Raw genomic sequence first — 46,658 nt, forward strand, 5'->3', positions numbered from 1 at the left:
GCCTGTTAAAACTTTTCGGACAGGCTCTTTTTTCTTATAAAGATCTTTGTTTAGTACTTCTAAAATAGTGTATTTCTATTCTATTTTTATCTTCTATAACTTTATAGTAAATTACAAACCTATTATCTAAAAAGTTTCTTCGATACATTCCTAAATGCTCACTATATTTTGCTAAGAAGTAAGGATTTTTTGCTATTTCTCTTTGTAAAACTTCTACAGCTTTCATTATCTTTTCAGAATAGGTATAACTCCCATTATGTTTATACCAATAAGCAAGGGTGTTGTAATAGTCTTCTTCAGCGTCGTAAATCCATTTTATTTCCATTGGTTGATCATCTGTTGGGCTTTTCTCTGTACTTCAGAACTATCAGTAAACATTCCTAATTGTGATTGTTTTTCAGCTATAGCTAATTTACGTAGGTCTTCGGCTGTTAGCTCATAGTAGAAATCTTCTTCATTTTCAATTAATTGGCAAGGTTGAAAGTCCGTATTTTCTTCTAAAGGTATGACATTTGTTTGCATAACATTTCTATTTTTTGCAAAGGTATGATATTATTTTTTAAGCTACAAAAAAGATTTTCAAATTACGCTCGTAACATTATAATCAGTTCTTTGCGAAGGTCAGCTTCTGTGAGGTTATTGGTAGCGTCTACCCCTTTGCTTTTTAGGTCGATTTGGCGCAGCGTAGCAATGATAGCACTCACACGCTTCATAGGGTAGTGTTGTGCCCCCGAATAAAACTCTTTTATAAAATAAGGATTTTCTTTCAATACTGTCGCTACATTCTTTTCACTTTGGTCTGTGAGACCATGAAATAGCAATAACTTTTGAAAATAGTTATAGAGAACAGTGATAGTTCCACCTAAAGGGTTATCCTTAGGATTATCAGCGAAGTGTTTAAGGATACGCGCTACCTTATAGGCATCGTTTGCGGCAATAGCACTCTTGAGCTCAAAATTGTTAAATTCCTTGCTAATACCTATATTTTTCTCTATAATTTCGGGGGTCACTTCGGTATTTTCAGGGACGATAAGGGCTAATTTATTCACCTCATTTTGTATCCTACTCAGGTCGGTACCTAAGAAATCTACTAACATTTGTATGGCTTTAGGCTGAATGCTGAGGTGTTTTTTCTTCAATACATCGGGTAACCAAGCGGCTACTTGGTGTTCATAAAGTTTTTTGCTTTCGAGTAGTACGCAATCTTTGTTTTTTTGTAAGGCTTTTAGCAGTTTTTTGCGTGCGTCTAACTTCTCGTATTTGTAACAGAATACCAAAACCGTTGTAGGGGTAGGGTTCTCTACATAAGGCACTAATTGGTCGATGGTAGCTCTGAGATTTTGGGCTTCTTTAACGATAATCACTTGGCGGTCGCTCATCATCGGAAAACGGCGCGCATAATCAATAATCGTAGGCACCGTTACATCTTGACCATAAAGCACGATTTGGTCGAAACCCTTTTGGTCTTCTTGCAACACGTGCTCTTCGATGTAATCGGATACTATATCTATGAAATAAGGTTCTTCGCCCATCAGAAAGTAGATAGGAGCGATGATGCCTTTTTTTATGTTGCCTACAATGGTTTTTACTTCATTCATAGTGCAAAAATACAAAAAATATTCTACTTTTGCAGTATGGAAGTATTAAATTTCAAAAACTACCCTTTTCGCACTAAAGTAGCCGATGAGAAACTGTGGATATTTGATGTGATTCGTCGCAAATATGTAGTGTTACAGCCCGAAGAATGGGTACGCCAACACGTAGTGCATTTTCTCATTGAGGAGAAAGGTTACCCTAAATCACTTATCAATGTGGAGAAAAAGCTCTCTATCAATGGGCTTACCAAGCGTTACGATGTGGTAGTATATGCTAAAATAGGAACGGTGCTCTTAGCAGTGGAATGCAAAGCACCCAATGTGCCTATTACCCAACATACTTTCGACCAAATTGCGCGCTACAACCTTACCTTAAACGCTCAATATCTAATGGTTACCAACGGCATTACACATTACTATTGCCAAATGGACTACCAGCACAATCAATATCATTTTTTAAAAGAACTCCCTCATTACAACGACCTCTCACAATGACTCTTGCCATCGTAATACTCAATTGGAACGGCAAAAAGCTGTTAGAACAATTCCTCCCGCCGGTAGTGCGTTACTCACCCGAAGGGCAACTCTACATCGTAGACAATGCCTCTACCGATGATTCTCTTGATTTCGTGCGCACCCACTTCCCTGAAATACATATTGTAGAAAACCCCACCAACAGCGGTTATGCGGGAGGCTACAACCGCGCTTTACAACATATTAAAGCTGATGTGTATTGCCTGCTGAACTCGGATGTGTTAGTAACTGAAGGTTGGCTCTCCCCTATCTTGCGCACTTTTGAAGAGGAACGCATTGCAGTAGTACAGCCTAAAATTAAAGATGAAAAACGCCGTGCGTATTTTGAATATGCCGGTGCAGCAGGTGGTTTTATCGACCGATATGGGTTCCCGTATTGCAGAGGAAGGGTATTTGAGACCATAGAAGAGGACAAAGGTCAGTATAACGAGCCTTCCCCCGTACCTATTTTTTGGGCATCGGGGGCGTGCTTTTTTATACGTGCAGAAGTATTCCACCAGTTAGGAGGTTTTGACGAAGATTTCTTTGCCCATCAAGAGGAAGTAGATTTGTGCTGGCGAGTGCATCACCTCGGCAAACAAGTGGTGTATTGCGCCGAGAGTACTGTCTATCACGTAGGAGGGGCAACTCTCACCGCTGCCAACCCTAAAAAAACCTACCTCAACTTCCGCAATAGTTTGTTTATGTTGCTGAAAAACCTACCCGCTAAAGGGCTCTATACTACAATTTTCTTACGTATGGTATTGGACGGCATTGCAGGAGTGCGTTTCCTTTTACAAGGCAAGCCGCGTTTTACGTGGGAAGTAATAAGAGCGCATTTTCATTTTTATAAACGATTTTTCTTCTTTAAAAAGAAACGACCTTCAAAGCTCATTACCAATTATTACCAAGTGAAATCAATAGTGTGGGAACACTTTGTATTAGGTAAGAGGTAAGAGGTTTTTAGGGTGTTTTTCCTAATTTTTGGAGCTTTTTGGCTAAGTAAAAACCGCTTATCAGAGCTGGGAAAAAGGAGAAACAAGTATAAGTAACTAATATTCTTGTTTCATTAATATAGGGAGGGCTAATTATATAAATTAGAACTAAAGGCGGAAGTGCCCAAACAATAATTGTAATAAACCAGCCTATTTTGAAATTTGTACTTTTAGTATAATGTGTAAAAGGAATGAATAGTGCTAAAATTGCTCCCAAAACGGTATATATACCTGCTATTGAAACAACCACAGAAAATGAATCCAATGACCCTGAATAATAAACTCCCATTATGATCATTAATATAATAGCTCCTATCCAAAAAGAGGAAACAATGTAAAAAATTGCCCTTATTCTTGGGTTAAGCTGATTTATTGGAGGGATTGCCTCTTCTTTTTTAGCAATTCTGTGTAGCATCACTCCTAATAATATCCCTATAATGATATTTAAACCTAAGTAACCTAAATGATTTTGAATATTAAACTCATCATAAATACGCCAAAAATTATAAATGTTTATAATTGGCAATATGAGTAAACACAATAATGCTATAGCAATGATTCCGCCTTTAGAAAGTTTTTCAAAGGGTACAAATTGCCCTACACTATAGCTTATCACAAAACTTTTAAGTAAAAAAATACTATTTTCTTCCCATCGCATTAAAAAAAATGAGGTTTCATAGTATAATGTATAATACAAATCCAACAGTAATTTGGATGCTATAAGAGCGACAAAAATATACCATACAGTTGTTTTAGGAATCAGTGTTTTCATTGGATATCAGTTTATTTTAATTGCATAAATTCTGAGATAAAGGCTGGCAGCTGAGTGTTGGGGAGTTTAGGGCTATCGTCCCAATAGCTGAGCACACAAGCGATATGATATCCGCGTACAGTAGTAGCAATATAGTAAACAATGAGTTTTTTATCAATGTCCTGAGATTTCTGGTAGTGCAATAGGTAAGTAATCTCTCTTGCTTTTGTAGGATTCCCTTCAAAAATTAGTTCAATTTCGCGATCTCCTACACGATTAAAAGTAGCATCTTTTTCAGGGATTTCCATTGCATCCAATACTTCTCCAGATTTTGCTTGCAAAAAAACAGACTCTTGAGCCTCTGCTAAAGTGCGGTACAAACTCCAATTCATTTCGCCCTTAGTAGGACAGCGCACAAGACCCAAATCTCCCCAAAAGCATTCGTCATCCAAAGTTATTTTTCTACCTAAAAAATCGAATTCTTTTCCACCTAAAGCGTTTTTTTCGAGGTCTTTTTGGTATTTACCACTCATTACGGCTTTTAGCATCTCTTCATCTATTGCATTGCTTTTTGCAGCAGTGGTTGATTTTAAAAGCACCATTCTAATGGGTTTTTGGAGTTGTTTTTTGTCGTAGATGAAATAACAAATATTGTTATTCCAAAGCCCATCCTTTACCTTTTCGTGGGTACTCACATAATAGTGAGATATATTCAGTTTTGGGTTTATTTTAGGAATGCTGTCGGTAAAACCTTTGTCGTGAGCAAATCCTCGAATGAATTTTGGCAAATTCTTAGTAATTACGCCATCTACCTCTACGTCGGTATATCTGAGTTGGTATTTTCCAGCTCCATAAGTAGCGACATTATCTAATTTCTGATAATAGAGTCGGCTTTCGATGTTTGTGTTTTGTGCGGTTGCTGTACCTATAAAGGACAATAGAGCAAATAAAAAAGTAAAGTTTTTCATATAAATATAATAATTAATTTGTTCAATATAAAAACGAAGATACATTATTTCAATATTTTTCTAATGTAATTGGCTTCGTGTATGTTTTGAGTAAGCGCTTCGGCTTGTTCAGTTTCAATAAGAATCTTAAAGGCTTCTAAGTTTTTAATATACTCATTCAGCGCTTTAAGTACGTTGTTTTTGTTTTCCAAAAAGATAGGACACCACATTTGGGCATCGCTCTTTGCCAAACGCACGGTAGAGGCAAAACCGGTACTCGCCAAATCAAATATTTGAGCTTCGTCCTTTTCAATTTCTAAAACGGTCTTCCCCAGCATAAAGGAGCTTACGTGCGAAAGGTGCGACACATAGGCGGTATGGAGGTCGTGATCGGCGGGTTGCATCATTTTCACGCGCATATTCAAGGCTTTTACAATGCTTAAAGCGCGGTCTAACAATCGCCAATTACTTTTTTCTACTTCACAAAGTGCCATTACTTTGCCGTCGAAAAGGTCGTAGAGCGCTGCCTCAGGTCCTGAATGCTCTGTACCTGCCATAGGGTGTGCCGCGACAAAATTTTGGCGATGAGGATGAGTGGCTACTGCTTCACAAATATGCGATTTCACCGAACCAGCATCCATTACAAGGGTTTGTTCACCTATTTTATCGAGCACTTGTAGCAATACTTTGTGAATGTGATTCACGGGTACAGCTATGAGTACGAGGTCGGCATCGGTGAGGTGATTGTAATCGGTGCTTTCATCGATAATGCCTAAATCTAAGGCTTTTTGTATATGAGCGGGGTTGAGGTCGATGCCTGCAATGGTATACCCCAAGCGTTTTTTCAATTCTAAGGCAAAGGAGCCCCCAATGAGCCCTAAACCTATAATAACAGCTTTTTTCAAAAGTGAATCGTTTAAAGTGAATAGTTAAAAATGAGTGCGTTACAAATCGTATTCGTAGTATGAGACGTTGCGAGTATCAAATAGGGCATAAGGATTTAGGAGAGGTTGTGCCAGATGTCGCACATTCCAAAAAGTAGCCGAGTCTATTTTCTGAGAGTTAGTGAGTTGATAAATGAGTTGGCTCAAAGAGGGAAAAATTGGTTTTTCGAGTTCTAATACCAAAAAGACATCAGTATTGATAAAATGTTCACGCCCAAGAGGTTTGCTTTTTAGGGCTGTATGTTGTTCTATAAAACTGTTATAGAGTTTTTTAGCTTCTTGTACATCTACGGTTTCGCCTGCTTCGGCTCTTTCCAAGAGGTTGAGAAGGTTTTCAAAAGTTTTGAGCATCTCTTGATAGTCGTAGAAAGTAGCAGCTTGTCTATTGTCTTCCATCAAATGGTCACCAGCAGCGATGATGCTGTTTTGCAAGAGTGCATTTAGCTGTGATTGCATCGTAAGAAGGTGGTTAGCACACCTTTCAAAGTTGCCTATTTTTTGTTCAACAAAGCTACCTTGCAGAGGTTTATTGAAATCAGCAATAATACTCTCGCGCGCTTCCATTATAGCAATTACATTGGCTCTTAGTGCTTTATATGCGTTCTCTACATCGTGCTTTTCAAAACCTAATATATTAGGCACTCCTTGTGAAAGATTGTCTTTTTTGAGATTTTTCAGAAGAGTATTTTTAGTAGAAAGTTCAGGAGGTGTTTTGCCTTTTTTCACTGCCTCTAAAGCACTGTTAATTTCTCGCAACTTATCAGGAGCAGCTGCCTCATTATAGCAAGCTGCCACTAAAATATTGCAAAAATTATAAAAATTGATAATTGCAAGATCTTCATTTTCTTTGCTTATATATACTTCTTCATCTTCCATTTCTTGATTGTAAAGAGCACTATTATCACTATCATCAGCAGTAAAAAAAGAATCTAAATCCCAATCAGGAAGTGAGAAAGTAGGGTTGTTGCCTTCTATAAGAACATAAGCCGTGAAAGTAACGCCCAAGGCTATAAGGATATTTCGGAGTGTTTTCATAGTTAAAAATGAAAAATGAAAGCACAAAAGTAAAAAATAATTTGCAAAATTCCAAATTACCAAATTTGCTCATTTGCCAATCATTTCATATCTTTGCCCTCATTATTAGGTTACTCGTAATTTATTGTTGCTATGAACCGCCGCAATCTCACTTTTATAATATGCCTCATCTTATCGGTTTTTATCTGGTCGTTAGTAAAACTTTCTAAAAATTTACTTAGGGAAGTATCTATCCCTGTGATAGTTATCAATCCTCCTACCAACGAGGTATTACTGCCTTCTGCCCCTAACTTCGTGAGAATTATAGTTGAAGGCAATGGCTTTTCTCTACTGAAATCCTACCGACAAAACCCTACCCTTACTGTAGATTTTACCGACCTACAAGAGGTAGGCGAACACTTTTATACACTCTCTAAAAACAGTAAAGACAAACTGAGCAATACTTATCTTGCAAACTTCAAAATACGCTCGGTAGTCTCCGATACACTACAACTGTATTTAGCTCCTAAACACACTAAAAAAATCCCCGTAGTGGTACATCTAAACGTGGAATACCCTAAGGAATACCAACTTACAGAATTAAGGCTCTCTCCTGATTCGGTAGTGGCTTCGGGTAGCCAAAAAGTAATAGACACACTCTCTCAGGTTGTTTTTCACTATCATAGCAAACGCCCTATAAAGGATAATTTTAGTGAGACTTACACGCTTAAAAGCACCCCTTTGGTACATTTCAACGCTCATAAAATAGCGATGCAGGCCTTTGTAGATAAGGTAAGCGAACAAGAGTTGCGAGTACCCGTGAAAGTGATGGGCGTATCAAAAAACAGTCAAGTAAAAGTTTTTCCCGATGAGGTAAGCGTGCTCTGTACGGGGGAATTAAACCTACTTAAAACACTCACTCCTAACGATATAGAAGTAACTGCTGATATGTGCGAGGCTAACGCAGGGCATATTCCACTACAAATCAGCACTCATAAACGACGGATAAAGGTGGTACTAATGAACGAAACAACGGTTGATTTTCTCATACGCAAAGAATGATGGTAGTAGGACTTACAGGAGGTATTGGCAGTGGCAAGAGCACGATAGCCAAAGCATTTGCTGCCTTAGGTATCGCGGTATTCAATTCAGATGAACAAGCTAAAGCACTCATCGCTAACAATGCGCAGGTAAAGAAACGCATTATCGCTGCTTTTGGTGAGGAGGCTTACCAAAATGGAGAATATAACCGCGCTTATATCGCCCAAATTGTGTTTAACAATTCTGAGAAATTGGCGATACTCAACGGCATTGTACATCCTGCTCTTGCAAAATATTTTAAACAGTGGACAAAGAAGCAAACTTCACCTTATGTACTGAAAGAAGCCGCTATCCTCTTTGAAAGTGGAAGCTATAAGGATTGTGATTATATCATCACGGTTACAGCACCTGAGGAGGTGCGCATTGCCCGCGTAATGGCGCGCGACCATTGCACCGAAGCCCAAGTGCGAGCGCGTATGGCACAACAATGGAGTGATGCCCAGCGCATTGCCCTTTCAAATGCGGTGATTGAAAACGTAGATTTAGAAAGTGCCAAAGAACAAGTAAAGAGAATTAATGACGAGTTACGAGTTACGAATGACGAGTTACGAATGACGAAAGCATTTGTTAATTGTTAATTGTTAATTGAAAAAAATTATCATTATATCAACCCTTATTATTGCCTTTTTGGGCATTACCTACGCTCTTTACGCCTTTCTGATGCAGATAGGGGTAGATGAGGGCTATGAACCTATACAACCTATTCACTTCTCTCATAAAATTCACGCAGGAGATAACCAAATCAATTGTAAATATTGCCATTCAGGGGCACGGACTTCGGCAGTAGCAGGCGTACCCTCACTCAATGTATGTATGGGTTGCCATAATACCATTTCGGAATATGAAGGTGAGGAGGATCTCGCCAATGGTTATACTAAAGAATTTTACACCAAAGAAATCAAGAAATTATACGAAGCAGTGGGCTGGGACGAGCAGAAATTTCGCTATACGGGCACTCCTAAAGGGGTGCAGTGGATACGCATTCACAAACTCCCCGACTTTACTTATTTCAATCACAGTCAGCACGTAGCAGTGGGTGGATTGGAATGTCAGAAATGTCACGGCGAAGTACAACAAATGGAGGTGGTACAGCAGTACGCGCCTCTTACGATGGGGTGGTGTATAGAGTGCCACCGCCAAATGCCTGTGAATGCTAACAACCCTTATTATCAGCACTATGAAGAAGTGCATAAGGCTTTGGCTAAAAAGCTAAATGTTAGCAAACTAACCGTTGCCGAAATGGGAGGCTTAGAATGTGCTAAATGTCACTATTGATAATTACGAATGACGAGTTACAAATGACGAATGAGAATATACATAATATATCAACATCACGGCGGGATTTCCTAAAATTCTTAGGTTTTTCTACAGCGATGGCTGCCTTAGCAGGTTGCGAAGGGGCGGTACACAAAACGATTCCGTATGTGATACAGCCCGAAAGCATTGTAGCAGGTGAAGCCAATTACTATGCTACTTGCATCGCCGATGGTTTTGACTTTGTCAGCGTACTGGTGAAAACTCGCGAAGGACGACCCATTGCTGTATTGCGCAACCCCGAAGCCAAAGCAGGAGGAGCAGTGAATGCAAGGATATTGGCATCGGTATTGAGTTTATACGATGAAAATAGAACCCCCTCCCCTACCCTCTCCCAAGGAGGGGAATTGTGGCAACAGCTAGATACTAAAGCCATTACAGCTTTAGAGAAAGCAAAAGCTGAAGGCAAGCAAATTGTGATGCTCAGTCAAACACTCGCAAGTCCGTCGAGTTATGCCTTAATAGAACTATTAAAAGAAAAATACCCCACCTTTAAGCTCGTTGAATACGATACAGTATCAGAAGATGCTACTCTCAGAGCTTTTGAAAAACGTTGTGGACTGCGCGCGATGCCCAATTACGATTTTAGCAAGGCAAAGCTCATCGTTTCCTTTGATGCCGATTTCTTAGGCGATTGGAATGGAGGGGGCTATGAAGCAGGCTATGCGCAAGGGCGTATCCCCAGCAAAGAAAACGGAATGTCGCGCCATATTCAGTTGGAAGCCAACCTCAGCCTTACAGGCGCTAATGCCGATGAACGTATCGCACTCACTCCTGACCAAGTGAAAAAAGCATTAGCTTACTGTTTCCAATACCTAAAAGGTTTTGAGGAGAATGAACAATTTCATTTTCCAACCTCTATTATAGAAAAAGAGGAGAATAAAGTTACTATTGAAGACAAAATAAAGAAAATAGCTTCCGAACTCAAAAAAGCGGGTAGCAAAGCCTTAATAGTAACAGGTATTGATAGCGTTGAAGCTCAATTAATCGCTTTTGCTATCAATGAACATCTCCAAAGTGAAGCTTTCTTGCCTCAAACTCCCGTGCTTACCCGTAAAGGTAATGTTAATGCTCTACAACAGCTACTCATCGATATGAACGAAGGCAAGGTAGGCGTTCTCTTTATCAACAATCTCAACCCCTTATACAGTTTGCCTAACGCTGAAGTGTTTGTCTCAGGCTTGAAGAAAGTACCTTTTTCAGTATCCTTTGCGATGCGCGCTGATGAAACTGCCCAGCAAACGACCCTTTGGGCGCCTCAACCGCATTATTTAGAGTCGTGGGGCGATGTAGAATTTAAATACGGGCACTACGGACTGATGCAACCTTGTATACGTCCGCTTTTCAACACCAAACAATGGCAAGACTGTTTTTTGCAATGGATAGGACACAAGGAGAGCTATTACGATTTTATCAAAGCTCATTGGGAAACCCATATCTTAAAAGGATTTTCTTGGGAACAAGCCCTGCACGATGGCACTTTTGTAAAAGAAGATATAAAATCTTTTGAGTTGCCGAAAGAAGAAAAAATCCCTTCACTGAGGAAACCGCCTATGACCCTCACACGTGAGGAAACTTTAAGGCTAATAGGCACAGTACTTCCCAGAGAATTAGTAGAAACACCTTTTGAACTCAGCCTCTATACCAGCACCGCTTTGGGAGACGGACAGCAAGCTAACAATCCTTGGCTACAAGAACTCCCCGACCCTATCCACCGCACTACGTGGGATAACTTCCTCACGATGCACCCCAGCGATGCCCAACGTCTAAGTATTGAGAATTGGCACACCGCTGATGGTGCTTTGGATGGGCATCAGGCGAAAGTGAGTGTTAACGGCAAAAGTATCATCGTTCCCGTACTCATCACCCCTGCACAAGCGCAAGGCAGTGTGGGGCTTGCCTTAGGTTATGGGCGCAAGGCAGGCATACAAACCGAAATGCAAATAGGCGTGAATGCCTTCCCTCTTTATAAAGACCATTGTAAAAACCAAGGCGTACAGATAGAAAAAGCAGACGGCACACACGAATTTGCCTGCTTGCAACTGCAAAATGAATTGGTAGGGCGTAAAAATATCCTTAAAGAAATCAGTTTAGATACTTTCTTAAACTCCTCTGCCGAAGTGTGGAATCCTCAACCTCCTAAAACCAAGAAAGACCCTACTACCCCACATCACTTTAAACTCTCTATCGACCTGAATGCTTGCACGGGTTGTGCGGCTTGTGTAATCGCTTGCCACGCCGAGAACAATGTGCCCGTAGTAGGCAAAGAAGAAGTGCGTCGCTCGCGCGATATGCACTGGTTGCGCATCGACCGTTATGAATCAAGAGAAAACGAACAAAGGTGTGTTGGTTTTCAGCCCGTGATGTGTCAGCATTGTAATAATGCCCCTTGTGAGACTGTTTGTCCCGTAATCGCTACCGCTCACGGACAGCAAGGACAAAACCAAATGGCTTACAACCGCTGTGTAGGCACGCGCTACTGTGCCAACAACTGCCCTTACAAAGTACGCCGGTTCAACTGGTTTCAGTATAGTGAAAACAAGCAGTTCAACTACAATATGAACAACGAAATAGGGCGTATGGTGCTCAACCCCGATGTAACGGTACGTTCGCGAGGGGTAATGGAAAAGTGTTCCCTCTGTATCCAGAACACCCAAGCGGTGATTCTAAAAGCCAAAAGAGAAGGTCGTGCGGTTGCCCCAGGAGAGTTCAACAATGTAGTAGCTTGTGCAGCTGCTTGTAATACAGGAGCTATGGTATTTGGCGATACTAACGAAGAAGGAAGCAAAATCGCCCAACTCAGTGCCAGCGATCGTATGTATCAGCTTTTAGCAGAGCTAGGGACAGACCCTAATGTGGTGTATCAAGTGAAAGTAGTGAATAGTGAAAAATGAAAAGTAAATGGTAAATAAATCCTATCATACCATCAGTGAAGATATAGCGCGCCCCATTGAAGGTCGTGCTTCGCGTGCGTGGTGGATTGCCTTTGGCATTACCCTCCTTGCGACCCTCTGGGGGGTATGGGCAATATGGGTAACCTTACGCGACGGTATAGGCGCGTGGGGGCTTAACAAAAGCGTAGGCTGGGCGTGGGACATCACCAACTTTGTGTGGTGGATAGGTATCGGGCACGCGGGAACGCTCATCTCGGCGGTATTGTTGCTCTTTCGCCAACAGTGGCGGGTAGCTATCAATCGCTCAGCTGAAGCAATGACTATTTTCGCTGTATTACAAGCGAGTATCTTCCCGATACTGCATTTGGGCAGACCGTGGTTATTGCATTTCAACTTGCCTATTCCTAACCAATACGGCTCGTTGTGGGACAATTTCAACTCACCTTTGCTATGGGATGTGTTTGCTATTGCTACCTACTTTTCGGTATCCTTAGTGTTTTGGTGGGTGGGTTTACTCCCCGATTTTGCGATGTTGCGCGACCGTGCTTTCAAGCCTTTTCAGAAGAAGATTTACAGCTTGCTGAGTTTTGGGTGGAGTGGTCGCGCTAAAGATTGGCAACGTATGGAAGAAACAATGTTGCTCTTGGCAGGTATTGCCACTCCGTTAGTCATTTCGGTGCATACTATTGTCTCTTTTGATTTTGCTACTTCGGTGGTCTCTGGTTGGCACACTACTATCTTCCCGCCCTACTTTGTAGCAGGAGCTATCTTTTCGGGTTTTGCAATGGTGAGTTTGCTACTGATTATCTTGCGCAAAGTATGTAAGTTAGAAGCTTATATCACCCTCAAACACATCGAGCTGATGAACATTGTAATGTTAGTTGCAGGTAGTATTGTAGCGGTTGCTTACCTGACCGAGTTTTTTATGGCAATGCGCTCTCACTCGGAATTTGAACAATACGTATTTCGCAATCGCGCTACAGGCGCCTATGCGTGGGCATTCTGGACGATGATTATTTGCAATGTAGTCCTCCCCCAATTGCTATGGTTCAAAAAGTTACGACGTAGTATCACTTTCTCTGTATGTGTTGCTTTGGTGGTATGTGTAGGGATGTGGTTCGAGCGCTTTGTGATTATCGTTACCTCACTACACCGCGGTTATCTGCCGTCGTCGTGGACGATGTTCAGTCCGACGTGGGTGGATATAGGGATATTTGTAGGCACTTTGGGATTTTTCTTTTTGTTGTTCTTATTATATGCTAGGAGTTTCCCAATGATTGCACAAGCAGAAGTGAAAGGTGTCAGGTCTCAGGTGTCTGAGGACAGATGTCAGGGGACAGATGTTAGCAGGCAGGAATCTCTTAACTCTTATCTCTTAACTCTTAACTCTCCTGAAGAGCTTTTAGATAAAATAAAAGAATTAAAATCAGAAGGTAGGGAAATTCAAGAAGTATATACGCCTTTTTATGTACACGGTTTAGCCAAAGCCTTAGGACTCAAGCGCACTCGCTTAGGCAAAGCCACTTTTCTATACGGACTCATAGGCTTGTTTTTCGGTTGTTGGCTCACCTATTTCACAATGATAAAAGACTGGCCAATGGATATTGGCGGAAAGCCTAATGCCACTTTCTGGCAAAACCTCCCCGCTTTTGTACCGGTAATATTCGAGTTGGTTGTGTATTTTGCAGCGCATCTATTGGTGATTAGTTTCTTTATCAGAAGTAGGTTATATCCATTCAAAAAAGCTGAAAATCCTATAAAGAAAAGTAGTGATGATAAATTCGTAATTCAGGTAAGAGATAACAATTAACAATTAAGAAATAACAATTAACAAATAATGGGATATGTTGATATTCATATAATATATATATTTTGTCACTACACTTTGACAAAGTTTAAGACTCTGTCAAAGTCTTTGATGTATGTATTGCTGACGTTATTGGTAGTTGGTTGTAGGAACAAGCAACAGCGCAATATTGAGTTTATGCCCGATATGTATGAGAGTCCCGCTTATAAAACTTATGAAGTCGCACCGCTCTCTCCTCCTGAGCACACTGTAAAAAGAGGTGAGTTGCCCTATAGCTACCCTAATACTATTGAAGGGTATGAGCAAGCCAAAGCACAATTGCACAACCCTTTAGCAACTGATACCCTACAGCAAACTCAAAACCTCACCAATGGCAAAGAACTTTACGGCATCTATTGCGCGCTCTGTCACGGTGAGAAAGGCGACGGCAAAGGAGTTTTAGTGCAAAGGGAGAAATTTTTTGGAGTGCCTAATTATAAAAATAGAGATTTTACGGAGGGAAGTATTTATCATGTAATTTACTACGGACGCAATGCTATGCCCGCTTTTGCTATCCAACTCAGTGAGAAAGAACGCTGGCAAGTAACAATGTACGTAGAACAGATAAGAGGTAACAAGTAACAGGTAAAGGTATGACACTATTCACTATTCACTATTCACTATTCACTTTGTTGTTTGTAGCGCTTACATCGGTAGGGGTATTGGTATTTTATGCTATCAATAAAGTCACACACGCTGAGTGGGCTATGAGTTTGTACCCTATAATGAAGCGTATCACAACACCTTTATGGTTAGTGTTATTAGTTTTGTTAGGGGTGTTGTATATAGTGCATCGCGAACCTTATTTTCTGTTGCGTGCTGTGGGCTATATGGCAGTATGGGTGGGGTATTGCCATACTTTAAAAAAGTTTAAGAGCTTAACGCCTCACGTACTATTCTTAGTTATTTTCTTTCTTACCGAAACTCCAATGGCGTGGGATTGGTTTTTGAGTCTTACTCCCAAATGGCATAGTACCCTTTTTGCGTGGCAATTGCTCAGCAGTTTTCTGCTTTCAGGCATTGCCCTCATTACCTTATTTAGCAAGCCAGAGCATTATCACGATTTAGGCAAATACCTCTTTGGATTCTCTATTTTTTGGGCGTATTTGTGGTTCTCACAATATATGCTGATATGGTACGCCAATATCCCTGAAGAAACTATTTATTACCAAACCCTTCTTAGCAAAGGCTATGGAGAGGCTATTGTAGCAATGCTCATTCTCAGTTTTGTACTACCTTTTCTCATCTTGCTTTCCTCACGAGCCAAACAAAAAAAGCTGCTCCTTTTTGGAACAGCTATCCTTATATTATTAGGGCAATACCTCAATTTCTATTTAATGGTAATGCCGTTTGTAGAGGAGTAATCAATCTCTTTAAAAATTCTCTTTTTGTTTTTTCTTGCCATATACAAATATGCTAGTCAGCCCTACGATAGTTGTACCTCCTAAAACAGAAGCTACTGCTTCGTGTCCATTCATTGCAAGCCTATAAGAAGCAAATAATACGCTACCTGCAATTATCATCCCACAAAGCTGACCTATGAGACTCTCTATACTATTCCATTTTATTACTCTATTTTCTATATCCCTACGATGCTGACTTTGTTTTTCTACTTGTTGCATAAGTCGTTCTGCTCCATTAGGGATTATTTGATTATACCCATTGAGTGTTTCCACATCAGGAAGTGGACCTGAATGTACTTTTGAAATAGCTGTAACACCTATAATAGTTTGTATCAATTCCTGCCTAAGTGTAGGGTCTATCTCATTTAATGACGGATTTGAAGCAACTAAATCACTATCTATTTTTTGAACTTTATCTCTTTGCTCTGCTATTTCCCCCATTGCAAATCATTCATTATAGTTTTAAAATCCTCACCTACCATAGTCCAATCAGAAGCTATAGCGTTTACATCTGCTTCTTGTGCGCTTTTTGAATAATTGTAAGCGAAATACTTACCAAAAATATTAAAAACACTCCCTAAACCTACCCAAAAATTATTCTTAGGTAGTAAGAAAGTGGTACTATTAAGTTTTTTTTCTTGTTGTAATATCTCCTCATTCATAGTTTTGTTATTTTATTACTCATATTACAATACTTATATAATGAGTATAATATATGATATTTGCTTTTTACGTTGCAAAACTACAAAAACATTTTGAATCATCAAAGATGATGTTACAAAAACTACACCAAAAAAAGGTAATACTCTTTTTAAGCATTACCTTCTCTGTGACCACAAGGGGACTCGAACCTCTATCTTCAGAACCGGAATCTGACATTCTATCCATTGAACTATGCGGCCTTCTTTAAAATGTATACTACTATGACAATAATTTCTTTACAATATCCGAAATCAATTTGCCGTCGGCTTTACCTGCTAATTGCTTAGTAGCTACGCCCATTACCTTGCCCATATCTTTAGGGCTTGTAGCACCTACTTGGGCGATAATGCCTTTCAACGCTTCTTCTACTTCGGCTTCACTAAGCTGGGCTGGCAAGAATTTTTCTATTACTGCCATTTGTGCCAATTCAGGTTCAGCTAAATCATTGCGACCTTGCTGGGTGTAGAGCGCGGCGCTATCTTTGCGCTGTTTTACTAATTTTTGCAAGAGTTTAAGCTCGTCGGCTTCTGATAGTTCTTCAGAGGCTCCTGCTTCGGTTCTGGCTAACAATATAGCCGATTTAATGGCTCTTAGCGATTCTAAAGCTACGGTATCTTTGGCTTTCATCGCTTCTTTGAGCGCTTCCATTACTTTAGTTTGTAAACTCATAATTCATTTAGTGTTTTGTGGGGCAAAAGTAAAGCAATATTTCTAATTTGCCAACACTTCTCCCCTATTTTTATTTCCAACGAAGGGTTTCCATTATGCGGCGCATATCTTTCTGCAAATAATTACTCGCTGGTTGTACCGAGTCGTAGTTAGGTTCTACATTAAAATAAATAGAGCCCGAAATGAAGTGTTTTACACTATCGGTGGCGTAAAACTGTGATTGTGAAGCTGCATTGCCATACACTTGATAGAACATACCATACACTTTGGTCGTATCGTTTACGAAAGTGGTTGCGGCAATATTATCGGCTTTTACGGTGTGCTTGTACGTAAAGTTTTGTGCATCGGTGAGGAGTTTGCGTATATTGCCATCTACATTTTTGTAAGTGAGGTAAATCGTTGCTTTCATTGTGGGATAATTGATATTCACATCACAAGAGTTAGCTTTGTGTTCTATAGCCGAAAGAGTGTTTGCCTCAAAAGTAAACGGACAGTTAGGCAAGTCGGTAACTCTGCTATAAGCTGCTTGAGGGTAATCTAAGCGGAGTCCACCTTTAGGTTTAGGCAACACATCATTGGCACAAGCGGCTACCGCCAATGCCCCTATAAGGATTAAAATACTGTAAATAAGTGTTTTCATTAGATTCAATAGCAAAAAACCTCAGCGCAACTGCTAAGGTTTTCTAGTAATTTTAAAATTTATATAATGAGAAACTATTTAGCTTCTGCATTTTCGGCTTTGTGCTCGCCGTCTTTTTTGCAGCAAGATTTCTTTTTACCATCTTTGCTGCACTCTTTTTTATCGGCTTCTTTACCGTCTTTTTTGCAGCAAGATTTTTTCTTACCGTCTTTGCTACATTCTTTTTTCTCGCCGTCTTTATCGCAAGACTTTTTCACTTTCACGCCACCGTTACCATCTTGGTCAACGATAAGAGATTTAGCTACTTTATTGAGATTAAGGGTCATAGCCCCTGCGTTTGTACTGAACGCGAACATAGCGAATGCTACAAGCATTAATTTAAAAGTGTTTTTCATACAAAAATATTTATTTAGTTATTAATTTTCTTTTTTTTAATGTTAAGAGCGGGTGGTAAAACCTATTCCTGCCACAGCAATTTTCACTCCTTCGATAGTGGATAACTGCTCGCAACAATGGGAGAGGGTAGCCCCCGTGGTGATAAGGTCGTCGATGAGTAGTATCTGTTTGTTTATCAGTCTTTCAGGTTGTTGTAATACAAATATATGTTCGCTTTCTTCTAAGCGTCGCCACGATATTTTTTTAGTTTGAGTAGTATTAGCGCTCACCTTTAGCAATACATCATCCATATAACTCACACCTAACACTTTAGCCACTGTTTTAGCTAATAAAGCCACTTGGTTATAGCCTCTTTTCTTTAGTTTATCGCGGTGTAGAGGTACAGGTATTACCACTTCTACTGACTGATAGAGAGGCGATTGTGAGAGACGGGTACCCAACCAATTGCCGAGCCACTCTCCTATTTGTTCTTCACCTCTGTACTTGAGGTGATGTATCAAATCTTGTGCCACACTGCCTTTCTGAAAATAAAATAATGTGGTTGCGGCTGTAATATCATTTTGTAGTGAAAGCAATTGCATTACCTCGTTATCTGCTTGTAAGTGAAAATGAGTCTCTTCCAAATCTCTGCTGCAATCGCGACACAAAAAGTGTTCTTCTTCTTTCAACATTTTGCCACAAGACCTACAATAATGAGGGGTAAAAACTGATAATAAATCTGATAGTATCATAGTTTTAGTTGTTAGGTTTAATGATTTGTTATTAGTGATTGGCTACCTAAAAAACACAATTACAACAACTTTTTCGGCAAAGATACTCCTTTTTCCAAAAAATAATAGTACTTTTGTCCAATTATTTTTAAACTGAAACGAAACTTAATCTATTTTAATAACTGAAAATCAATTGAATATATGGCAAATACAGACGATCAATTCAAAAAAGTTGTTGCTCACGCCAAAGAATATGGCTTTATTTTCCCTTCAAGTGAAATCTACGACGGACTTGGTGCCGTGTACGATTATGGGCAAAATGGCGTTGAACTAAAAAAGAATATCCGCGAATATTGGTGGCGCGCAATGGTGCAAATGAACGAGAATATTGTGGGTATCGATGCTGCTATCTTTATGCACCCTACTACGTGGAAGGCTTCTGGACACGTGGATGCTTTCAACGACCCACTTATCGATAACAAAGACTCTAAAAAACGATACCGCGCCGATGTGCTCGTAGAAGATTATGTAGCCAAACTCGACGATAAAATTGAAAAAGAAATCGCTAAAGCTCAAAAACGTTTTGGTGATGCTTTTGACCGCGAACAGTTTGTAACTACCAATCCTCGTGTGTTAGAATACAAACAACGCGGCGAAGAAATATTACACCGCTTGGGTAAATCGCTTGAGAAAGAAGACCTCGCCGATGTAAAAGCCCTTATCGAAGAACTCGAAATTGCCGACCCCGAAACAGGTTCACGCAACTGGACAGATGTAAAACAGTTTAACCTAATGTTCGGCACCAAAATAGGCGCCTCTGCCGATGCCTCTATGGATTTATACCTACGTCCCGAAACCGCTCAGGGTATTTTCGTTAACTTCCTAAACGTGCAAAAATCCGGACGTATGAAAATTCCTTTTGGTATCGCTCAAACGGGTAAAGCCTTCCGCAACGAGATTGTGGCACGTCAGTTTATTTTCCGTATGCGCGAGTTCGAACAAATGGAAATGCAATTCTTCATCAAACCAGGTACCCAACAACAATGGTATGAGTATTGGAAAGAAACGCGCCTCAAATGGCACTTATCCTTAGGAATGGGTGAAGAAAATTATCGCTATCACCCACACGAAAAGCTCGCTCACTACGCTGATGCTGCTTGCGATATCGAGTTCCGTTTCCCTTTTGGTTTCAAAGAATTAGAAGGTATCCACTCTCGTACTAATTTTGACCTCGGTAACCACGAAAAGTATTCAGGTAAAAAAATGCAATACTTTGACCCTGAAGAAAAAGTGAGCTATACTCCTTATGTACTCGAAACTTCTATCGGGCTCGACCGTATGTTCCTTGCGGTATTCTCTAACTCATTGCAAGAAGAAGCGTTAGAAGGAGGAGATACTCGCACCGTATTGCGCTTGCCTTTTGTGTTGGCACCTACCAAAGTAGCCGTATTGCCATTGCTCAAAAAAGACGGACTTCCAGAAGTTGCCGAGCAAATAGTAAACGAGTTAAAATACGATTTCAATGTAGCTTACGACGAAAAAGATGCTGTAGGTCGCCGTTATCGCCGTCAAGATGCGGTAGGTACACCTTTCTGCGTAACCGTTGATCACCAAACTTTGGAAGACAACACCGTTACCTTACGCCACCGCGACACTATGGAGCAAGTGCGCATTGTCATTCCCGAATTGCGCGCTGCTATTGCCAAAGAAGTGGATATGCGCAATTGGCTGCACAAATTAGATACGAAGTAAGAGATAAGAGGTAAGAAAATGATTGAAACTCCAACGATTAAACGCCCTGTGCCCATAGACGAAGAAGTGTTGTGGGATAAAACCACTACCCTGATGAGTCGTACCAACAGGCACGGACATATAATGGAAACCAACAAGGCATTTCAGGAAGTATCAGGCTATACTGAGGCTGAGTTATACGACCAGCCTCATAGCCTTATTCGCCACCCCGATATGCCCAAAGTAGTTTTCAAAATACTGTGGGAAAACCTCAAAGGACATAATAATTTCCACGCTATCATCAAGAACCTCTCTAAAAGCGGGCGCTATTATTGGGTGATTACTAATTTTGAAATAGTACGCGATGAACACGATGAGATTACTGCTTTTGTATCACACCGCAAGGCATTGCCTCAAGCACTCATCAGCGAGCATATAGCCCCTTTGTACGAACGTCTTTTAAAGATAGAAAAAGCCAATGGTTTGGAAGTAAGCGAACGCTATTTCAACGGCTTTTTAGAAGACCGTAAAACTACCTACGATGCTTTCATTCGCCAATTGCTCAAAGAAAATGCCGAAGAAATCAAAGCCTTCTATAACAACAAAAACACCGATAGCTTTTTGAATGATTTGATTCGATAACCTAAAAAATGAAAGAAGAAACCATCCAACCCACAGCCATCGAGTGTATCAAGACAGCTATTTTGCAAAGCCAATACATAGCAGCAAAAGAAGTAAACCGAGTACAGCTCTCTTTATATTTTGCTATAGGTAGATACATCTCCGAAAATACCCGTACTCATTTTTGGGGTACAGGAGCTTTAGCCTATATCAGCGAACAACTACAGCGCGAACTACCTGGGCTACGCGGTTTTTCAGAAACCAATTTAAAGATGATGCGAATCTTTTATGAAGAATGGCAAAACACACTATTTTGTAAATCAACTGATTACAATTCGTCACTCGTGAGTGACGAATTAGCAAATATTAATACCTCTATTAATATTAATGAATTAGACATTTTGTTATCTTCAATTCGGTACTCACAAGTACCAAATTACAAAGAATGGTTTGTCGAGGCTTTTCTAAACCTCAGTTTTACTCATCACAAATACCTTTTAGCAATGGTTAAAGAGCCTGATGAGCGTATTTTTTATGTAGAATTAGCTATTAAAGAAAAACTTTCTGTAAGAGCCTTACAAAAAGCTATTAAATCCGATGAATTTCACCATAGAGGTGTTCTGCCTAATAATTTTATACAAACACTTCCTTCAGCCCAACAGGCACTCAAAGCTGTGAGTATGTTTAAAGACTCCTATTTATTGGATTTTATCAATGTAGAAGAATTAGGGGTTAGAGATATTGAAGATATAGATGAGCGCGTTGTAGAACAACAGATTGTACAAAACGTAAAACAGTTTATAATGGCTTTTGGATATGATTTTGCTTTCTTAGGCAATCAGTTTAGAGTAGAAGCCTTAGGACATACACATATTATTGACTTATTGTTTTACCACCGTGAACTTGCTTGTTTGGTAGCTATTGAACTGAAAACAGGTGATTTCAAAACAGCTTATTTAGGACAAATGAATGGCTATTTAACTGTATTAGACGATTTCGTCCGCAAACCTAACGAAAATCCCAGCATTGGTATTATCCTTTGTCGTAAAGCTGACCAGCCTTATGTGCAATATATTGTTCGCAATTACGACAAGCCAATGGGGGTTGCTACTTTTAAAACAGCAGACGAAATGCCTGAAAAATTGCGTAAGACCCTCCCTCCTATTGAAGAATTAAAGAAACTTTTATAAATAAATGAAATACTTTTTACTTTCCCTGTTTCTCTTTCCTCTCTCCCCTACTATAGCGCAGGAAAACGATTCTATTCCACAAACTACATTGGATAGCATTGCAAATGCTTTGCAAGGCTCACACCCATCTGAAGCAGATTTATCAGGCAAACAATATAAAATCAATGATAATCTAACCTATGTATACCAAAAACCGCGTTTTGTGGATATCTTCAACAAAATACCACGCAACATAGGTAAATCGGCAGTGGAGATGGTGTCTAAACCGAATTATCCTTACGGATTGGCAGCTATTGGTGCTACTGCTGCACTTATACCCGCTGACCCTTGGCTCATTAGAGAGAGTAGAAATTTGGGAGAGAATTTAGGACTAAATGAAGCACATACCTATAAAAAGTTAGGTTTTTTGAAGATTATTCCCGCCGATGTAAACTCAGCAATGTATTTTATTGGCAATGGTGCGACTTTTATCATTATCAGTGGGGGGATGGCTACTTATGGTCTTATCACAGGTGATTATCGCGCCAAAAGTACTGCTATGCAGATATTAGAAAGCATTATCGTATCGGGGGCATTTGTACAACCTATCAAGCGACTTACAGGGCGCGAGAGTCCGTTTATAACCGCAGGCGATGGGCGTTGGCACAGTCAGTGGACATTCGCTCCCAGCTTTAAAGCTTACCAAGAGGATACCCCTATGTATGACGCTATGCCCTCTGGACACCTCACTACTGCAATGTCGGCACTCACAGTGATTGCCGAAAACTACCCCGACTACAAATGGATAAAGCCTGTAGGTTACACAGCTTTAGGTTTGATGTGCTACGAAATGATGCAAAGTAAAGTACACTGGGCTTCCGATTACCCTATTGCCCTATTTGTGGGCTATATTACCGGTAAAACGATTGCTAACAGACGCATTACTAAAGTAAAAACAGAAGAAGTGAATGCTCTCAACCCTAAAAAATATCATTGGGAATTCAGTACTTCCAATACTTGGGACGGCTATCAGTTAGTAGGGGTAAATATTAAATTTAGATAAGAGGTAAGAGATAAGAAAAAAGCTGTTCAGCGGGTGCTGAACAGCTTTTTTTGTTATTAGCCTCTTAGTTGTTTTTCTAAAGCGATGGCTTTAGGGAAAAGGATATTGTTTTCGAGGTGGATATGGCGGTTTAAATCGGCTTCAAACTCTTGGAGCATTTGATAGGTTACTTTGTAAGTATTGCAAGCGTCGGCGGGAGGTGTATAGTTATCGGTAAGTTTTACGATTTCTTCAAAACGATCACCTTCAACGCTGTGTTCTTGCATCATCATTGCTACAGGGTTCTCTACTGTACCGAAAGGTATTTCACCAAGAGGCTCACCTGATTGTTGTTTTTTCACGAGATTTTCGATGTAAGGAAAAAGTACGTTTTCTTCTTTTACAAAGTGAGATGCAAGGTCTTGTGCACTCTCATTGAAAATACGATTGATCTCAAAAAGTTCGGGGTGGCGCTCACCGTGTACACGACATAGTTTGTCTAAGAACTGCAAGAGCATAGGGGTTTTGTCACGCACGTATTGGTGGTGGATGCGCACGATGTAGTTAGCTAAAAGGTCGAGAGGCCAATCGCGTACATCTACTTCGTTGCTATTGCCTTTAGGAAGAGCTTCTAATTCGTTGATAAGGGCTTGCTTATCTATATTTTTTTTGTCGCAAGCCTCTTCTATGGAGCGACCTCCTTTGCAGCAAAAGTCGATACCGTGTTTTTTAAATATAGCGGCAGTGCGGAAATCGTCGGCAACGATTTCGCCAATGGTTTTGTTTGTTGATATACTCATAGTGAATTAAATTTTAGGGTGCAAAGATACGAAAAGTATTTGGATAATAAAAGTGTTTAAAGTCTTTTTTATTATATTATTCTATAAAGTGCTAAAAATAAGAAGTGAAAAAGTATGAAAGACACTTTTTAACAGTATTCAATTTTTGGCATTGTTTTAACATTATCTTTAGATATTTTGTAAAGGAAAAAGAATTTTATTGTATAAAAATCAATGATAGCGAGTTTTTAATATATTTTCTGTAGTTAAAAATCATTATTTTTAATAATCCTTTTAAATATTTTTAAATATTTTTTAAGAAAAAGTTTGGTAGTTCATAATTTTATTGTACCTTTGTGCCGTCAAGAAAAGGAAATGAAAGAAATAGTGACTTTTTCATAGCCATAGAAACCAAAATACAATTGTGTGTAAAAAGATAAAGCGTAAAACAAAAAGTTTTTTTCATAATTTTTATTTTTAAGTTTTCTTTTTTATTATTAAATTCAAAAAGGCGGCCTAAGAGATTGGGCGGCCTTTTTTTATAGGTAAGAGATAAGAAGTAAGAGGTAAACAAAAAAGCTGCCCGAAAAAGGCAGCTTTTTTGTTTTGTTATGATTTCACTTTATCATTAACGATAAAGGGTGAAGTTACCGTTGAAGATACGGGTATCAAACTCGTCGGTGAGTTCGACGATGTACCAATAGTCGCCAGTAGGCATATCTCGACCTTCATACTTACCATCCCAAGCTTCACCAGCTCTCAACACTTTGAGTCGGCGACCGAAACGGTCGAAGATAGTAGCGCGTAGGAAAGGATATTTCTCAACGTGCATAGGAGCCCAAGTGTCGTAAACACCGTCGCCGTTAGGCGTAAAGAAGTTAGGTATCATCACATCGAAATATTCTTCGTATATAGTATCAGAGGCTATACATCCTGAAGCATCGATTACTTGTACTTCTACTTTCTTCTTAGTTTTTCCACTTATTGGGTCTACATAATCAGGATCGGTGATTTTGAGTTCGTATACATTATTTGTATCGTAATCTTGACCGTTGAATACGTAACGATATGGTTTAACTCCATCTTTACCTTCTACTTGCAAGGTATTCACTACTGTAGTAGGGGTTCTTGTAAGTTTAAGTTTTTCAACTTTTTTCACCTCAAATGCATTTGCGAGTGTAATGCTACAAGTTTTTGAGGTTTGGGTGATAGAGTGTATATTGGTATAGATAAGCTCTATGGTTTGAGTTCGGATATTGGTATTCAAATCTGGAGGGGAGATATACCATACATTCACTCCGTTACCTCTTTCTACAAAGTTTTTAGGAGTTCCGGTTCCGTTGAGTCTATATGTTACTTTATTCACATCAACTTGGTCTTTGAAACGCACTTGTAACTGAGTATAAGGGTTATTGTTTTTACAAGAACTAATCACTTCGAGGTCTACATTAAGGTCTGGTGCTGAATCTACGGTAAACTCGAATGTAGGTGACATTGTACAACCACCATTAGGGCTACTATCGGTTACTTCTATTCTCCATTCACCTGCTCCAAGTCCAGTATCACGGAAAGGAATTGTAGTAGGAGTTACGCTTGTTAATAGGAGATGAGGACTATTAGTGTATTTATTCAATACTTTTATAGTGTAAGGAGGGCGACCGCCTTCTACTGTAAAGTCAATAGCCGCATCAGCACCGCCATAGCATACTTGCAATTCGGAGGTAGCAGAAACAATTGATACTTTTATAGGTTTAGGTTCTATCACCTCTAATTGTGATTTTATAAGGCTACAGCCCCAAGTATCCATAATTTCATAAGTATAGAAACCTGGTGATAGTCTATCGAATTTAGGTTCATTGCGTTGTGGACCTAATATTTCTCCTGTTCCTTCATTTAGGAGTGTATAGTAGAAATTACCAGATCCACCTGTTACAGTACCAGATACGGTGATAACACCATCGACACTGCCTACACAAGTAGGATGTTGGGTAACAGTAACTACTGCTGCAATAGGATCGGGGTCTAACAAGGTTACACTGGTAGTACCTGAAGCTACGTTACAACCCCAAGCATCGGTGATGGTGATGTTGTAAGTAAGCGATCCACCAGGGGTACCTGTAGCACCTAACTCTTTGAACAATACGCTATCGCCATCTAAGGTAATGTTTTTCTGTTTAGTGATAGCACCACCTTGTATATTTACTGTATAAGGAGCCCAACCACCTGATACGGTAACGAGTATTTCGCCACGGTTGTTATCGCAGGTTACACTTCGTGTTTCTTTAGCGAACACGGTAATAGGTTCGGCAGCTTCTACGAGTTCAAAGGTAGCTACAGCGCTACAACCTGTAATTGGAGAGGTTGCTTCTACTTTGTAGTGACCTGCTGGTAAGCCTGTGTGAACTTTAGTACCTGATGGTGAGAATGGTCCTATGATAGGTGTTCCTGTAGGTAATGGAGTTATCACATAGTTGAAACCATTTGCCACTTGGTCACCATCGGAAAGACGGGTATCGGTGAGTTCTAAGGTGATTTCACCTCCAGTACCGCCTTTACAAGTGATACGTTTAGGATCTTTAGCTTCGAGCAATAGGGTGTTAGGTTCTAACACGCTATAGTTAGCTGTAATCTCACAATTAGTAACCATATTTTTTGCTTTAATGATATAGTTACCAGGGTCGGCGATTGTAGCAGACCAAGTGAGAGAGTTGAGTATTACTGGCGAACCAACAGTTCCTGGCCAACCTACTTTAATAATGCTATACTCAATAGGTTCATTGCTGTATACAGTAGTAGTGCTTACTGTTATACTTAACATTTCGTTTTGAACACAAGTTTTAGTTTGTGTTTGGTTTGCTATCAAGCTACTCATTATCAGGGTAGGTGAAATAGTTTCTACAGTAGTAGAAGCTGAACAACCATTGGTATCGAATACTTCGGCATAATAACTATTCGCGGCAGTGAGATAATTAGGCAAAGTATAAGTATATTTAGTTACGCCATCTTCTATTTGTTGCTGGTTCACCAAAGTTCCTGAAGCAGTTTTAAACTCTACTCGAGTATACTTACCTGTACCTCCTGAAACTCCAGAGAGATCAAAGTGAAGTTTAGGATTAGCACTTTCGCCTGTGAGATAACCTTCATCGTTTAATGTACATTGGTACTCTTCTTTAGTGAGAGCGCCTGTTGTAACAGTTACTACATCGGGTGAGGTTACATTTACAGTGATGGTAGCTGTACAACTATATACTGATTGAGCAGAGATATAGTAGTCAATTCCACCGGTGATCTTAGGCCCTGAAGGGACTCCTATAAATGTAATGTAGTTCACATTGGTAATGCTTGTTACACCTGCTGGTGTGAGACCTGTAGTTTTATCTACAATATTAAATGTATAAGGAGCAATACCCACAGGAGTAGCTTTCACACGGATTGTTGCTGTTTCGTTAGCACAAGTAGGTGTTGAAACTGAGAGTATTTCGAGTTGAGGTACTTCTGGTGCTACTACGTTGAAATCCATTATTTTTGCACATTCGGCTGAAGTACCAAAAGTGGTGGCATCGTATACGTGGATGCGATAAGCTCCAATACCATAACCGGTAGGTACACTGTAAGAGGTACCTGGTACTGCAGTGCCAGGAGGCACTATAGTTACGGCACGTTCGTTAGGAGTACCCTTATCAACGATTCTATACAATCCTATTTTATAAGAACCTGAACCTCCAGTAATATTTGTTACACTGATGGTAGTAGTAGCTGAGCCGCCGCAATACATAGGTGTATGAGAAGCATCGTATTTAATCATCTCGTTCACTCTAAAAGTAGTGCTGGTTTCGCAACCATTGGCATCGCGGAACGAAATAGTGTAAGGTGATGCGTTAGGTGCTAAGCGTATAGGCAAAGTAGTTTGGGTAGCTACTGTGATATTTTGCCAGTTTGTAATACCATCAATTTTGTATTGGTTTTGACCTATACCTACAGTGTTGAACAGTACACTAATAGGATAATCGGCATTGTCGCTACAAGCGTCGAGTACTGTTACTGATGCAATAGAAGGTTGAGGATCCATTCCTACTACTACTGTAGTATTAGTGAGACAGCCATTGGCATCTTTTATAAATATTTGCCAATTACCTGAAGGTACATCTTTAGCGACACGATCAATAGAGTTTGCGAGTGCATTATCTAAAGCATTACCTGTAGGGGCTGGAGTAGCCAAATTGTGATAGTAGTACTGGTAAGGAGCTGTTCCACCTGCAGCTTCTATTGCTATTCTACCCAAACCTACATTAGCAGGCTGTTTGCAGTTTGCTAACTTGGTTACTGTTGCTGTAGCAGTGAGTAATGAGGTAGATTTACCTATAGTAAACTCTTTGCTACCCATTGTACAGTTATTACCATCGGTAAAGAGTATAAAGTAACGACCTGCAGGAACTCCTGTAATTGTAACATCAGTTTCTGTACCTGACACTGGGATAGTTCCACCTACAGGGCCTATGGTAGGATCTAAAAGTCCTGGAATGAGAGATGGTATATAGCGATAAACTTTATAGGTCAAGAGAGTTGTTCCTGCACTCCAGTTTTTCAAGTTTACAAATACTTTACCATCATTTGCATCGGCACAAGTAGTAGAAGCTGTTCCATTGATTGTTATCTTCAAATTAGATTGTGTAGGAACGTGGATGTTTGCTTCTTTAGTGAAGGTACATTGGGTATTAGCATCGTATACTATAAAGGTGTAAGTAACCCCTGGTACCAAACCAGTAAAGGTGTGTGTAGAGGCTTGTACTACTGTACCATCGGAAAGGGTAGTAGAGACTACTGCTCCACCGCGATACCAAGTGTGGCCATCAGGCATTGGTTTTACACCTCCGGTTGCTCCATAAGGGATTTGCATACCTTCGTGGTAAACAGCTATGTACTGTCCGTCTTGGATTACTCCTCCACTCTTATCGTATACTGAGATTGCTACTTCACCGCTATTTCCTGCACAACCTGTAACGCCAGTTGGGCGTACATCTAAGCCATTGGCTTCGGAATTTACGACGAAGTTGTGAGTATACTTACAACCTTTGGCATCTTCTATTACTATTTGGTAGTTACCGATGTCTAAATTGTTGTAAGGAACAATTGTGTTTTGAGTAACATTGTTTTGAGTTTGAACATCAACGCCATTTTTCACTAAAGTAAATTTGTATGGAGCTGTACCACCTTTTGTAACTACTGCTTCGGCAATTGCCAATTGGGTACCTGAAGAGGCACAACGTATAGGTGTGTGAGTAACGGTTGCTACCATAGCTGTTACTTGGGAAACTGTAAATCCTACAGGTAGTGATTTACAAGAGATAGCATCTTGAATTGTGATGGTATAAGTACCAGGTTGCAATCCAGTGATATCGGCTACTGGGTGTGATTGTGTGGTGAGTCCATCGTCTACTAACAAGGTGTAAGGAGGAACTCCACCAGTTACGCTGGCAGGGTTGATGTGTATTTTACCAGTATTAGCACCTGCACAACTCACATCTTCGACAGTAGGACTTACTGCAAATGAAGGTAATACTACTTTTACTACTTGTTTATCAGAGGTAACATTACAATAGTCGCCATTAGGCATTAGGTAACGGACTCTAAAGTAGTAGTCGCCTTCTACTTTGGTTTTGAATGTATACACATTTGCTGATTGGCTCAAGGTCATACCAGTACCTACAGCGGCAGTAAATCCAGTGGTAGGGTTATGACTCCACAAGAATTCACGAGTTCCTACTCTACCGCCTGTATAAGTAATTTTATATTCGGCTTCGCTATTTGCGACACAACTCAAGGCATTTACAGCAGTTACTTGTATACGCAATGGGTTTTCGATAGTATAGGTAGTATTAGTTTGGCAATCAGCGCCATCTTTAATTACAAAGTTGTATTGACCGGCGGTAAGATTTTCGAATATATGAGATGTACCACCAGCAACAGAGCCATTTTCAAAGGTAGCACCACCATCTTTACTAAATTTATACTCGCCATTACCGTTGAGGACTTTTAGTTGCAAACGACCGGTATTATTTCCTCGGAAGCAAGGTTCTAAGTCAACTACTTCTACTTGTAAAGGTTTCACATCAGGAACCTCTAGGGTAGCGGTAGTAGTACAACCGTTATTATCTTCCACCTGTATAAGGTAAGTACCTTTAGAGAGGTTAAAGTCGGCTTCGTTATTTACTGCGTTTTTATTATTAGCTGGTGTTGTACCTGTAATAGGTGAGAAACTGAAATTTTTATAAGGTTTTGCACCTCCATCGCCAGTAAATCGTACAGAAGCAAAAGTATTCAAACAAGTTACAGGCGCTGTAATGGTAGCCGTAACGGTGAGTGGTATAGGTTTTTTGATTGTATAGTCGACACTTGTTTCGCAATTATGGTCGGAAGTACGACGTACAAAGAGCGTTCCGTTGTTTACTGCACTAAGACCGGTGATTGTAGCGACTCCTTGAGTAGCTGTAAGCGGTGTAAGTGTTAATGGAGTCCAAACGGTAGCACCAGCGACGTGATATTGTACTGAGTTACCAGCGGGGTTATTGACTATTAAATAGATAGAACCATCGTCTTTTCCGCATTTTTCGTCGTAGGCAGTAGCTTGTACTGTAAATGCTCTGTTGTTATCTACTTTCACTGAGATACTTTCGGCGCGTACGGCACATAGTTTAGTAGGTTGTGAAATTACGATATCATCAATAGCTAAGTCGCTACCTATTGTAGAGGCGGCGGCAGTATTTCTAATTTCGAGTACAGCGGTATTGAATGTAATATCAGTATCGGGGAAAGTTATTTCTTTTTGTTCCCAAGCAGCCATACGTTGCAATTCACCTAATGATCGTTGTACGCCGATAGCAGGATTACCTGGGGTATATAGGCGTACCAATATGTTAGGGTTAGCACCTCCGACAAAAGTAGGTGGCAATAGGTTGAATAAATGCATTGCTACTTTTAGTTCGGTATTAGGGACTATATCTTTAATTGTATGTCTATAGATTACCCCGTTATCGTTATCTGGAGAAGTGCCGTTGATAGCTAAGTAGCGACCATCGGTAACGCCAGAGGCATCGGAAGGAGGGGTAGTCACCCAATTGGTTCCGCCAGTAGGTACTTGGCGAGTGATCATATATTGGTTATCACCCAAAGTAGTTGCGCCGGCGGCACAAGTGATAAATACTGATTGTGAGTCACAAGTATCATTACCTTTGCCAAAGTCTTCTTTGAACAAGATGTTAGGTGTGGTACCTGTAGCTGTAGCAGGAGTATAAATAGCTTCGATGCTATATACGCCTGGTGGGAGTGTAAAGACATTAGAGGTACGAGTTTCGCTAAGGGTACCGTCGTCTTTTATGATTCGATATTCGTAGTTACCTGCTGGATTAGCAGTTACGGTGAAGGTACCTTTACCTTCGCAATCGTAGCTGACTGTAGTAGCGGTAACGGTAGGGGGTACTATTGGGCGGATAGTGATAGGGATTTCGAGGGTACACTTGTTGCTATCGCGTACATATACCACACTAGCTGTAGATCCTACCATTAGTACAGGGTTAGTGCTATAGGTTACGTTGTTAGTACTATATTCGTAGCCAGTACCTGTACCACCGCTAACGTTGTTGACACGTACTTTGTACTGTGATGGAGTAGCGGTATCGCAAGAGATATCTTCGATCACACCAGCATAGGCACGCAAAGTACTTTCTATACTGTTGATTACGATATTAGGGTTTCTATAGGTACAAGTTGCACTTGCAGAAGAACCCATTTTAATTTTTATTTCTATTTCATATTTACCAGCAGTAAGGTTATCGAAGAAACCAGTACCATTTTCGTCAATATAAGTTTTACCACCGAAGTTATCGAACTTATAGAGGGTAGTTTTTACATTTTGTATAGTGTTGTAAGTTACAGAAATCTGACCGGTATTATCGGCGAAACCACAAAGAATATCGCGTGTTTTGATGGTGTAGCCCAAGAAGCTTTCGGGATAGATTTCTACTTCAGGGGTAAGGGCATAGGCACCTGTATCATCTTTAGCGATGAAGATGTACTTACCAGGTTGATCGATATGTATATCGCTTTCGATGAAGCTAGAACCTACCGGAATAGTTGATATAAAGGCTGAAGCTGGTACGGAAGCATAGTCGGAATAGCCGTTTTGTACGATGCCGTCTATACTCCATATTGCGAATTGATAAGGGTTTTTACCGCCGGTAGCTTCAAATCGCATTGAGCGGAGGTTACATCCTTTCCAAGCTTTAGCGATGGCTTTAGCGCTAAGAGTAGTAACTTTTTTAATTTCTTGAGTTAATACTAATTTACAGCTATCGGGTAATGCTGGAGAGGTTATTTCTACAGTATAGGTTCCTGGTGTAGTAACAGGAACGCGGTACTCTAATTGAGTAGTATTGACAAAAGGCTGACCGTTTTGGTTTACTACGTTTCCAAAAGCATCTTTTAGTACATATTTATAGGTAATACCAGCTGTAGCCATTTGTACGTGGATATAACCTTGTTGATAGTTAGTAATATCGCCGTGGTCAAGGATTCTTCCGTTGAGAGAATTAGTGAATACATCAAAATAGAATTTAGCATCACAACCTTCAGGATTAGTTACTTTCAATCGGAAATGGCCTTGTGCATTAGCGACGAAAGTACGGTTAGAATGTACATCTTCCCAAGCAGCATCATCGACATTAGGGCAGTTCAAGCTGGTAGGGTTAGAGCCAGGTTTGAGTTTTTGCCATACGAAGTTGCTATTTTTAAAGTTTACTACTATATTGCGTGAAGGCTGGTTACACAAGATGAAGTGACTTACCCAAATGTTGTTATCGGCACACAAATCACCTCCGTTAGACTGCGGTTTGATAGGGTCGGCGAGGTCTTCAGGGGTTTGCAATTGTATTATCTCGGTAGTGGTATAGGTTACCCCGCCACACACTGCTATTTTTTCTACTTTATAGGTAGCTGTTTGTGTAGCATCAAAGAAAGAATCGTTGTTAGGGTTAGGTTGTAAGATGTTATTTTTATACCATTTGTATTCAAGGAAACCTGGTATAGCCTGAATGCGGAAGGTACTGATGCCAGAACCGTTGCTACAAGCTAACTCGTTACGCATACAGTTTTGTGTAGAGATAGCGATTGTTTTAGATCCTGTAGCTGTTTGCTCGGGGATTGTACAGCCAGTCAATCCACCTACATAGGTGAATGAATAGGTAGAAGTGAGCAAGTTCATACAAGGTTTACCTATTTGGGTACAATCGCCATTGAGAGTGATAGGGATGAGTATGGTTCTCTCATTAGCTCCAGGGGTAAGGGTTTGTTTAGGTATATCGATTGTAAAAGTATTAGCGGTGCTAGCTACCACTGTAGGGTGGTAGATAGTTTGTTTAGCTTTACTGAAATCGGGGGGACCTATTGTGATATTGGGGTGATTAGGCAATGTAATCTGCAAGGTAGCAGTAGCGACATTGGCTGTACCTTCGTTTTTATATCTCAATCGGTAGTAGAATGTTTCGGTAAGTCCTAATTCGCGGTTGATAGGACTTCCGGAAGCATCTACATAGTCGTTATCCACTTTCATTTTTACGGCACGTGAGTTCACCACTACATTGAAAGTACAAGTAGCGGTATTACCCGATGTATCTTTGAACACATAGGTAACTGTGTGAGTACCTATATCGAATCGTTGTCCGCTTTGGTGTGACTGGCTCCAAGTACCGATACGGCAATCGTCGGTAGCCGTTACAACACCCCAAGTAGGTACACCATAGCAACGTCCGGAGATAGCTTCAACGGTGATAGTTCCAGTAGGGCAACCTGTAATTACTGGAGGGGTTGTATCTTTAGCGAACTGAATTGTAATAGAGGCTTCACCGTTGCGATTTACGCATAAGTTAGGGTCTTGCAATTTGTAACGCACGACATATTTAGTATCGCGGGTTACGGTATCGGAGATTGTTTGAGCGAAGCCTAATTCGGTTTCGGTACCATTAGTTTCTATACGGAACCACTCGATATCGAAGAGCTGTGTAGAACCACCGAAGGTAAGATCGACTACGTCGCCGTTACAAGGGTTTGTAGAGCGGGCAACATAACTAATTCCTGGGGAGGTATAGCTATCGGTATTTACGAGGACTTCATCGGTATAGACGCCACAAGCGTGGGAAGTAGTAACTATATAGGTGCCATTGGCTACGTTTTTGAACACGTGGTTCGTAGCGGTGGAGGTAGCGCCGAAAGTTACTGTTCCTACCTGAGCATTGGTAACTTTGTTCTTAAGAGTAAAGGTAAGAGGGTATCGGATATAGTCGGGGTTTTTAATACCAACTGCTACGATACCGGAACCTGCAGATCCATTACAAGAGGTACCTACTACATTTCGTTGGAGTTCTCCTGTTGGTTTCACAGTGAGATAAACTCTACTTCTATGGAGGGCAGTAGTACCGTTGGTTTGAGGATCGGAAGGGTTTATGATGTCAGGAGAATTGATCATACTATAACCATTTACGACACCATTAGGGTCGGTAAGGTTTTGCCAATTCATTATTCCTGTACTTCCTGATTGGGCACTATCTTTCCATACGCCTTGTTTCATACGCATATAGTAGAAACCTCTGGCTTCGAATAAGTAGTCGCCCTCAGGGAGGTTGTTGAAAGTATGATTAGGGTTTCTTGAAGTAGCAACCACTATATCGTAATTACCAGAGGGGCTTTTTCTATATAAGGTATAGACAGCATCGCGTATAGTTCCTATAGGAGAGGAACTTATGTCGTAAGTTACTTTAGAAGAGCCTGCACAACCTTGTTCTACTTTTACTTGATCTCTATCGTACTGCATTGGGGTATCGAAATAGAACTCTTTGGAAGTAGTATTATTACAGTTATCGGTAAGTGTAATGCGATAATTACCAGCTGGTAGGTCTCCGAATTGGAAGAGCCCAGTATTAGGAGGTGCTGTTTGAGGGTTGAGCAAAGTTCTTACGATAGGGAATGTATAAGTAACTGTACGCTGAGAGGTTTCGAAGGGCATAGAAGTGCGGAAATTGTAGGTACGATTTCCTGTTCCAGCTCCTGGGTCGTCTAAGTAATCGATTGATACAGTTACGGGATAGTTAAATTGCTCGGGGGAGAGCCATTTGCGTATTGATACGGTTCCTTTGAATACGCCTTTATTTATCTCAATTCCGTGGAATTGTTTTGCTATTTCATTGGGTTTAGCTTTTATTTCGACAACGCGTTTAGGCTCGTAGCAGAAAGAAGAACCATCTGCTTTTTTAGCTTTAAACTTGACCATATAGTAACCATCGGGTAATCCGGATAGGTCGGCATAGTTTTCGTTGAGCCAAATTACGTTTCCGCTTTCATTTGACCATTTAGAAGTATCGGTTTCGTCCATTTGGTTGGTAGTATAAGCGTTATTCCAACCGGGGAAGCCTGTACCTATAAATTTATATATTTCGTAATAATATCCTGCGCCTGAGAAAGAAGCGTTAGGGTGCCATTTGCCTACTAAGCCGTTATACCAATAATAAGTGCCAAAATTTAATGTTTGGGTAGGATCATCGGCATCGGGCAAACGCACGGAGCGCCAATAGTTATCGACGTATAAATATCTTTGAGTAGGGTCGGTACATAATTTTGAAGGGTTTACGTTCAAGTCTGAACGGTTTAGAGCTTCAATCACTCTTGAACCAGAATTATCTCTAAAAACATCTTGATTAGAATAAGCTGGGCTACTTGCAGTATTGTTTATAACATTTAAGATACTTCCATCGAGTTTAAATTTTCTTTTAATAGGGTTTTTTCCTATATTTACTATTATTTCTACTATATCGTTTTCTTGAAACACATAAGGGGTAGTGAAAGACGAAGAATTAGCTATCTGAGCTCCACGCCAAGCCATATCAAAAGTAGAGGCTATGGGATAGGAAGCAATGAAATTTCCTGCTGAATCGTAACGTTTTACGAATACAGCATTAGAAGTTTTTATTTGATTTTGGAAGTTAGAAAGTGTTACATTATCTTTACGAAGCAACTGAAAAGAAAGACCTATCTTACAGTTTTCATTCATTCGTATGCCTGAATTAAGGAAATTGAGTTCTAAATCTAAGCAGGCTAAAGAGAGAGAGGGTTGGAGTATGGTGATATTGGTTTTATTGGTATCTCCACAGTTAGGGACTCCTCCGGCTAAATCTTCTACAGAGAGTTCATAGTCACTACCGACAGTGATAGGGTGAGTTGCTCCTCCTTGAATAGTAATAGGTAGAGACTGAGAAGCGGTAGTTTTGGTATGGTTACCACTATATATTAAGGTGCCTCCTTTGGTGAGTTTTACTACAAAAGGGCCTTTGGCGCCGGGCTGGATAGTAAAAGCGACGCTTCCATCATTACCTGCACCGGTACAGCTTGGGGGGTTAGATTTTAGAGTATTTGCTACAAATAGGGGTGGTACATAGGTAGAAGTAATGGTTATCACCTTTGGATTTGTAGATTTTTTATTAGTAGCTACTTCTATCATAGTAACGGTATAGGTACCGGCTTTGAGAGTAGTAAATTCGTAGCTATCTTTACCTGTTACGCCTATTTCGAGAGGCCAGGTACGACCTGTTGGGTCGTTAGGGATATCCAACTTCACTTGCAACTTAGTGCCTGTAGGCCCCATACCTGCAGGTATGGATACTTTTATTTTACCATCAGAACTACATTGGCCATTTTCACCAATGGCTGAGAAGTTGTTTAAGTTCAATGCTTGGGCACTGAGCCCACCCATTGCCATAAGTAGTAAGAAAATTGTTAGAAAAAACTTTTTCATAATGCTATAAATGCTATTTTGAAACGATAGTACACAACGGTACTTTAATGCACAAAAGTACACATTTCCAACGAAACTGCAAAATCTATTTTTGTTAAATGTTAAAACTAATAGGGTGTTTATAAGGGGCTACCTTTATTTAATTAATGCAGCAACAATTATACAACTGTATCATTTATAAACAAATAGCATATAGTTAAACTTTCTTACACAGGGTTGTCAGCAGTTGTTTATATTTTATATTTTAACTTTTTGTATACAAAAATTTAACAGTTTGTAACTAGCCCCCGAACCCCCGAAGGGGGACAAGATGGAAAAAGATGGTGGGAATAGGGGGAGCGGTGGGAACGGTGGGAACGGTGGGAGATAACCCCCGAACCCCCGAAGGGGGACAAGCTGCAAGTGGGAGGAACAAGCTGCAATTTATGTGTTGATGGGGGAATGTGTCAAAAAATAACCTTTGCCAAAGTTTTGATAGCTTTTATGCTATAAACTTTGGCAAAGGGTGTGAGGTATAAAAATACTACTATTCTTTATTATTTGATAAGATTAGTTTTGTCTTGGTGGGAATACGTAACCATTACCACTATTGTTATCAAAAGTAGCAGTGCTTGGTTTAGCCATATGAGCTCCAGTAGCAGACCAGTCCCAAAGTTTAGTTTCGTCGTCAGTTATAGTACCGGTAGCTCTATCGTATTTCTTACCGTTAAGTGGGTAGTAGAACAATAATCCTTCTGATTTAGGGTCGATAGTTTTCCACATATTTTTCTTAATTTCAGTAGGATTTACAGCTTTTTTCCAGAAACGTACTTCACGTATCAGTTCGTTGCTACCGCCAATCCACAAACCTGTAACTGAATAAGCACCTGTACGTATTTCGCGAGAGGCTACTTCTACTCCATTTACAAATACTTTGGTAGTTTTACCATCATACCAAAAAGCAAGCATATACCATTCACCAGGTTTAGCTGAAAGTTTATCAGCAGGGATGTCTATTTGTGAAGCTCCGGTTTTGATTTGCAATTGATTAGGACGGATAGTTACATCACCAAAACGAGTGTATATTTCATTAAGAGGTTCACCTACAGCTTTAGTACCTACAATAGAACGGTTGTTTTGATTATAAGCACTACGGTTCACCATTACCTCTAAAGTCCATTGATCTACTGTGTGAGTATTAGGAAAGACATCAGTTTTTTCAGATCCAGATCCTGATATTCTCAACACTTTGGTTATCAATTCTTGTTCTATTAAGATGATAAAAGTATCTTGTCCTTTAATTGTTTTGATACCATTACCACGCAATTTAATAGGAAGGGCAAATGATTTTCCTAAAGGGAATTGTACATTTTTTAGTTTTAAAGAGACATTCCCTACGGCATCTGATACTTTGAAAGTAACATTTTTATTTACTTCATACATTGAAGAAGGTAATAATACATAAGAAGTACCATTAGCTTCATTATAGGCTTTTAGTTGTGCCTCATTACCTACTTCGAGAGTAGCAGATTCACCTCCTGTAGAGGGGCTTACCAATTTTACTGAGAAGTTTTTCACTATATACTCAGTATTTTCAGCTAAGTTTACCGTAAGGCTGGTGCCCCCATCAATATACACTGCTTGGTTAGCTTTGTGTTCTTTGAGGTCGTTGTCGTATAATTCATCTTGGCAAGCTACTAAGGTACTTAGTATAGCGAGCCCTGCTATTATTTTTTTCATTATTGTATACTTTTAGTAGTTTTATTGATAATTGCCTGGATATTTTTGATTACCGTAATACAAAGCTTTTCTGAGCCATTTGTACTCAGGAGTGTTAGCATAGTCATACTCCATGTGATAAGAACCTACTCCACCAATGCGTTTACCACTTGGCAAATCGAAAGTAGCATAATCCAATATTTGAGTACCTTCCATACTATTCAACTCATTACGTACACTTCTGTATCCTGAAACACCTCCAGTACGCCAAGTTTGTTCAAATTCAACTGTGATAATGGTTTTTCGTTCCCAATCATCCAAGTCTCCTTGTTGAATTTTCCATTTTACTGAATTTGTACTTCTTTCCCAATAAGCTTGATAGATATAATGATCTACCAATTTAGAAGTTTCTTTGGAAAGATAATAAGGTTCTCCATCCATTACGAGCATACGTCCTTTGGGACGAAGCCTTGCACTAAGGGTTTCTATAAACACTTGCATAGGATTATCACCTGCTATATCTCCTATATAAGATACATCAGCTAAGTCACCACTATGTCCATAGCCAGGTTCAAAGTCGATATCAAAACCATCGAGGTTATACTTTTCAATGGTATCAGCAATGGCATTAGCATAGGCTTTTACGCCTTCATTGAAATTACCACCACCTTTTTCGTTTTTCCAATACTGAATACGGTCTTTACCTACTGGAGTTAAAGGGCCTCCGAGGTCTTGTACTATCCAGCACAAAAGAGCCTTACCTCCTTTTACTTCTTGGAAGAATTTCAAATCTATTTTTTGTTCTTCAGAAAGTTTACCTCTTGTACCCCATAATGATACAAAATCTACGCTATCGGGCAAGCAACGCAAATAGTTTTGAGCGTTATCACCTTTACCTGTCCAGTTACCGAACCAACCAAAGCCTTTTACGCGAGGTTTAGTGCGGTACTCTTCACGCAATTTTTTGTAATACTCTCGCATGTGAGGATTCAAATCAGATTCTTTTTGCGCTTCAATTAGATATACTAATTTTTGTACATCTTGGTTGTCGTAAGTAAGGCGCTCAGTTTCTGTCCACTTACTACATCCTACTGCAGCAAGAGCTACAATAACTAAAGAGAATAAAAAACTATATTTTTTCATTTTTCTTATTATTTAAGGTTAATTTTGTTGTGGTCTATTAGGGCGTACCCACCATAAACGAGTAGCACCTATATCGGGTCCTCCTAACAAAGCAGGCACTTCTGTTTGTAACTTATTATTAGTTAAATAATCTTTAGCAGAATATTTAAATCGTTCAGGCACAAAGCAGGTAGGACAACCTATGCGGCTAGGCGCAGAGGTATCTTGATATTTCATAATTAATGGGTAGCCTGTGCGTCTGTACTCAGTCCAAGCTTCTACTGCATTAGGATACATTGCCAAATACTTTTGAGTAATAATTTTTTGAAGATGTTGTTCTTCTTCCTTACCTGTTTGCACATCATCCCATTTAGGTGAAATATTGTTAGTTACTAAGTCATAAGTATAAGGAGCATACCAATAAGAATTTAATTCTTGAGGTTTATTAGTACTTGACAAATAATTAGAAGGCATAGAGGTGCCCATTTCTTGGAACGACATTCTCACACCCTCTTCGTAGAAGCCTTGAGCTTGTGAAGCAGAAAGCCCTCCTAAGCCATATAAAGCAGCTTCAGCTTTCAAAAATAACACTTCAGAGGTACGCATCCAAGATAAAGGTGAGTTATCATCTACGTTAGGTTTGGAAGCGAAGAAAGCCGTATTGCGAATACCTTCATATTTAGGGAGGCTTGCTGTAGGAGCTACTGCATAATAATCTTCCACATCTCTATAGGTTCCTTTTTTGAAAAGGACAGCTATACGAGGATCGTTATATCCTTTAAGGTAAGACCATATTGTAAGCCCCATACGAGTTTCGGAGTAATCTATAGAAGCTATCATAGAGTTTTTAAGCGGTTGTTTAGGTGAGTTACCTATTTTAGCTTCATCGGCAGCTTCAGTCATCACTCCTCCTGCCAAAGCTTTAGCTATATAAGTATTAGCTAAAGCAGCATCTTTGAAGTGAGCTCGTACTGCCATACGCAACATCAAAGAGTTGGCGAATTTTTTCCATTTAGCAATGTTGCCGCCGTAAATAAGGTCGTAATCGGCCATTACTGTAGTTCCATTGTCAAGTACAGCTAAGCATTGGTCAAGTTCTTGTAACATTGCTTTGTACACATCTTCTTGTTTATCCAATGATGGAGCTATATCGCCATTACCAGCATTGCTATACACTATAGGTCCGAATACATCAGTAGCGCGAAGCCAAGCTGTAATTTTGATAATATTAGCAAGGGCTAAAGCTCTTTTTTGTTGTACATCTTGAGAGTTGCCGATAGATTTTTTAATAGAATTCCATTCGGTAAACAACTTAGTGTAAAAGCATTCATAAGCATAAGACATTCTACCATCGTTGAAATTCCAAGTAGCTTCGATATTGAAATTCCAATTGTTGTTATTCCCGAAATAACCTATATAGTTCCCTGAGGAAATAAGGTCGGTAACTTGCAAATCATTACCAGGCTCTGTAGTTTTAGCAGGAGCTCCAATAGGAATTACATACTGTTGCATTTGTAGGAAACTATTACCATAGCCTACTATACCACTTTTGGCTAACTCTTCATCGGTTACGCCATAAGTATTTTTATTGATATCCTTATAATCTTTTGTACAGCTTGCTGTGGTAAAAAGACCTATAAGCAATAGTGAGTTTATAATTATTTTTTTCATTATCGTTTTTTTAATTATTAAAAGCCAAACTTCACACTTACACCATAGCCTCTTAAACTTGGTAACATCCAATTGTCATAACCTTGACCTGTGATACCTGTAGTTGCTGTAAGTTCTGGATCGTAAGGAGCTTTGTTATAAATCATCCAAAGGTTATTACCAATGAGTGAAATACTCAAATTTGAAAGAGATTTACCTAATTGTTCTTTAGAGAAACTATAGGTAAGAGCTACTTCTTGCAAACGTACATTGGTAGCTGAATAGACATAGTAAGAGTTCATACCAGGGTCAGAAATAGCACGATAGTAAGTTTCAGGTTTTACTTTGAAATTACCCATTTGTACATATCCGAGGTCGCGAGCATCGGCAGTAGCTTTAGATACTCCATAGCGATCTAACCATTTTTGAGTTTCGGAAATAACAATACCTCCAAGGCGTGCTTTGAACAAGAAACTCAAAGAGAGATTTTTGTAGCCTACATTACCACTCCAACCTAAAGTCCAATCAGGATTTACGCTACCTAATTTATAAGGTTCAGTATTTTCAGTAAGTAGTGTACCACTACCATAGTCTACTAATCCGTTAGCATCTCGTTTGATGCGTTTGTTATCATATACATCACCTATATCACCTCCTTCACGCAAGCGGAAGCGTCCTACTTGTATTTCAGAAAAGTCCAGAGTTTCTGCTGGATTAAGAGGGTTTTGAACTTTTGAACCTAATTCTATAATTTTATTACGGTTTGCTGATGCAGTAATATGAGTAGCAAAATTGAATCCTTTTTCAAACTCTTTGTTATAACCTAAAGTCATTTCAATACCTCGGTTTTGGATATTACCTGCTTGTAAGAACATATAGTCATATCCTGATGTTTTTGACAATTCTCTTTTGAGCAATTGGTTATAGGTATTAGAATGATACACTGTAACATCGAATGACAAGGTATTTTTAAGCCATTTGGTATTTAAACCTATTTCATAAGAACGAGTACGTTCAGCTTTAAAATCAGGAAGAGGATAATACTTATAGGCTTGAGGTATCCCCCCTACGAGTTCTCTGGTTTCAGTTCCTTTGGTAAGACCTGTATAGGCGATAGGAGAACCTACCTCAGTATATGAACTGCGTATTTTAGCGAAACTTAACACTGGGTATAGTTTTTGGCGTTGTTCAGAAGAGAGCAATTCAGTAAGTACTCCTGAAAGACCTACAGAAGGGTAAAAAATAGCTTCTTCTTTAGTGTTTACGAGTTGAGAAGGCCAGTCGGTACGCCCTGTAAGGGTAAGATATACTAAAGATTTCCATCCTAATTCAGCAGAAGCAAAGACTGCTATGTTACGTTTTCTACTGTCACCACCTGTTTCTATAGGCACAGAGTTATTAGGGTCGATATTGTTATAAGTAAACTTATTAGCAAGACGGAGCAATTGTCCTCCATACCCTCTTCCTTTGGTATCATAATCCTCAAATGAAGAACCCACGTTAGCAGAAAGGCTATAATCTTCTTTGAATGTAGCATTATAGTTCAACATAATATCTACATATTTTTGACGGAAAGTTTCCTGTGCATAGCTATAAAAACCTTTTTCTTTGGCATAGGTAAGTATAGTACCTGCATAACGTTTATCTTCTTTCTCAGTATAAGTATTATCTATACGGAAACGAGTGGCTACATTCAAATTTTTCAAAATATTGTATTTGAGTTGCCCTGAGAACATATAGCGATCTTTCGCTAACGGACGTATATTGCGATAAGCTATCCAATAAGGATTTTGGATATCAGCTCCAAAACCACCTACTGACCAATATTGTTTTGCATAACCTGCTCCTACATCGTAACGCTCAAAGTACTTTTCTTGCTCGAAATCATTACCACGAGGATATAAATAAGCACCTACAATAGGGTTGAAATAAGTACCATAGCTAACCATATTGCGTTCGTATTGACGAATATAGCTTGCTGATAAATCAAGTTCCAGCTTATCGTTTAAGAAAGAAGAAGTATTGCGAATAGTCATATTATAACGGTGATAAGCACTATTAGGCACTATCCCATCCGATTGTATATGAGAAGCTGAGGCAAAAGTTTGATTATTCTTATTTCCTACCGATAGGTTTACTGCATTATTAAGCGTAAGCCCTGTTTTGAAGAAATCTTTAGGGTCATAAGAAGTAGGTGTAGAGAGTTTATCACCCCAAGAGTTATAATCGCCAGCTTTGTTTCCATAGGTATTTTGAAATTCTGGCATTATTAGAGGATTCGTAAGTTCTACAGAAGAAGAAACATTAAGTTTCATTTTCCCTTCTTGACCTTTTTTAGTATTGATAAGGATTACCCCATTAGCAGCTGCAGCACCATAAAGAGCGGCTGCTGAAGGACCTGTGAGTACGTTGATACTTTCGATATCTTCGGAGTTAAAGTCGGCAATACCTTCACCAGAAGCTCGACCTGAACCAAAAGAAGTACCATCACCTGATCTATCGGATTGGTTACCAATAGGCACCCCGTCCACTACATAGAGCACGTTGTTATCACCACTAATGGATTTAGCACCACGCATTACTACTTTAGTAGCTCCACCTACTCCAGCAGAACTACGCTGGATATCTACCCCAGCAACTTTACCATTGAGAGTATTTACAAAGTTTGCATCTTTCACCTTTGTAAGCTCTTCGGCTTTTACTTGTTGTATGTTATAACTCAAGGCTTTTTCTTGGCGTTTGATACCCAAAGCGGTTACCACTACCCCACCGAGTTGTAATGCTTCTTCTTGCATTACTATATTAAGGGTGAGATGCCCTTTAGCTTGAGTTACTTTTTTCTGCTGAGTAGCATACCCTAATGAGATGAACTCAAGGGTCTCATTTGCATTTGCTTGAATTTCATACTTCCCATCAAAGTCGGTAGAAACTCCACGTGTTGTACCTTTAATGACAACACTCACACTTGGCAGTGGCATTCCATCACCGCCAGTAACTGTACCTGTTACTTTCGTTTGTGCCATTAGCGCACCGCTAAACAATGCAAAAACGAAAATCAGCATTGATATTTTTACTTTCATTACTTTATTGAAATAAATTAATTTTGGGGCAAAGTTATGAATACATTAACATAATGCAAATTTTTTGAGCAATTTTTTTTTCGTTTTTTATATATTTTCTTTTTAAAATATATAGTAGTTTGATAATCAAACGAAATTAAATAAGATTATTTTTTATTTTATTCACTTTCTAAATTTGCAAATTTTAACTGTAAAAAAAATGAATATTGAATTGTTTTTTTACTTTTTACCAAATTAAAATCATAAAAACATCAGATTTAAGATATTATTTTTACTAAAAATGAATTTCAGGTTAATTTATTGTTAAATTTGGAGTAATGAAGCTTTACAAGGGTATTTGAGACAAAAATAATCTTTCGATATTTTTTAAAATATTTTAATAACTATTCGTCTTACGTATATGAATAATATAAAAATAACAAACTAAAATTACTAATTGACAAATTGCTTAATTAACTAATTATCTTTATCTTTGCCCCCGTATGAAAATATTGATAATAGAAGACGAAAAAGAACTGCGGCTTACCCTGCGACAGTTTCTTGAAGAAGAGCATTTTTTAGTAGAAACAGCGAAAGATTATACCTCTGGTCTTTCTAAACTCGCTGATTACGACTACGACTGTATACTGTTGGACATTATGCTGCCCAACGGCAGTGGTATGCAGCTCTTAGACGAGCTCAAAGCGATGAAAAAGAACCACTCGGTACTCATTATATCGGCGAAAGACTCGGTGGAAGACAAGGTGTTAGGGCTTGAAAAAGGAGCTGACGACTATCTGGCAAAACCGTTTCACCTGGCAGAACTCTTGGCTCGGATAAAATCGATTATACGGAGAAAAAACCAACAAGGTGAGGAGGTGATTCATCTTAAAAACGTACGTCTTTTCCCGAAAACACGTACTGTGAAGGTAGGTGAGGAGACTCTGACTCTCAATCGCAAAGAATACGACCTATTATACTACTTTATGATTCGCCCTGATCGATTGGTGGAGAAAATGACACTCGCTGAAGCTGTGTGGGGTGACTATATAGACCAAGTAGACAGCCTTGATTTTATCTATTCGCAAATAAAAAACCTTCGAAAAAAACTCAAAACCGCTGAAGCTGAGATAGATTTACAAGCGGTTTACGGCATTGGTTACAAATTGGTATAAGGATGAAAATATCATTGAAAAACTACACTCTGCGCTACCTTACACTCGCCTTCTTAGTGATTTTGGCGGTGTGGGCAGTTGTATTCTACGCTTATATTTTAGATGAAGTGTACGACAATATAGACGATGGACTTAAGGATAAAAAGACGCTTATTATCCAAAATATCCTCCGCCACCCCGAACTGTTGCAAGTGAATGAGTTTGGTATAGAGGATTTTAGGGTCTACCCTTCACAAGAAGATTTTTCTGACCGCAATATCCTTAGCAATGCATTTTTCTATATGCCTTTTGACGATGAAGATGAGCCTTATAGGGTGCTAAAAACAGGGTTCTACGACCGCGATATGAACCCTTATACGCTTGAGATACGCACTTCGACAGTGGAAAAAGATGACCTATTATTCAACTTGGCGGTTGCCTTGGGGGTGCTTTATGTGGTGTTAGTGTTTTCGATGTATCTTATCAATCTATTAGTAATCAACAAAATATGGAAGCCTTTTAAGGGAATTGTCTCTGCAATTAGACAATATGAGGTGGGGAGTAAAACTACTCTACAACCTATCACTACTGAGGTTATAGAGTTCAACATACTGCACGACAACATCCAACAGATGTGGCAGCGTAATGAGGTGATGTTTGAGGAACAAAAGGTGTTTATTGAGAATGCTTCACACGAACTACAAACGCCCTTGGCTATCACGCTCAACAAATTGGAACTGCTCAGCAATGATTCGTCGCTGACTGAGAAGCAATTGGTGCAACTGAGTGAGGTAAAACAATCGTTGATGCGAATGAGTCACCTAAACAAGTCGCTACTGATGCTCACTCGTATAGAAAATCAACAATACAAGCAAGCAGAATATATTTCATTTCAAACTCTTACTACTGATATTATAGAAGACTTGAGTGATTTGATAGCCTTTAAATCATTGGAAGTAAACATAGAAGAAATAAGTGATTTTCAAGTAGAGATGAATCCTGATTTGGCAAGGGTGCTCGTTTCAAACTTATTGCGCAATGCTATAAAATATACTGAAAAGGGGGGCAATATACAAATATTGATAGAAGAGAATCGTTTTCAAGTAAAAAATACTGCCAAAGATATAATGCGCTTAGACCCTTCTAAGATTTTCCAACGTTTCCACAAGGGAGAGCAGGATGCTACTTCAACGGGTTTGGGTTTAGCTATAGTAAAATCGATTGCAGAGCGCTATCATTTAAAGGTGTATTACACTTTTGAGGAGGGAAAACACTGTTTTCAGGTAACAGGGGTTAGGTGATAGGTTTCAGGGGTTAAGAGTATAAAGAAGCTATCCTAAAAGTTTTTCTTGAGGGGACGTTTG

General features: G+C 39.5%; 34 protein-coding genes and 1 tRNA gene. 15 read left to right on the plus strand and 20 right to left on the minus strand.

Translation table 11 applies throughout. The features are described 5' to 3' along the window. Positions 1 to 34: 34 nt before the first annotated feature. The 3 genes from HMPREF9073_RS12200 to holA form a co-directional block, all read right to left on the minus strand. Positions 35 to 325: a hypothetical protein gene (locus tag HMPREF9073_RS12200; protein ID WP_009414084.1), complete on the minus strand. Its 291-nt coding sequence runs from the start codon at positions 323 to 325 to the stop codon at positions 35 to 37. Continuing rightward, positions 316 to 522, minus strand: coding sequence for a hypothetical protein (locus HMPREF9073_RS12205; protein ID WP_009414085.1), 207 nt, complete (start codon positions 520 to 522; stop codon positions 316 to 318). The genes HMPREF9073_RS12200 and HMPREF9073_RS12205 overlap by 10 nt, the downstream gene beginning before the upstream one ends. A gap of 62 nt (positions 523 to 584) precedes the next feature. Continuing rightward, complete coding sequence (gene holA / locus HMPREF9073_RS12210; protein ID WP_009414086.1) at positions 585 to 1,598, minus strand: DNA polymerase III subunit delta; 1,014 nt, start codon at positions 1,596 to 1,598, stop codon at positions 585 to 587. Positions 1,599 to 1,634: 36 nt separating this feature from the next. Here holA and HMPREF9073_RS12215 point away from each other — a divergent pair, with 36 nt between their 5' ends. Together HMPREF9073_RS12215 and HMPREF9073_RS12220 are read left to right on the plus strand one after the other, a co-directional pair. After that, positions 1,635 to 2,090 (plus strand): type I restriction enzyme HsdR N-terminal domain-containing protein, encoded by a 456-nt coding sequence (locus HMPREF9073_RS12215; RefSeq protein ID WP_009414087.1) that lies wholly within the window; start codon positions 1,635 to 1,637, stop codon positions 2,088 to 2,090. Next, a complete protein-coding gene (locus HMPREF9073_RS12220) occupies positions 2,087 to 3,064 on the plus strand; it encodes a glycosyltransferase family 2 protein (RefSeq protein WP_009414088.1) in 978 nt (325 codons plus the stop codon). The genes HMPREF9073_RS12215 and HMPREF9073_RS12220 overlap by 4 nt, the downstream gene beginning before the upstream one ends. A gap of 7 nt (positions 3,065 to 3,071) precedes the next feature. On the opposite strand, the gene HMPREF9073_RS12225 is transcribed toward HMPREF9073_RS12220, so the two are convergent. The 4 genes from HMPREF9073_RS12225 to HMPREF9073_RS12240 are packed head-to-tail and all read right to left on the minus strand — an operon-like array spanning position 3,072 to position 6,780. Next, a complete protein-coding gene (locus HMPREF9073_RS12225; RefSeq protein WP_009414089.1) occupies positions 3,072 to 3,875 on the minus strand; it encodes a hypothetical protein in 804 nt (267 codons plus the stop codon). An 11-nt stretch (positions 3,876 to 3,886) separates the two neighbouring features. Next, positions 3,887 to 4,822, minus strand: a complete 936-nt coding sequence (locus HMPREF9073_RS12230; RefSeq protein WP_034555939.1) for a hypothetical protein — start codon at positions 4,820 to 4,822, stop codon at positions 3,887 to 3,889. Positions 4,823 to 4,866: 44 nt separating this feature from the next. Further along, a complete protein-coding gene (locus HMPREF9073_RS12235; protein ID WP_009414091.1) occupies positions 4,867 to 5,706 on the minus strand; it encodes a prephenate dehydrogenase in 840 nt (279 codons plus the stop codon). Between the two features lie 39 nt (positions 5,707 to 5,745). Beyond that, positions 5,746 to 6,780, minus strand: coding sequence for a hypothetical protein (locus HMPREF9073_RS12240; RefSeq protein ID WP_009414092.1), 1,035 nt, complete (start codon positions 6,778 to 6,780; stop codon positions 5,746 to 5,748). Positions 6,781 to 6,912: 132 nt separating this feature from the next. Between HMPREF9073_RS12240 and HMPREF9073_RS12245 the strand changes: the two genes are divergently transcribed. The 7 genes from HMPREF9073_RS12245 (at position 6,913) to HMPREF9073_RS12275 (ending at position 15,278) form a co-directional block, all read left to right on the plus strand. Continuing rightward, positions 6,913 to 7,821 (plus strand): hypothetical protein, encoded by a 909-nt coding sequence (locus tag HMPREF9073_RS12245; protein ID WP_034555924.1) that lies wholly within the window; start codon positions 6,913 to 6,915, stop codon positions 7,819 to 7,821. Then, positions 7,818 to 8,438 (plus strand): dephospho-CoA kinase, encoded by a 621-nt coding sequence (gene coaE / locus HMPREF9073_RS12250; protein ID WP_009414094.1) that lies wholly within the window; start codon positions 7,818 to 7,820, stop codon positions 8,436 to 8,438. The genes HMPREF9073_RS12245 and coaE overlap by 4 nt, the downstream gene beginning before the upstream one ends. A 7-nt stretch (positions 8,439 to 8,445) precedes the next feature. Next, a complete protein-coding gene (locus tag HMPREF9073_RS12255) occupies positions 8,446 to 9,135 on the plus strand; it encodes a cytochrome c3 family protein (RefSeq protein WP_009414095.1) in 690 nt (229 codons plus the stop codon). 23 nt (positions 9,136 to 9,158) lie between these two features. Further along, positions 9,159 to 12,068, plus strand: coding sequence for a 4Fe-4S dicluster domain-containing protein (locus HMPREF9073_RS12260; RefSeq protein ID WP_034555941.1), 2,910 nt, complete (start codon positions 9,159 to 9,161; stop codon positions 12,066 to 12,068). 7 nt (positions 12,069 to 12,075) lie between these two features. Continuing rightward, a complete protein-coding gene (locus HMPREF9073_RS12265) occupies positions 12,076 to 13,878 on the plus strand; it encodes a quinol:electron acceptor oxidoreductase subunit ActD (RefSeq protein WP_009414097.1) in 1,803 nt (600 codons plus the stop codon). 108 nt (positions 13,879 to 13,986) lie between these two features. Next, positions 13,987 to 14,496, plus strand: a complete 510-nt coding sequence (locus tag HMPREF9073_RS12270; RefSeq protein ID WP_034555925.1) for a cytochrome c — start codon at positions 13,987 to 13,989, stop codon at positions 14,494 to 14,496. 11 nt (positions 14,497 to 14,507) lie between these two features. Continuing rightward, positions 14,508 to 15,278 (plus strand): hypothetical protein, encoded by a 771-nt coding sequence (locus HMPREF9073_RS12275; RefSeq protein WP_009414099.1) that lies wholly within the window; start codon positions 14,508 to 14,510, stop codon positions 15,276 to 15,278. A 9-nt stretch (positions 15,279 to 15,287) separates the two neighbouring features. Here HMPREF9073_RS12275 and HMPREF9073_RS12280 read toward each other — a convergent pair whose 3' ends face one another. The 7 genes from HMPREF9073_RS12280 to HMPREF9073_RS12310 all read right to left on the minus strand — a co-directional run bounded on the left by HMPREF9073_RS12280 (position 15,288) and on the right by HMPREF9073_RS12310 (position 18,455). Continuing rightward, positions 15,288 to 15,758, minus strand: coding sequence for a DUF2335 domain-containing protein (locus HMPREF9073_RS12280; RefSeq protein ID WP_009414100.1), 471 nt, complete (start codon positions 15,756 to 15,758; stop codon positions 15,288 to 15,290). After that, positions 15,746 to 15,979, minus strand: a complete 234-nt coding sequence (locus HMPREF9073_RS12285) for a hypothetical protein (RefSeq protein WP_009414101.1) — start codon at positions 15,977 to 15,979, stop codon at positions 15,746 to 15,748. Before HMPREF9073_RS12285 ends, HMPREF9073_RS12280 begins: the two co-directional genes overlap by 13 nt. Before the next feature lie 168 nt (positions 15,980 to 16,147). Next, positions 16,148 to 16,219, minus strand: a tRNA-Arg gene (locus tag HMPREF9073_RS12290). A gap of 19 nt (positions 16,220 to 16,238) precedes the next feature. Further along, on the minus strand, positions 16,239 to 16,688 hold the full coding sequence (locus HMPREF9073_RS12295; protein ID WP_009414102.1) for a GatB/YqeY domain-containing protein: 450 nt from the start codon (positions 16,686 to 16,688) through the stop codon (positions 16,239 to 16,241). Between the two features lie 70 nt (positions 16,689 to 16,758). Further along, entirely contained in the window at positions 16,759 to 17,328 is a 570-nt protein-coding gene (gene gldD, locus HMPREF9073_RS12300; RefSeq protein WP_009414103.1) for a gliding motility lipoprotein GldD, read from the minus strand. Positions 17,329 to 17,402: 74 nt separating this feature from the next. Continuing rightward, positions 17,403 to 17,723, minus strand: coding sequence for a hypothetical protein (locus tag HMPREF9073_RS12305; RefSeq protein WP_009414104.1), 321 nt, complete (start codon positions 17,721 to 17,723; stop codon positions 17,403 to 17,405). Positions 17,724 to 17,765: 42 nt separating this feature from the next. Further along, positions 17,766 to 18,455: a ComF family protein gene (locus HMPREF9073_RS12310; protein ID WP_034555927.1), complete on the minus strand. Its 690-nt coding sequence runs from the start codon at positions 18,453 to 18,455 to the stop codon at positions 17,766 to 17,768. A 180-nt stretch (positions 18,456 to 18,635) separates the two neighbouring features. Here HMPREF9073_RS12310 and HMPREF9073_RS12315 point away from each other — a divergent pair, with 180 nt between their 5' ends. The 4 genes from HMPREF9073_RS12315 to HMPREF9073_RS12330 are packed head-to-tail and all read left to right on the plus strand — an operon-like array spanning position 18,636 to position 23,018. Beyond that, entirely contained in the window at positions 18,636 to 20,186 is a 1,551-nt protein-coding gene (locus tag HMPREF9073_RS12315; RefSeq protein WP_009414106.1) for a glycine--tRNA ligase, read from the plus strand. 18 nt (positions 20,187 to 20,204) lie between these two features. Then, the gene (locus HMPREF9073_RS12320) at positions 20,205 to 20,807 is read left to right on the plus strand and encodes a PAS domain-containing protein (protein ID WP_009414107.1); all 603 of its coding nucleotides are present in this window, start codon (positions 20,205 to 20,207) and stop codon (positions 20,805 to 20,807) included. Positions 20,808 to 20,815: 8 nt separating this feature from the next. After that, positions 20,816 to 21,976 (plus strand): YhcG family protein, encoded by a 1,161-nt coding sequence (locus HMPREF9073_RS12325; protein WP_009414108.1) that lies wholly within the window; start codon positions 20,816 to 20,818, stop codon positions 21,974 to 21,976. 4 nt (positions 21,977 to 21,980) lie between these two features. Then, on the plus strand, positions 21,981 to 23,018 hold the full coding sequence (locus HMPREF9073_RS12330; RefSeq protein WP_009414109.1) for a phosphatase PAP2 family protein: 1,038 nt from the start codon (positions 21,981 to 21,983) through the stop codon (positions 23,016 to 23,018). A gap of 56 nt (positions 23,019 to 23,074) precedes the next feature. On the opposite strand, the gene ric is transcribed toward HMPREF9073_RS12330, so the two are convergent. From ric to HMPREF9073_RS12365, 6 genes are all read right to left on the minus strand, one after another. Next, positions 23,075 to 23,797 (minus strand): iron-sulfur cluster repair di-iron protein, encoded by a 723-nt coding sequence (gene ric, locus HMPREF9073_RS12335; RefSeq protein ID WP_009414110.1) that lies wholly within the window; start codon positions 23,795 to 23,797, stop codon positions 23,075 to 23,077. Positions 23,798 to 24,404: 607 nt separating this feature from the next. Continuing rightward, positions 24,405 to 36,611 carry a T9SS type B sorting domain-containing protein gene (locus HMPREF9073_RS12345; RefSeq protein ID WP_009414113.1) on the minus strand — a complete coding sequence of 4,069 codons (12,207 nt, stop codon included), beginning with the start codon at positions 36,609 to 36,611 and terminating at the stop codon, positions 24,405 to 24,407. Between the two features lie 549 nt (positions 36,612 to 37,160). Then, entirely contained in the window at positions 37,161 to 38,330 is a 1,170-nt protein-coding gene (locus HMPREF9073_RS12350) for a DUF1735 and LamG domain-containing protein (protein WP_009414114.1), read from the minus strand. Between the two features lie 21 nt (positions 38,331 to 38,351). Next, positions 38,352 to 39,452 (minus strand): endo-beta-N-acetylglucosaminidase family protein, encoded by a 1,101-nt coding sequence (locus HMPREF9073_RS12355; protein ID WP_009414115.1) that lies wholly within the window; start codon positions 39,450 to 39,452, stop codon positions 38,352 to 38,354. Positions 39,453 to 39,470: 18 nt separating this feature from the next. Beyond that, positions 39,471 to 41,102 (minus strand): SusD/RagB family nutrient-binding outer membrane lipoprotein, encoded by a 1,632-nt coding sequence (locus HMPREF9073_RS12360; protein WP_009414116.1) that lies wholly within the window; start codon positions 41,100 to 41,102, stop codon positions 39,471 to 39,473. A 17-nt stretch (positions 41,103 to 41,119) separates the two neighbouring features. Then, positions 41,120 to 44,161 (minus strand): SusC/RagA family TonB-linked outer membrane protein, encoded by a 3,042-nt coding sequence (locus HMPREF9073_RS12365; RefSeq protein ID WP_009414117.1) that lies wholly within the window; start codon positions 44,159 to 44,161, stop codon positions 41,120 to 41,122. A 482-nt stretch (positions 44,162 to 44,643) separates the two neighbouring features. Here HMPREF9073_RS12365 and HMPREF9073_RS12370 point away from each other — a divergent pair, with 482 nt between their 5' ends. Together HMPREF9073_RS12370 and HMPREF9073_RS12375 are read left to right on the plus strand one after the other, a co-directional pair. Then, positions 44,644 to 45,315: a response regulator transcription factor gene (locus HMPREF9073_RS12370; RefSeq protein ID WP_009414118.1), complete on the plus strand. Its 672-nt coding sequence runs from the start codon at positions 44,644 to 44,646 to the stop codon at positions 45,313 to 45,315. 2 nt (positions 45,316 to 45,317) lie between these two features. Beyond that, positions 45,318 to 46,595 carry a HAMP domain-containing sensor histidine kinase gene (locus tag HMPREF9073_RS12375; RefSeq protein ID WP_009414119.1) on the plus strand — a complete coding sequence of 426 codons (1,278 nt, stop codon included), beginning with the start codon at positions 45,318 to 45,320 and terminating at the stop codon, positions 46,593 to 46,595. The last annotated feature ends 63 nt before the right edge of the window (positions 46,596 to 46,658 follow it).

It is taken from the genome of Capnocytophaga sp. oral taxon 326 str. F0382 (genome assembly GCF_000318295.1).
Taxonomy (GTDB): domain Bacteria; phylum Bacteroidota; class Bacteroidia; order Flavobacteriales; family Flavobacteriaceae; genus Capnocytophaga; species Capnocytophaga periodontitidis.

Excerpts from the sequence above, each read along its gene's own strand:
- HMPREF9073_RS12200 (WP_009414084.1), bottom strand. The coding sequence starts at position 325 with ATGGAAATAAAATGGATTTACGACGCTGAAGAAGACTATTACAACACC.
- HMPREF9073_RS12205 (WP_009414085.1), bottom strand. The coding sequence starts at position 522 with ATGCAAACAAATGTCATACCTTTAGAAGAAAATACGGACTTTCAACCT.
- holA (WP_009414086.1), bottom strand. The coding sequence starts at position 1,598 with ATGAATGAAGTAAAAACCATTGTAGGCAACATAAAAAAAGGCATCATC.
- HMPREF9073_RS12215 (WP_009414087.1), top strand. The coding sequence starts at position 1,635 with ATGGAAGTATTAAATTTCAAAAACTACCCTTTTCGCACTAAAGTAGCC.
- HMPREF9073_RS12220 (WP_009414088.1), top strand. The coding sequence starts at position 2,087 with ATGACTCTTGCCATCGTAATACTCAATTGGAACGGCAAAAAGCTGTTA.
- HMPREF9073_RS12225 (WP_009414089.1), bottom strand. The coding sequence starts at position 3,875 with ATGAAAACACTGATTCCTAAAACAACTGTATGGTATATTTTTGTCGCT.
- HMPREF9073_RS12230 (WP_034555939.1), bottom strand. The coding sequence starts at position 4,822 with ATGAAAAACTTTACTTTTTTATTTGCTCTATTGTCCTTTATAGGTACA.
- HMPREF9073_RS12240 (WP_009414092.1), bottom strand. The coding sequence starts at position 6,780 with ATGAAAACACTCCGAAATATCCTTATAGCCTTGGGCGTTACTTTCACG.
- HMPREF9073_RS12245 (WP_034555924.1), top strand. The coding sequence starts at position 6,913 with ATGAACCGCCGCAATCTCACTTTTATAATATGCCTCATCTTATCGGTT.
- coaE (WP_009414094.1), top strand. The coding sequence starts at position 7,818 with ATGATGGTAGTAGGACTTACAGGAGGTATTGGCAGTGGCAAGAGCACG.
- HMPREF9073_RS12260 (WP_034555941.1), top strand. The coding sequence starts at position 9,159 with ATGACGAATGAGAATATACATAATATATCAACATCACGGCGGGATTTC.
- HMPREF9073_RS12265 (WP_009414097.1), top strand. The coding sequence starts at position 12,076 with ATGGTAAATAAATCCTATCATACCATCAGTGAAGATATAGCGCGCCCC.
- HMPREF9073_RS12270 (WP_034555925.1), top strand. The coding sequence starts at position 13,987 with ATGTATGTATTGCTGACGTTATTGGTAGTTGGTTGTAGGAACAAGCAA.
- HMPREF9073_RS12275 (WP_009414099.1), top strand. The coding sequence starts at position 14,508 with ATGACACTATTCACTATTCACTATTCACTATTCACTTTGTTGTTTGTA.
- HMPREF9073_RS12280 (WP_009414100.1), bottom strand. The coding sequence starts at position 15,758 with ATGGGGGAAATAGCAGAGCAAAGAGATAAAGTTCAAAAAATAGATAGT.
- HMPREF9073_RS12285 (WP_009414101.1), bottom strand. The coding sequence starts at position 15,979 with ATGAATGAGGAGATATTACAACAAGAAAAAAAACTTAATAGTACCACT.
- HMPREF9073_RS12295 (WP_009414102.1), bottom strand. The coding sequence starts at position 16,688 with ATGAGTTTACAAACTAAAGTAATGGAAGCGCTCAAAGAAGCGATGAAA.
- gldD (WP_009414103.1), bottom strand. The coding sequence starts at position 17,328 with ATGAAAACACTTATTTACAGTATTTTAATCCTTATAGGGGCATTGGCG.
- HMPREF9073_RS12305 (WP_009414104.1), bottom strand. The coding sequence starts at position 17,723 with ATGAAAAACACTTTTAAATTAATGCTTGTAGCATTCGCTATGTTCGCG.
- HMPREF9073_RS12310 (WP_034555927.1), bottom strand. The coding sequence starts at position 18,455 with ATGATACTATCAGATTTATTATCAGTTTTTACCCCTCATTATTGTAGG.
- HMPREF9073_RS12315 (WP_009414106.1), top strand. The coding sequence starts at position 18,636 with ATGGCAAATACAGACGATCAATTCAAAAAAGTTGTTGCTCACGCCAAA.
- HMPREF9073_RS12320 (WP_009414107.1), top strand. The coding sequence starts at position 20,205 with ATGATTGAAACTCCAACGATTAAACGCCCTGTGCCCATAGACGAAGAA.
- HMPREF9073_RS12325 (WP_009414108.1), top strand. The coding sequence starts at position 20,816 with ATGAAAGAAGAAACCATCCAACCCACAGCCATCGAGTGTATCAAGACA.
- HMPREF9073_RS12330 (WP_009414109.1), top strand. The coding sequence starts at position 21,981 with ATGAAATACTTTTTACTTTCCCTGTTTCTCTTTCCTCTCTCCCCTACT.
- ric (WP_009414110.1), bottom strand. The coding sequence starts at position 23,797 with ATGAGTATATCAACAAACAAAACCATTGGCGAAATCGTTGCCGACGAT.
- HMPREF9073_RS12345 (WP_009414113.1), bottom strand. The coding sequence starts at position 36,611 with ATGAAAAAGTTTTTTCTAACAATTTTCTTACTACTTATGGCAATGGGT.
- HMPREF9073_RS12350 (WP_009414114.1), bottom strand. The coding sequence starts at position 38,330 with ATGAAAAAAATAATAGCAGGGCTCGCTATACTAAGTACCTTAGTAGCT.
- HMPREF9073_RS12355 (WP_009414115.1), bottom strand. The coding sequence starts at position 39,452 with ATGAAAAAATATAGTTTTTTATTCTCTTTAGTTATTGTAGCTCTTGCT.
- HMPREF9073_RS12360 (WP_009414116.1), bottom strand. The coding sequence starts at position 41,102 with ATGAAAAAAATAATTATAAACTCACTATTGCTTATAGGTCTTTTTACC.
- HMPREF9073_RS12365 (WP_009414117.1), bottom strand. The coding sequence starts at position 44,161 with ATGAAAGTAAAAATATCAATGCTGATTTTCGTTTTTGCATTGTTTAGC.
- HMPREF9073_RS12370 (WP_009414118.1), top strand. The coding sequence starts at position 44,644 with ATGAAAATATTGATAATAGAAGACGAAAAAGAACTGCGGCTTACCCTG.
- HMPREF9073_RS12375 (WP_009414119.1), top strand. The coding sequence starts at position 45,318 with ATGAAAATATCATTGAAAAACTACACTCTGCGCTACCTTACACTCGCC.